Source organism: Bradyrhizobium sp. GW821-FHT12B03 (assembly GCF_058807535.1).
Genome location: NZ_JBXAQU010000022.1, coordinates 1 through 55,007 on the forward strand (window position 1 = coordinate 1; position 55,007 = coordinate 55,007).

At 65.0% G+C, this 55,007-nt stretch carries 58 protein-coding genes and 1 pseudogene (1 of these 59 running past the window's edge); 31 read left to right on the forward strand and 28 right to left on the reverse strand.

Annotation, left to right across the window (positions count from 1 at the left end; genetic code table 11):
• The first annotated feature begins 276 nt into the window (after window positions 1–276).
• The 3 genes from AC1RUR_RS31615 to AC1RUR_RS31625 all read left to right on the forward strand — a co-directional run bounded on the left by AC1RUR_RS31615 (window position 277) and on the right by AC1RUR_RS31625 (window position 3,241).
• The gene (locus AC1RUR_RS31615) at window positions 277–1,941 is read left to right on the forward strand and encodes an acetolactate synthase large subunit (RefSeq protein WP_492851365.1); all 1,665 of its coding nucleotides are present in this window, start codon (window positions 277–279) and stop codon (window positions 1,939–1,941) included.
• 255 nt (window positions 1,942–2,196) lie between these two features.
• Window positions 2,197–2,544, forward strand: coding sequence for a Lin0512 family protein (locus AC1RUR_RS31620; RefSeq protein WP_492851367.1), 348 nt, complete (start codon window positions 2,197–2,199; stop codon window positions 2,542–2,544).
• Window positions 2,545–2,548: 4 nt separating this feature from the next.
• Complete coding sequence (locus AC1RUR_RS31625; RefSeq protein ID WP_492851369.1) at window positions 2,549–3,241, forward strand: GNAT family N-acetyltransferase; 693 nt, start codon at window positions 2,549–2,551, stop codon at window positions 3,239–3,241.
• Window positions 3,242–3,272: 31 nt separating this feature from the next.
• On the opposite strand, the gene AC1RUR_RS31630 is transcribed toward AC1RUR_RS31625, so the two are convergent.
• A complete protein-coding gene (locus AC1RUR_RS31630) occupies window positions 3,273–3,818 on the reverse strand; it encodes a hypothetical protein (protein WP_492851371.1) in 546 nt (181 codons plus the stop codon).
• Window positions 3,819–4,118: 300 nt separating this feature from the next.
• On the opposite strand from AC1RUR_RS31630, the gene AC1RUR_RS31635 reads away from it, so the two are divergent.
• From AC1RUR_RS31635 to AC1RUR_RS31650, 4 genes are all read left to right on the forward strand, one after another.
• Complete coding sequence (locus tag AC1RUR_RS31635; RefSeq protein ID WP_492851656.1) at window positions 4,119–5,261, forward strand: serine hydrolase domain-containing protein; 1,143 nt, start codon at window positions 4,119–4,121, stop codon at window positions 5,259–5,261.
• Between the two features lie 95 nt (window positions 5,262–5,356).
• A complete protein-coding gene (locus AC1RUR_RS31640; RefSeq protein ID WP_492851373.1) occupies window positions 5,357–5,566 on the forward strand; it encodes a YgaP family membrane protein in 210 nt (69 codons plus the stop codon).
• Window positions 5,567–5,577: 11 nt separating this feature from the next.
• Complete coding sequence (locus tag AC1RUR_RS31645) at window positions 5,578–6,084, forward strand: RNA polymerase sigma factor (RefSeq protein WP_492851658.1); 507 nt, start codon at window positions 5,578–5,580, stop codon at window positions 6,082–6,084.
• A gap of 3 nt (window positions 6,085–6,087) precedes the next feature.
• Entirely contained in the window at window positions 6,088–6,435 is a 348-nt protein-coding gene (locus AC1RUR_RS31650; protein WP_492851375.1) for a carboxymuconolactone decarboxylase family protein, read from the forward strand.
• A 42-nt stretch (window positions 6,436–6,477) separates the two neighbouring features.
• On the opposite strand, the gene AC1RUR_RS31655 is transcribed toward AC1RUR_RS31650, so the two are convergent.
• Entirely contained in the window at window positions 6,478–7,818 is a 1,341-nt protein-coding gene (locus AC1RUR_RS31655; RefSeq protein WP_492851377.1) for an RtcB family protein, read from the reverse strand.
• A 117-nt stretch (window positions 7,819–7,935) separates the two neighbouring features.
• A complete protein-coding gene (locus tag AC1RUR_RS31660; RefSeq protein WP_492851379.1) occupies window positions 7,936–9,261 on the reverse strand; it encodes a TROVE domain-containing protein in 1,326 nt (441 codons plus the stop codon).
• A gap of 27 nt (window positions 9,262–9,288) precedes the next feature.
• Between AC1RUR_RS31660 and AC1RUR_RS31665 the strand changes: the two genes are divergently transcribed.
• The 3 genes from AC1RUR_RS31665 to AC1RUR_RS31675 all read left to right on the forward strand — a co-directional run bounded on the left by AC1RUR_RS31665 (window position 9,289) and on the right by AC1RUR_RS31675 (window position 11,879).
• Window positions 9,289–9,795 carry a hypothetical protein gene (locus tag AC1RUR_RS31665; RefSeq protein WP_492851381.1) on the forward strand — a complete coding sequence of 169 codons (507 nt, stop codon included), beginning with the start codon at window positions 9,289–9,291 and terminating at the stop codon, window positions 9,793–9,795.
• 650 nt (window positions 9,796–10,445) lie between these two features.
• Window positions 10,446–11,111 carry a DUF429 domain-containing protein gene (locus AC1RUR_RS31670; RefSeq protein WP_492851660.1) on the forward strand — a complete coding sequence of 222 codons (666 nt, stop codon included), beginning with the start codon at window positions 10,446–10,448 and terminating at the stop codon, window positions 11,109–11,111.
• 63 nt (window positions 11,112–11,174) lie between these two features.
• Window positions 11,175–11,879 carry a glutathione S-transferase family protein gene (locus AC1RUR_RS31675; protein WP_492851383.1) on the forward strand — a complete coding sequence of 235 codons (705 nt, stop codon included), beginning with the start codon at window positions 11,175–11,177 and terminating at the stop codon, window positions 11,877–11,879.
• A 2-nt stretch (window positions 11,880–11,881) separates the two neighbouring features.
• On the opposite strand, the gene AC1RUR_RS31680 is transcribed toward AC1RUR_RS31675, so the two are convergent.
• From AC1RUR_RS31680 to AC1RUR_RS31690, 3 genes are all read right to left on the reverse strand, one after another.
• On the reverse strand, window positions 11,882–12,664 hold the full coding sequence (locus AC1RUR_RS31680; protein WP_492851385.1) for a sulfite exporter TauE/SafE family protein: 783 nt from the start codon (window positions 12,662–12,664) through the stop codon (window positions 11,882–11,884).
• Between the two features lie 3 nt (window positions 12,665–12,667).
• A complete protein-coding gene (locus AC1RUR_RS31685) occupies window positions 12,668–13,300 on the reverse strand; it encodes a TetR/AcrR family transcriptional regulator (protein WP_492851387.1) in 633 nt (210 codons plus the stop codon).
• Window positions 13,301–13,517: 217 nt separating this feature from the next.
• Entirely contained in the window at window positions 13,518–13,889 is a 372-nt protein-coding gene (locus tag AC1RUR_RS31690; protein WP_492851389.1) for a tRNA-binding protein, read from the reverse strand.
• A gap of 103 nt (window positions 13,890–13,992) precedes the next feature.
• Here AC1RUR_RS31690 and AC1RUR_RS31695 point away from each other — a divergent pair, with 103 nt between their 5' ends.
• Complete coding sequence (locus AC1RUR_RS31695; RefSeq protein WP_492851391.1) at window positions 13,993–14,346, forward strand: ArsC family reductase; 354 nt, start codon at window positions 13,993–13,995, stop codon at window positions 14,344–14,346.
• Window positions 14,347–14,370: 24 nt separating this feature from the next.
• On the opposite strand, the gene AC1RUR_RS31700 is transcribed toward AC1RUR_RS31695, so the two are convergent.
• Entirely contained in the window at window positions 14,371–15,051 is a 681-nt protein-coding gene (locus AC1RUR_RS31700; protein WP_492851662.1) for a hypothetical protein, read from the reverse strand.
• Between the two features lie 310 nt (window positions 15,052–15,361).
• Here AC1RUR_RS31700 and AC1RUR_RS31705 point away from each other — a divergent pair, with 310 nt between their 5' ends.
• From AC1RUR_RS31705 to AC1RUR_RS31735, 7 genes are all read left to right on the forward strand, one after another.
• Window positions 15,362–16,117, forward strand: a complete 756-nt coding sequence (locus AC1RUR_RS31705; protein ID WP_492851393.1) for an ABC transporter ATP-binding protein — start codon at window positions 15,362–15,364, stop codon at window positions 16,115–16,117.
• Complete coding sequence (locus AC1RUR_RS31710) at window positions 16,110–16,856, forward strand: ABC transporter ATP-binding protein (protein ID WP_492851395.1); 747 nt, start codon at window positions 16,110–16,112, stop codon at window positions 16,854–16,856. Before AC1RUR_RS31705 ends, AC1RUR_RS31710 begins: the two co-directional genes overlap by 8 nt.
• 35 nt (window positions 16,857–16,891) lie before the next feature.
• Entirely contained in the window at window positions 16,892–18,115 is a 1,224-nt protein-coding gene (locus AC1RUR_RS31715) for an ABC transporter substrate-binding protein (protein WP_492851397.1), read from the forward strand.
• Between the two features lie 74 nt (window positions 18,116–18,189).
• A complete protein-coding gene (locus AC1RUR_RS31720; protein ID WP_106952223.1) occupies window positions 18,190–19,053 on the forward strand; it encodes a branched-chain amino acid ABC transporter permease in 864 nt (287 codons plus the stop codon).
• Between the two features lies 1 nt (window position 19,054).
• Window positions 19,055–20,023: a branched-chain amino acid ABC transporter permease gene (locus tag AC1RUR_RS31725; RefSeq protein ID WP_492851399.1), complete on the forward strand. Its 969-nt coding sequence runs from the start codon at window positions 19,055–19,057 to the stop codon at window positions 20,021–20,023.
• Between the two features lie 156 nt (window positions 20,024–20,179).
• A complete protein-coding gene (locus AC1RUR_RS31730; protein WP_492851401.1) occupies window positions 20,180–20,824 on the forward strand; it encodes a DUF47 domain-containing protein in 645 nt (214 codons plus the stop codon).
• Between the two features lie 99 nt (window positions 20,825–20,923).
• Window positions 20,924–21,931, forward strand: coding sequence for an inorganic phosphate transporter (locus tag AC1RUR_RS31735; protein WP_492851403.1), 1,008 nt, complete (start codon window positions 20,924–20,926; stop codon window positions 21,929–21,931).
• Here AC1RUR_RS31735 and sugE read toward each other — a convergent pair.
• Window positions 21,924–22,238 carry a quaternary ammonium compound efflux SMR transporter SugE gene (gene sugE, locus AC1RUR_RS31740; protein ID WP_492851405.1) on the reverse strand — a complete coding sequence of 105 codons (315 nt, stop codon included), beginning with the start codon at window positions 22,236–22,238 and terminating at the stop codon, window positions 21,924–21,926. The genes AC1RUR_RS31735 and sugE overlap by 8 nt on opposite strands.
• Before the next feature lie 160 nt (window positions 22,239–22,398).
• On the opposite strand from sugE, the gene AC1RUR_RS31745 reads away from it, so the two are divergent.
• From AC1RUR_RS31745 to AC1RUR_RS31780, 8 genes are all read left to right on the forward strand, one after another.
• Complete coding sequence (locus AC1RUR_RS31745) at window positions 22,399–24,018, forward strand: peptide chain release factor 3 (protein ID WP_492851407.1); 1,620 nt, start codon at window positions 22,399–22,401, stop codon at window positions 24,016–24,018.
• A 105-nt stretch (window positions 24,019–24,123) separates the two neighbouring features.
• A complete protein-coding gene (locus AC1RUR_RS31750) occupies window positions 24,124–24,702 on the forward strand; it encodes a UCP034077 family protein (RefSeq protein WP_492851409.1) in 579 nt (192 codons plus the stop codon).
• A 72-nt stretch (window positions 24,703–24,774) separates the two neighbouring features.
• On the forward strand, window positions 24,775–25,359 hold the full coding sequence (locus AC1RUR_RS31755; RefSeq protein WP_492851411.1) for an NnrU family protein: 585 nt from the start codon (window positions 24,775–24,777) through the stop codon (window positions 25,357–25,359).
• 73 nt (window positions 25,360–25,432) lie between these two features.
• Window positions 25,433–27,025: a class I adenylate-forming enzyme family protein gene (locus tag AC1RUR_RS31760; RefSeq protein ID WP_492851413.1), complete on the forward strand. Its 1,593-nt coding sequence runs from the start codon at window positions 25,433–25,435 to the stop codon at window positions 27,023–27,025.
• A gap of 166 nt (window positions 27,026–27,191) precedes the next feature.
• Window positions 27,192–27,845, forward strand: coding sequence for a tetratricopeptide repeat protein (locus AC1RUR_RS31765; protein WP_492851415.1), 654 nt, complete (start codon window positions 27,192–27,194; stop codon window positions 27,843–27,845).
• 30 nt (window positions 27,846–27,875) lie between these two features.
• Window positions 27,876–28,427: a hypothetical protein gene (locus AC1RUR_RS31770; RefSeq protein WP_492851417.1), complete on the forward strand. Its 552-nt coding sequence runs from the start codon at window positions 27,876–27,878 to the stop codon at window positions 28,425–28,427.
• 49 nt (window positions 28,428–28,476) lie between these two features.
• Window positions 28,477–29,859 (forward strand): ribosome biogenesis GTPase Der, encoded by a 1,383-nt coding sequence (gene der, locus AC1RUR_RS31775; RefSeq protein WP_492851419.1) that lies wholly within the window; start codon window positions 28,477–28,479, stop codon window positions 29,857–29,859.
• On the forward strand, window positions 29,856–31,112 hold the full coding sequence (locus AC1RUR_RS31780; RefSeq protein WP_492851421.1) for a TCR/Tet family MFS transporter: 1,257 nt from the start codon (window positions 29,856–29,858) through the stop codon (window positions 31,110–31,112). The genes der and AC1RUR_RS31780 overlap by 4 nt, the downstream gene beginning before the upstream one ends.
• A 98-nt stretch (window positions 31,113–31,210) precedes the next feature.
• On the opposite strand, the gene AC1RUR_RS31785 is transcribed toward AC1RUR_RS31780, so the two are convergent.
• The 7 genes from AC1RUR_RS31785 to radA form a co-directional block, all read right to left on the reverse strand.
• On the reverse strand, window positions 31,211–32,434 hold the full coding sequence (locus AC1RUR_RS31785) for an ABC transporter substrate-binding protein (protein WP_492851423.1): 1,224 nt from the start codon (window positions 32,432–32,434) through the stop codon (window positions 31,211–31,213).
• Between the two features lie 167 nt (window positions 32,435–32,601).
• On the reverse strand, window positions 32,602–33,765 hold the full coding sequence (locus AC1RUR_RS31790) for an NHL repeat-containing protein (protein ID WP_492851425.1): 1,164 nt from the start codon (window positions 33,763–33,765) through the stop codon (window positions 32,602–32,604).
• A gap of 91 nt (window positions 33,766–33,856) precedes the next feature.
• Window positions 33,857–34,597 (reverse strand): SDR family NAD(P)-dependent oxidoreductase, encoded by a 741-nt coding sequence (locus AC1RUR_RS31795; RefSeq protein ID WP_492851427.1) that lies wholly within the window; start codon window positions 34,595–34,597, stop codon window positions 33,857–33,859.
• A gap of 68 nt (window positions 34,598–34,665) precedes the next feature.
• The gene (locus tag AC1RUR_RS31800) at window positions 34,666–35,019 is read right to left on the reverse strand and encodes an immunity 8 family protein (RefSeq protein ID WP_492851429.1); all 354 of its coding nucleotides are present in this window, start codon (window positions 35,017–35,019) and stop codon (window positions 34,666–34,668) included.
• Window positions 35,020–35,029: 10 nt separating this feature from the next.
• Entirely contained in the window at window positions 35,030–36,553 is a 1,524-nt protein-coding gene (gene purF / locus AC1RUR_RS31805) for an amidophosphoribosyltransferase (RefSeq protein WP_492851431.1), read from the reverse strand.
• A gap of 29 nt (window positions 36,554–36,582) precedes the next feature.
• Window positions 36,583–37,212 carry a CvpA family protein gene (locus tag AC1RUR_RS31810; protein WP_011086837.1) on the reverse strand — a complete coding sequence of 210 codons (630 nt, stop codon included), beginning with the start codon at window positions 37,210–37,212 and terminating at the stop codon, window positions 36,583–36,585.
• A gap of 167 nt (window positions 37,213–37,379) precedes the next feature.
• Window positions 37,380–38,825, reverse strand: a complete 1,446-nt coding sequence (gene radA / locus AC1RUR_RS31815) for a DNA repair protein RadA (protein WP_492851433.1) — start codon at window positions 38,823–38,825, stop codon at window positions 37,380–37,382.
• A 203-nt stretch (window positions 38,826–39,028) separates the two neighbouring features.
• Between radA and AC1RUR_RS31820 the strand changes: the two genes are divergently transcribed.
• Window positions 39,029–40,186, forward strand: a complete 1,158-nt coding sequence (locus AC1RUR_RS31820) for an ABC transporter substrate-binding protein (protein ID WP_492851435.1) — start codon at window positions 39,029–39,031, stop codon at window positions 40,184–40,186.
• Window positions 40,186–42,255 (forward strand): putative bifunctional diguanylate cyclase/phosphodiesterase, encoded by a 2,070-nt coding sequence (locus AC1RUR_RS31825; protein ID WP_492851437.1) that lies wholly within the window; start codon window positions 40,186–40,188, stop codon window positions 42,253–42,255. The genes AC1RUR_RS31820 and AC1RUR_RS31825 overlap by 1 nt, the downstream gene beginning before the upstream one ends.
• Before the next feature lie 11 nt (window positions 42,256–42,266).
• Here the strand turns inward: AC1RUR_RS31825 and AC1RUR_RS31830 are convergent, their stop codons facing one another.
• From AC1RUR_RS31830 to AC1RUR_RS31870, 9 genes and pseudogenes are all read right to left on the reverse strand, one after another.
• Entirely contained in the window at window positions 42,267–42,992 is a 726-nt protein-coding gene (locus AC1RUR_RS31830; RefSeq protein ID WP_492851439.1) for a sulfite exporter TauE/SafE family protein, read from the reverse strand.
• A gap of 43 nt (window positions 42,993–43,035) precedes the next feature.
• Window positions 43,036–43,953 carry a ribokinase gene (locus AC1RUR_RS31835; RefSeq protein WP_492851441.1) on the reverse strand — a complete coding sequence of 306 codons (918 nt, stop codon included), beginning with the start codon at window positions 43,951–43,953 and terminating at the stop codon, window positions 43,036–43,038.
• 13 nt (window positions 43,954–43,966) lie between these two features.
• Window positions 43,967–44,413 carry a ribose 5-phosphate isomerase B gene (rpiB, locus tag AC1RUR_RS31840; RefSeq protein WP_458157157.1) on the reverse strand — a complete coding sequence of 149 codons (447 nt, stop codon included), beginning with the start codon at window positions 44,411–44,413 and terminating at the stop codon, window positions 43,967–43,969.
• 68 nt (window positions 44,414–44,481) lie between these two features.
• Complete coding sequence (locus AC1RUR_RS31845) at window positions 44,482–45,273, reverse strand: transporter substrate-binding domain-containing protein (protein ID WP_492851443.1); 792 nt, start codon at window positions 45,271–45,273, stop codon at window positions 44,482–44,484.
• Between the two features lie 20 nt (window positions 45,274–45,293).
• A complete protein-coding gene (locus tag AC1RUR_RS31850) occupies window positions 45,294–46,052 on the reverse strand; it encodes an amino acid ABC transporter ATP-binding protein (protein WP_492851664.1) in 759 nt (252 codons plus the stop codon).
• A gap of 1 nt (window position 46,053) precedes the next feature.
• Window positions 46,054–46,722, reverse strand: coding sequence for an amino acid ABC transporter permease (locus AC1RUR_RS31855; RefSeq protein ID WP_492851445.1), 669 nt, complete (start codon window positions 46,720–46,722; stop codon window positions 46,054–46,056).
• Between the two features lie 7 nt (window positions 46,723–46,729).
• Window positions 46,730–47,413 carry an amino acid ABC transporter permease gene (locus AC1RUR_RS31860; protein WP_492851447.1) on the reverse strand — a complete coding sequence of 228 codons (684 nt, stop codon included), beginning with the start codon at window positions 47,411–47,413 and terminating at the stop codon, window positions 46,730–46,732.
• A 10-nt stretch (window positions 47,414–47,423) separates the two neighbouring features.
• Window positions 47,424–48,350 (reverse strand): annotated as a pseudogene (locus AC1RUR_RS31865) (NAD(P)-dependent oxidoreductase); the annotation flags it as partial.
• A 27-nt stretch (window positions 48,351–48,377) separates the two neighbouring features.
• A complete protein-coding gene (locus AC1RUR_RS31870; RefSeq protein ID WP_492851449.1) occupies window positions 48,378–49,118 on the reverse strand; it encodes a FadR/GntR family transcriptional regulator in 741 nt (246 codons plus the stop codon).
• A 300-nt stretch (window positions 49,119–49,418) separates the two neighbouring features.
• Here AC1RUR_RS31870 and AC1RUR_RS31875 point away from each other — a divergent pair, with 300 nt between their 5' ends.
• Complete coding sequence (locus AC1RUR_RS31875) at window positions 49,419–49,787, forward strand: GFA family protein (protein ID WP_492851451.1); 369 nt, start codon at window positions 49,419–49,421, stop codon at window positions 49,785–49,787.
• 4 nt (window positions 49,788–49,791) lie between these two features.
• Here AC1RUR_RS31875 and AC1RUR_RS31880 read toward each other — a convergent pair whose 3' ends face one another.
• Window positions 49,792–50,562, reverse strand: coding sequence for an exodeoxyribonuclease III (locus tag AC1RUR_RS31880; RefSeq protein WP_492851453.1), 771 nt, complete (start codon window positions 50,560–50,562; stop codon window positions 49,792–49,794).
• Between the two features lie 40 nt (window positions 50,563–50,602).
• Here AC1RUR_RS31880 and AC1RUR_RS31885 point away from each other — a divergent pair, with 40 nt between their 5' ends.
• The gene (locus AC1RUR_RS31885; protein ID WP_492851455.1) at window positions 50,603–50,821 is read left to right on the forward strand and encodes a cysteine rich repeat-containing protein; all 219 of its coding nucleotides are present in this window, start codon (window positions 50,603–50,605) and stop codon (window positions 50,819–50,821) included.
• Window positions 50,822–50,833: 12 nt separating this feature from the next.
• On the opposite strand, the gene alr is transcribed toward AC1RUR_RS31885, so the two are convergent.
• Window positions 50,834–52,111 (reverse strand): alanine racemase, encoded by a 1,278-nt coding sequence (gene alr, locus AC1RUR_RS31890; protein WP_492851666.1) that lies wholly within the window; start codon window positions 52,109–52,111, stop codon window positions 50,834–50,836.
• 64 nt (window positions 52,112–52,175) lie between these two features.
• Entirely contained in the window at window positions 52,176–53,681 is a 1,506-nt protein-coding gene (locus tag AC1RUR_RS31895; RefSeq protein ID WP_492851457.1) for a replicative DNA helicase, read from the reverse strand.
• 553 nt (window positions 53,682–54,234) lie between these two features.
• On the opposite strand from AC1RUR_RS31895, the gene AC1RUR_RS31900 reads away from it, so the two are divergent.
• Window positions 54,235–54,441 (forward strand): transcriptional regulator, encoded by a 207-nt coding sequence (locus tag AC1RUR_RS31900; protein ID WP_492851459.1) that lies wholly within the window; start codon window positions 54,235–54,237, stop codon window positions 54,439–54,441.
• Between the two features lie 3 nt (window positions 54,442–54,444).
• Here AC1RUR_RS31900 and AC1RUR_RS31905 read toward each other — a convergent pair whose 3' ends face one another.
• Window positions 54,445–55,007, reverse strand: the end of a protein-coding gene (locus AC1RUR_RS31905; protein WP_492851461.1) for a cyclopropane fatty acid synthase. 688 nt of this gene lie beyond the right edge of the window; the window shows 563 of its 1,251 coding nt (coding positions 689–1,251); its start codon lies beyond the right edge, outside the window; its stop codon occupies window positions 54,445–54,447.

Consider the following 55,007-nt stretch of genomic DNA (forward strand, 5'->3'; position numbering starts at 1 on the left):
CGGCGGAAACTCTCGACCAATTGCTACGAGTGAGCGATACACAGGGTGTTGCGACGAGCCGTTGAATCCGCCCAGTATCCAGAGACAGCAGTGAGTTGACCGAGAGGCCGCGGCGTACTGGATGCCCCGGTCAAGCCGGGGCATGACAGTGGAGTACGTAGGACGCACTGCGCATCACAGACCGCGCCGCTTTGTGAGTTGTGCCCGCGCCTCAGACCGCTACCATGCGCCCGCTCCCATGGAACACGGGAGACAGCACAGCGACCGGGAGGCGACATGAGCGGGCAGGAACGCAAGGTGAAGGGATCGGACCTGTTCGTCGCAGCGCTGGAGAACGAAGGCGTCGACCGCATTTTTGGCGTGCCCGGCGAGGAAAACCTCGATCTCGTCGAATCGTTGCGCACGTCCAGGATCGAGCTGATCCTGACCCGTCACGAGCAGGCTGCCGCCTTCATGGCTGCCACGCATGGCCGGCTGACCGGCAAGCCCGGCGTTTGTCTCTCGACGCTCGGCCCCGGCGCGCTCAACCTGTCCACCGGTGCGGCCTATGCGCATCTCGGCGCGATGCCGATGATCCTGATCACCGGCCAGAAGCCGATCATGAGCAGCCGGCAGGCGCGTTTCCAGATCGTGGACGTGGTCGCGACCATGAAGCCGCTGACAAAGCTGTCACGGCAGATCATCAGCGCTTCCAGCATCCCGACCGTGGTGCGCGACGCCTTTCGCGTGGCGATGGAAGAGCGGCCGGGGCCGGTGCATCTCGAGCTGCCCGAGGACATCGCGGGTGATGAGGTGCCCGCGGTCCCTGTCATCCCGGTCCACCCGATCGAGATTCCGGTCGCCCACCGCGCCGCGCTCGACCGCGCCGCCGAGATGATCCTCGCCGCAAGGCATCCGCTGGTGATGATGGGCGCCGCAACCAGCCGGCCGCGCTCGACCCACGGCATCGCGAGCTTCGTGCGGCGAACCGGCATTCCGTTTTTCACGACGCAAATGGGCAAGGGCACCGTGCCCGGCGGCACCAATCTCTACATGGGCACCGCGGCACTGTCCGAGCGCGACTATGTCCATGATGCGATCGACGCCGCTGACCTGATCATCGCGATCGGTCACGACCCGATCGAGAAGCCGCCCTTCATCATGGGGCCGTCGGGGCCGAAAGTGATTCACGTCAGCTATACGTCAGCCAGCGTGGAGCAGGTCTATTTCCCGGATGCCGAGGTGATCGGCGATGTCGGCCCGAGCCTGGAACTGCTGGCGGATCGCCTCGAAGGCAAGCTGCCCCAGGCCGCCGCGCTGCTGCCGTTGCGGGAAGAGATCCTCAATCATATCGCCGACCGCGCCACCGAAGCGCGCTGGCCGCCGACGCCGCAGCGGATCGTGCACGACATCCGCCAGGTGATCCCCGAGAACGGCATCGTCGCGCTCGACAACGGCATGTACAAGATCTGGTTCGCGCGCAACTACCGCACCCGCGTCGCCAACACCCTGCTGCTCGACAATGCGCTCGCGACCATGGGCGCCGGCCTGCCGTCGGCGATGATGGCGGCGATGCTCTTTCCCGATCGCCGCGTGCTCGCGGTCGCCGGCGACGGCGGCTTCATGATGAACAGCCAGGAGATGGAGACCGCCGTTCGCCTCAAGCTCAATCTCGTCGTGCTGGTGCTCGAGGACAACGCCTACGGCATGATCCGCTGGAAGCAGGCGGTCGATCATTTCGCCGACTATGGCATGACCTTCGGCAATCCCGATTTTGTCCTTTACGCGAAGGCGTACGGTGCCAAGGGCCATCGCATCGCGAGCATCGACAGCTTTGGCCCGACGTTGGACGCCGCGCTCAAGGAGGGCGGCGTGCATCTGGTCGTGATCCCGATCGACTATTCGGAGAATGTGCGGGTGCTGGTCGACGAGCTGCGGGCGCATGAGAAGGCGAAGGCGTGAGAACTGCGCTCTCGTGCCCCGGACGCAGCGCAGCGCCTCTTTGGCGGTGCGCTGCAGAGCCGGGGCCCATGCATCAGCGAACTGTGCAGCGTTCTGGGTCTCGGCTCGGCGCGGCAACGCCAACAGCGCGTTCACGCGCGTCTTCGATACGCGATGCGTTGCAGCGCGTCCGGGACACGAGAGAAACAACCACACTTGTGTCATGGTCGCCGATCTCCGACACTCCAATCACTCAACCAACCACAGGATTATGAAATGACTCGCGTTCGCTGTATCACCGAGATGGGCATGGGCGTCGACGTTCACGGCAGGGACGCCACCAAAGCGGCGAAGCGGGCAGTGTCTGATGCCATCCGGCATTCGAGCCTTGGCTTCTTCCGGATGATCGACAAGACCGCGAACGACATGTTCGTCGATGTCACGATCGGCGTTCCCAACCCTGAGGCCGTGGACAAGGAAGCCGTCGCGAAGGAGCTGCCTTACGGAACCGTGACGGTGACTGCGGTCAAGGGCGGGCTGGAGATTCCCTCGGCCACGGAAGCGGCCAACGATCCCATCCTCATCGCCAATGCCGCCGTCATCGTCAGTTTCGACAAGGACTAGGCCGGTGTCTGACAGTGATGAGCGGCTGCTGGATCGTCCGATCTGGAGTGCACTGACGACGAGCCAGAAGCATCTGGCAGAGGGTGGGCCGCGGGCGCTGCGCTATCCCGTGGACATGACGCCGTTTGCCGACATGGTCGACATGTCCGAGGCGAGCTTTGCTGCGCTCCGTGATCTCCTGTCGGGCTCGCAGGTTGCCGCCCTGTTCACGCCGGAGCCGGTCGATATTCCCGCCGGCTTCAAGGTGGTGCTCGCCGAGACCGGCGAGCAGATGATCGGCTCGCCGGCCGACAGTTCGCTGCGCGACGCCGAGATCGTCACGCTGGGGGCCGCCGACGTTCCGGCCATGATGGCGCTGACGGAGCTGACGAAGCCCGGTCCATTCGCGCTGCGGACCCATGAGCTCGGTACATTCCTCGGCATCCGCGCCGGCGGCGAACTGGTCGCGATGACGGGCGAGCGGATGAAGCCGGGAAGGTTCGTCGAGATGACGGCCGTCTGCGTGCATCCCGACTATCGTGGGCGCGGCTATGCACAGGCGTTGCTCGCGGCGGTCGCGCGCCGGATCGAGGCGCGCGGCGACATTCCGTTCCTGCACGTGTTTTCCAGCAATGCGTCCGCCATCGCCCTCTATCAGCGGCAGGGCATGCGCATCCGTCGCCGCCTGCACGTGACCGCGCTGATGAAGCAGGAATGACGGCCCGGTGGCGCGCACCGGGCCGCTGCGATCAGGTCTTGTAGTCGACCAGCAGCGCGCTCGACGTGGAGGAATTGTTGCTGCCGCTGGCGCTGTAGGAGGTCGACTGGCTGGTCGCGCTCTGAAGCATCGCGAGCAACTCCTTCATCATCTCCTCGGTGCTGGCGGAGGACGAGCTGGACGAGGAGGTGGAGGAGGTCGAGGCGGTGCTCGACGAGTCGCCGCTGTCGTCCGGCGGCGGAGGCGGGCCGCCGGCGCCACCGGCCCCGCCGGAGAAGGTGTTGGCAAACACGTTCTTCAGCTCGCTGGCCTGATCGCTGGTCAGCTTGCCGCTCGAGACCTCGCTCTCGATGAGGTCGTCGATCTTGGATTGCATTTCGTCGGGCGAGGGCGGCGACGAAGAGCTGGAGCTGGATGCGCCGCTCTTGAGTGCGGAATCGATGTCGTCGAGCGCGGAGGAGAGAGCCGATTCGTCGCTCGAGCTGATGGTGCCCGCCGAGACTTCCTTGGTGAGCTCGCTCTTAAGGAGGTCGAGTGGGGAGTACGAACTGGTGGAGGTTGCCGAGATCGAGGTCATTGCCGGTTACCCATGATGAGGTTGAAAGTACGCTGAACATGGGTGTGAGGCTAAGGGTCGCGCGCTTAACGAGGTCTTGCCGCAAGGATTGCAGCGGTTTTCGTTGTGTTGCTCGCGCCCCGATGAACACGCCGCGAAACAAAAATGCCGATGTGGCCTGCGCGGATCCGGCCCTGGAAGGGTGGGCTTCCCCGCGGCCGATTTGTCGCTATATCCATCGCAACCAATTCAGGGAGGCAGCACTTCATGGACGCCAAGGCAGACATCAGGACGACCGATTTTTCCGCCGTACGGACGGCGATGCAGCGCTACGTCGATCAGGAGATCATCCCCGGGGCATCCTGGGCGGTGCTGCGCGGCCGCGAGGTCGTCGACCAGCAATGCGTCGGGTTTGCCGACCGCGAAGCGAAAACCGAGCTCCGGCCCGACCACATCTTTCGCGCGTTCTCCAACACCAAGATCTTCGTGACCTGCGCGATCATGCTGCTGATGGAAGAGGGCCGCATCGGGCTCGATGAGGCCGTCGAGAAATTCCTGCCGCAGCTCGGCAATCGCAAGGTGCTGAAGCAGGGTGCGACGAGCTTGGCCGATGTCGGGCCGGCGAAGGGCTCGATCACGATCCGCCAGCTGCTGACCCACACCTCCGGCCTCAGCTACGGCATCTTCGATCCCGGCTCGGTGCTGTTCAAAGGCTATAACGGGGCGGGCGTGCTCAATCCGCTGACGCTGCTGGCCGACATGATCGACAAGCTGGCCGATCTGCCGCTGTCCTATCATCCCGGCGGCGGCTGGGAATATTCGGTGGCGACCGACGTGCTCGGCCGCGTCGTCGAGGTCGTCTCGGGCAAATCCCTCGATGCCTTCCTCAAGGTGCGGATCTTCGATCCGCTCGGCATGACCGACACCGGCTTTTACGTGCCCGAAGCGCAGCAGGGCAGGCTGGTCGCGCTCTACACCGGCGCCGACGTGCTCGATCCGATGAAGCCTGGCCTGACGCGCGCCGACCATCTGCCTTATCCGCAGGCCTATCGGCGGCCATTGCCGCGGCTGTCGGGCGGCGGCGGTCTGGTCTCGACCCTGCCGGACATGCTCGCGCTGGTGCGCGCGCTTGTGCCGGGATCGGACGCGCTGCTGAAGCCGCAGACGCTGCGGCAGATGATGACGAACCAGCTGCCTGCAGGGCAGACCATCCGCTTCGCCAATCTCGGGCCGATGCCCGGCAAGGGTTTTGGTCTCGGCGGCGCCGTCACCTTCGCGCCGACGCCGTTCGATCCGCCGAATTCCACCGGCGAATTCCAGTGGGGCGGGCTCGCCGGCACCCATTGGTGGATCTGCCCCGAGGCGAATACGTCAGGCGTTCTGATGGCCCAGCGCTACATGGGCTTCTGGAATCCCTTCTTCTTCGAGTTCAAGCGCCTGGCCTACCAGGCGGTCGGAGGCTGATCGCAAAAAAATTGCAGGCCTCCGCGAATCCTTTTCGCCCGTCGCGCCCTCCCTATCGTCGAGGCATTCTGCCTTGGCTCGTGTCGGAGGATGTGATGGGATTTTACAGGAAGAACATCGGTGGCCTGCACCAGGCGGTGCGGGTGGCGCTCGGAATTGCGGCTGCGATTGCCGCGTTCGTGTATCTGTCCGGGCTTGCGGCGTGGCTGGTCGCGTTCGGCGGCGCAGGCTTCGCGCTGACCGGGCTCGTCGGCTATTGCCCGATGTGCGCGATGGCCGGGATTGGGCGAGGAGGCGTGTCGTGAGGGCGGCTGCGATGTCGCCAAACCTGTTCGAAGCGGCGCGGCTCGGCGATCCCGAGGCGATCGCCTCGCTGCTCGCGACGGCGCAGCCGGACATCCGCCGCTACGCGCGTGCCACCTGCCGCAGCTCGGCGGATGCCGAGGACGCGGCGCAGGAGGCGTTGTGGATCCTGTTCCGCCACGTCGGCACGATCCGCTCGTGGCTCGCGTTTTCGGCCTGGCTGTTCAGCGTGGTCCGCCGCGAATGCCTGCGGCTCGCGCGCAAGGCCGGGCTGATGCCGGCCATCGATGCGAGTGAAGCGGAGGCCGCACTGCTGTCGCGCCCCGAAGCCGATCTGCGGCTCGACGTGGCCGCGGCCTTCGAGGCGCTGCCACCGCATTATCGCGATGTCGCGCTGATGCGCGACGTCAAGGAAATGACGATCGACGAAATCGCCGTCGCACTCGGCGCGTCCAGGCAGACCGTGAAGGCACGCCTGCATCGCGCCCGCGCATTGATGCGCGAATATCTGACGAGATGAGACATGACCGAGTACCAAAGCCCCGAAGATCTGAAATCGGTCCCGGCCTTCGTCGCGCTGGCGCCGGTCGAGGCCAACGCGTTTCTTGCGTTCAACCACGCGGTCGAGCGCAAGGACGGCTTGATCCCGCCGAAATACCGCGAGCTGATTTCGCTCGCGGTCGCGCTCACCACGCAATGCGCCTACTGCCTCGACGTGCACACGGCGCAGGCGGCGAAAGCCGGCGCGACGCGCGAGGAAGTGGCGGAAGCCGCGTTGATCGCGGCAGCCGTACGCGCCGGCGGCACGCTCGGCCATGCGCTGCTGGCGCAACGCCTGTTCGAGCAAAACCGAAACAAGGGAGAGACATAGATGATGCAGGCGGGAGGCATCACCTCCCGCCCGCTGTTTGCGTCAGTCCTTCCACGGATCGAATTCGCCTTCGCCGGCCATGGCGACGGCGAACGGCCGCAGCGTGTGCAACACCCGCACGGTGCCGGCGTGCTGCGCCAGCACATCCGGCAGGCGGCGATAGGCCATCGGGCTCTCGTCGAGGTCGGCACCGATCAAGGTGACGCCGCGCTCGTTGAGCCAGCGGTCCATCTCAGCGCGCGAGAAGCGCCGCTTCGCCTCCTTGCGTCCGAACAGGCGGCCGGCGCCGTGCACGGTCGAGTACAGCGAAGCCTTGGCTTGCTGACTGTCGACGCCTTCGAGAATGACGGCGTCGTCGCCCATCGAGCCGCCGACGAATCCCTTCTGGCCGGGAAACGCCGGCGTCGCGCCCTTGCGCACCACCCACAAATCACGCCCGTCGTGGGTCTCACGCCAGGCATAGTTGTGATGGTTGTGCACGCTCTCGGTCACGCTGCCGCCGATGATCTGGCGGACGCGTTCGACGACCCATTCGCGGCCCGCATAGGCGTAACGACCGGCGAGCTGCATCGCGGCGATGTAACGGCGGCCGAGCTCGGAGTCCTCGTCGACCACGGCGGGCGGGACGTTCATGCCGTCCTTGCCGCCGGCGGCCTTGAGGTAGCGCGTCGCGGAGGTGTGTCCGAGACCGCGGCTTCCGAAGTGGACGCCGATCCAGACAAAGCCTTCCTCGTCGCGCATGAGGTCGACATAGTGGTTGCCCGACCCGACCGTGCCGAGCTGGCTCACCGCCTTCTGACGGTAGGCCTCCATGTCGCTCTCGCGCCAGGCATCGCCGTCGTCGAACAGGTCGTGCTCGGCCCGTTCCGCGTTGGCGCGTCCAACGCCGAACGAGATCACCTTGGCGACGTCGCGGATGATTGTCGGCACGAGGCCTGCGATGTCGTCGAAGCGCGTGTCGAGCCGCGCGGCCATGTTGCCGCAGCCGATGTCGAAGCCGACGCCGGAGATGCTGATTTGCTTCTCATAGGCGATGACCCCGCCGACCGGCTGGGCGTAACCGAGATGGCCGTCGGCGCAGATCACGCCGGACACGACGTTGCCGACCGCCATGCAGTTGCGCATCTGCGCGATGGTCGCCTCCTCGTGCGGGCCGAGAACCTTCAGCGGCGCATTCCGGAAGCGGGCCTCCTGCGGACGAAGCTCGGCGATCGCGCTCGCAGTCGCATCGGCCTCGCGGGCGAGATGCTCCTTGCGCGCGGCGTCCTTGTACAGGCACCAGGCCGGCTGGCCGCGTCCTTCGCCGACGCGCGAGTCGGGATCGACGCCGGCGGCGAGGCAGAGCTCGCGGGCGCGTTCCATGTAGGGATCGGATCGTCGCATGGTCATGTGTCCTGCTTCACATCCTACGCGTACCATAGTCGGCCTGCGTGGATCATTTCAGAGATTGCGGAAGCCCCGGGCGCGATGTCTCGCGTCCGGGGCCGTCGTCGTTGCGCATCAGTTCAGCGCCGTCTCCGACGCCGCGATCCACGCGACCACGGCCTCAGAGAAGCCGTTGACGCGGGTCCAGGCGCCGTGGCCGACACCGTGCTGATACGAGGCCACGTTCACCATCGTGCCACGCGCCCTGGGCTCTGGCACCGGGTCGTGGCTCTGTTCGTCGGTGAAGACGATGAGGCGATCGCCCTTGCGGTCGATCTCCGTCACGGCCTTGCCGAGCCAGGTCCCGCTGTGAGCCTGCGAGTTGATGATCGCATCTCGAAGCGCGAAGCCGCGGCGGGGAGGGACCTTCACCACCTTGTCGGAGAAGGTGAAGATCTCGACCTCGTCGCAGATCTCGCGTGCGAGGATGGCCAGGCCACACGCCGCCTCCGCGCGGGTCATTTCCGACTGCGCGGAGAGGGTTGCGAACATCGAGCCCGACACGTCGATCAGGAGCCGGGTGCGGCCGGGGAGCCGCACATGGTCCTTGACCGACTTGAGCATCGCAGTCTCGAGCTCGGGCTCGAAGTCCGGCGCATAGCGCGCCGCCGTGATGAAGCGGTACGGCAGGATACGATCCGTCCGCATCGCCTCGATCGCGCCTGCGATGGTCTCGCGCGGCACCCCTGCGGTCTGCATCAGCCGCAGATTGCGCAGCAGCGCCAGGCCGCCGAGCTTGCGCTCGGCGATCAGCCGCTCGAAGGTCTCGCGCTTGCTCTTGCCGGCCGAGAGCGACACCTCCCAGGTGTCGGGGGAGGCGAGCTCGCCATCGACGAGCTGCTTCCACACCTTGGCCTGCTCGGCGTCCTTCGGCTTGGCGTGCACCAGGAACAGCACGTCCCTGATCCGCACCGCGCCGTCGCGGTCCCACTTGGCGAGCTGATAGGCGTCGAACTTGGTCAGCGCGCGGGCAAGACCCTTCTTGACCTGCGCCGAGACCGGCTGACGCTTGCGCTGCTGCATCGGCCCGAGCGCATCCGCCCAGTAGATCGCGAGCAGTTCCGTCATCTCGTCGGGACGCTGGATCACCTGGAAGAGCGTGTCGGCAACGAGCACGCGATGCTTCTCGCTCCGCGCCATCTCGCGGATGACGAGCAGCGGCGCGTGCCGCAGCTTCATCACCTCGCGCGCCTCGATCGCAAGCTGCGCGACGCGCTCCGGCGCGACCTTGGGCACCAGCGCCTTGATGCGGTCGGCGATTGCGACGCCGTCCTCGTAGAACTGGTCCTCCCACAGGAGGCAGTTCATCAGCGCCCGCTTCAGCTCCATCTCGGGCGTGAAGCGAATTGCGCGCGCGCCCTGACGCGTGAAGGCGCGAACGATCTTGTTGAGCCTGACCATGTTGGCCTCCTCTCATGTGATGGTGGAATGGAAACGGGTGCCGGGGAACAAGCGAGGCTGATCGTGCTCTACCAACTGAGCTACGGACGGACGTCCGGGAGGGCTCGAACCTCCGACAGCGAAGTAACAGCGCTCTTCACCACCGGCGGTGGGAATGCAAGGGTCACGATCCGGGAACGGGCGAATGCTGAGATCCGGCAAGCGGGCCTGCCGGAAAGCGCTCTGGCCATTAAGCTACCGGTGCATTGTACACCGGGCGGGATTCGAACCCGCATCTCTCGCGTGATAGGCGAAGTAACAGCAGTCTTCACCACGGACCGTGATGGGGTTGGCGGGGAACAAGCGATGCTGTTGCTGCCCTTTCGGGCGATCCGCCTTTCGGCGCGCAGGGTTCGAACCTGCTCGGCGCTTTCGCGCTTTTACCACGAAGTAACAGACATCTTCACCACCGCCAGGCCGATGCTGTCGCATCGGCCTTTGATGGGTACGCTGGGGAACGCGCGATATCGGCTTTCAGTGACGACAACGCAGTAGCCATCCTTGAGAACGGATCCTGCGCCGGGCCGCATGCGAACCTTTTCCGAGGCCGCATCCCGGTGCGTGTGTCAAAGGCGGGAGGCATACCCGCTCTGCCGTGGAGGAAGTATCCGAGATCTTCACCACCAGCGTCGGTTGAGCCGCGATCATCACGGCAAACCAATCTACAAAAATTCTATCGCGGCGCTGTCGACGCGCCGCATGTTGCGAACCGTCGGGGTTCGCTCTGCCATCGGTGTCCGGCTCATCGCCTCGTTCCCTCCGGCAGGCCCCGCGCACTTGGGCACGCGCCTCTCGAGCGCGAGCCCCGGGATCCGGGTCTCCCGTTCCGGCTGATGCCGGGGTGTTCGAACGGGCCGCGCGGCGGGCAACAAAAAACCCTCCGGAGCGGCAGGCTCGGGAGGGTCCGTGAGAAGCGGACGGTCGATCTTGCGGTCAGGCAAGATCGCTCCCATGAGCCGGGCATGCGACGTCGAATAGCTCTGGGCTATTCGGCATGCGGACAATTCTTTCGTAGCGGTATGACATCGCTCGGTTCCTGGTGCTTGTTGCGAACGGAAGTGCTCGCGAGGCCGCGGGAAATACGCCTGCAACTTGCGGATGTCAAGCGACGCAAGTGGGAAAATTGAAAATGACGGATGCGTGACGTGCCAAACTATCTCGGCCTCGACGGGTTTCGTTTCGGCTGGGTCGCAGCCTGGATCGACGAGCGCGGCGACCATGGCTTCGATTATTCACCCGGCCTCACACGTTTGCTTGCGATGCCGCATGCACGCGCGATGATCGACATGCCGATCGGATTGGAGAAGAGCGGCTATCGCACTTGCGACCTGCGTGCGCGTGAATTGGTCGGCCCTGCGGTATTTCTCGGCGCACGTCGCGACCTCTGGACGTTTGCCGATATGGCGGCCGCCAATCGCTACTACTGGAAGCACGAGGGCAAGGGCAGGGGCGTGTCGGCGCAACTCTGGAACATCAGGGACAAGATCAGGGAGGTCGACGAGATCATGACGCCGGCGCGGCAAGCGACGATCGGCGAAGCGCATCCGGAATTGATCTTCTGGAATCTTGCTGGCCGCATGCGGCTCGAACCGAAGACGTCGCCGCGAGGCCGCGAGCAGCGTGTTGAGCTGCTGAGAGACCGGGGCTTCACCAAGATCGAAAGATGGCTGACGCAGCGTCACGGCACCGGCATTGCACGCGACGATCTCATCGACGCCTGTGCCTGTGCGGTCGCGGCACGCGACAGCACGCAGCGCGTGGGCGATGGCGAGACCGATCCGCGCGGATTGCGAATGGAGATCAACTATTGAGCCTTGCGTCATACGGCTCCTCGCCTAGATTAGATTCGCCTCAACAGCAGCTCGAAGGTTCCGATGTCCGATCTCTCCGTCTTTCCCATCACCAGGCGCTGGCCGGCCAAGCATCCTGAACTGCTCCAGCTCTATTCCTTGCCGACGCCGAACGGCGTCAAGGTTTCGATCATGCTGGAGGAGATCGGACTGCCTTACGAAGTCCATCTCGTCGATTTCGGCAAGGACGACCAGAAGACATCAGAGTTTCTGTCGCTCAATCCGAACGGCAAGATTCCGGCGATCCTCGATCCCAACGGCCCCGGTGGCAGGCCGCTGCCGCTGTTCGAGTCCGGGGCGATCCTGCAATATCTCGCGGAGAAGACCGGCAAGCTGCTGCCGCAGGATGCGGCGCGTCGCATCCAGACCATCCAGTGGGTGCATTTCCAGATGGGCGGCATCGGGCCGATGTTCGGCCAGGTCGGCTTCTTCCACAAATTCGCCGGCAAGGACTTCGAGGACAAGCGTCCGCTCGAGCGCTATGTGGGCGAGTCCAAGCGCCTGCTCGGCGTGATGGAGATGCATCTCGCCGGCCGGCAGTGGTTCATGGACGAGGACTACACCATCGCCGATATCTCGATGCTTGGCTGGGTACGCAATCTCATCGGCTTCTACGGCGCCGGCGATCTCGTCGAGTTCACCCAGTTCAAATCGGTCGGTGCATGGCTCGAACGCGGCCTCGCGCGCCCCGCCGTGCAGCGGGGGCTGAATATTCCGAAGCGGCCGTAAAGTCAGGTCAGCGCTTTATGCGTCATGTAGAGCGCCATCAACGAGACGAGGGCGATCATGGCCCGGCGCAACACCGATTTGCTGACGCCGTTGGCCATGCGGGCGCCGAGATCGGTGCCGATCCAGAGGCCGGCAACGATGCCGATGATGGCCGGCCAGCCGACCATCAGGCCTTTGCTCCAGTAGATCCAGGCCGCCGGGATGTTGGTCGGGATCACCGAGAAAATGAGGCTGACGAGCTGCGCCTGATGCTGCGGCACGCGCAGGCCCGCGGCGAGGCCGACGGTGATCGCGAGCCCACCGCCGATGCCCATGAAGCCGGAGGAAAAGCCCGCCAGCGCACCGATCAGGAACAGAGGAAGCCAGGGCAGATCATCTCGGTCGCCATCCTCGGTGCTTCCGTCCTTGCGCTCGCGGCGCAGGATCAGGAGCGCGATCAGCGCGAGGAGGTAGACGACATAGGTCCATTGCAGGGCCGAGTCGGAGACCGCTGCCGCCGCGTAGCCTCCACCGGCGCCGCCGATGAGAAATCCGATGGCGATCCAGACGATCCACCGCAAGGGACTGCGATTGCCGCTCTGCCAGTAGCGGCGCACGCCGGCAAGGCCTGTCGGCGGGACCTGCGCGATCAGCGACGTGCCCTGGGCGACGTGCTGCTCCGCTCCGAGCAGCAGGACGCAGAAGATGACGAGGCCGCCGCCCGGGCTCGTGCCCATGAAGCCCGATGTCACGCCGCCGACAAGGCCGACGCCGATGCCTGCAAACAGATCGTGGATCGCAGACATGGCTCAAGCCCTGGTTCGTCGCTTGACGTCCGGCTTCGTCGTGCGGAATCCTTCGATCACGCTGGCGACCGTGGCCATGCAGGCCTCGACGTCAAAATCCTCGCCCCAGCATTTTTGCAGCACGAAGCCCTGGAAGATCGCGATCAGCGTGCGCGCGACGGCGTCGGCGCCGAGGTCGCGCTTGATGAGGCCATCGTGCTGGGCACGTTCGACCAGCGCCACGATCAGGGCACGTGGCATGTCGATGCCCTCGACGACGCTGGTGCGGACGCGGCGGTTGCGCAGCGCCTCGGCCCAGCCATGAATGCCGACGCGCCGCCGCGCTTCGCCGGCGGGGTCGGTGAGCCATTGCGCGTAGACGCGGGGCAGCGCGTGCAGTCCTTCAATCGGATCGCCCGATCCCTGTGCAACCGAGTTGAGCACGGCCTCGCGACGATGCCGGTCGTCGGCGAGCGCCTCGATCAGGTCATCCTTGCTCTGGAAGTAGAGATAGACCGCACCGTGGCTCAAGCCCGAGCGCTTCACGATGTCGGCCATGCCGGTCTGGTGAAAACCGTTCTCGGCGAAGCAGGCGAGGGCAGCCTCGAGGATCTGCTGCCGCCGGCCTTCGCGCTGCTTGTCGCTGATCTTGGGCATCTTGGCCGTCCATAAATAACTGACCAGTCGATCGTTTTAGCCAATGCATCGAGAATGGCCAAAATACTGCTGGTCGTAATAAAAAACGAACGTTCAGTCATTTTAAATCGCGGGCAGATTTTGGTCAAGCCCTGATAGCGCCGGGCCGACGCACGGGAGGAGTAGACGGCTGCGAGCCGCCCACAGAGGCGGCGGCTCGGCGCCCGATCGTGTGCCGCTAGAACAGCCGGCCGCCGTTCGGCACCGGTTTGCTCGGTTGCACCAGCACGACCTTGCCGTCGGCATCGGGAAAGCCGAGCGTCAGCACTTCCGACACGACCGGTCCGATCTGGCGCGGCGGAAAGTTGACGACGGCGGCGACCTGTTGCCCAACCAGCGTCTCGAGCGGATGGTTTTCGGTGATCTGTGCCGAGCTCTTGCGGACCCCGATCGCTGGTCCGAAGTCGATCCACAGTCGCCAGGCCGGCTTGCGTGCCTCCGGGAATGGCTTGGCGTCGACGATGGTCCCGACGCGGACATCGACCGCGAGGAAGGCGTTGAAGTCGATCGTCGGCGAGGCGGCCGCGGCGGGATCGTGAGTGACATGCATGATGTGTCCGTTCGGAGAGCTGGCTTGGTTCGCGATATTGTCGCGCGAACCGGAGTTTCGTACAACGCCGCAGCCGAAGCACCACGCATGCGCGAGGAACGTCTTGCCCAACATCATCTACGGCATCAAGAACTGCGACACCATGAAGAAGGCCCGTGCCTGGCTCGACGGCCACGGCGTCGCCTACGAGTTTCACGACTACAAGGCGGCGGGCGTCGAGAAGGACAAGCTCAAGCAGTGGAGCTACAAGGTCGGCTGGGAGACGCTGCTCAATCGTGCCGGCACGACCTTCAAGAAGCTGCCCGATGCCGACAAGGAGGGCCTGACCGAGAAGAAGGCGCTGGCGTTGATGCTAGCGCAACCATCTATGATCAAGCGTCCGGTGCTGGAAGTCGGCGGCAAGCTGCTGGTCGGCTTCAAGCCGGACATCTACGCCAAGGAAGTCAGGACGAAGTAAGCCGGCGCCACATCGCGCTGATCGCTAGTTCAACTCGATGACCTCGCTGGCGACGCCGGGATCGGACTGGTCCGCGAACTCGACCACGTCGGCGGCCGCGATGCGGCCAGGGGCGCGATGAAAGAGGTCACGGTCGATCACGGCGCGCACTTTCAAGCGCGGCGGCGCGTCATTTCCGCGCATCAGATTCTTGATCTCGAAGCCGCCATCCTCGCAGAAAGTCTTGAGCGAGGCGATGACGTGACAGACCTTGCCGCCGGTCAGGAACGGCAGCAGCAGGCGCTCGTAGGCGACGACGCGCCCATAGATGTCGTCGACATCGGCAACGCTGTAGACCGGAAGTCCGCGCGCGACGCATTCATAATAGATAGGCATCACGGAAGGCACGAGCCGCGGCCCGATATATTCATCCAGCGGAACGCCCTTGCCGGTGTGTCCATAGGCGCGCGAAATGCGTGTGCCTTCGCTCTGGATGATCAGGCGCGGGGTCGGCGTCGAATTGTCCACCGTATAATAGATGAGATCGGACAGCTCTTCCTCGAGCCGCGCGGGCTGGTACTCCCAGATCGCCGGCGCGATATGCTGGCGCGCATAAAGTCGCAGCCACGTGTTCAGGAGATCACGCTGCCGGATCGACTTGACGACGGAGGGAGCGGCGCTTGCAAAATCCAAGACAATATTCCCGGCACCTGGAAACCCGCGCATGATGCCCGCTGCGGGAAAATTTTCTATGAAGGCTGGCGCGCGGGACGAAAGACCGTTAACGACGGCTTGATGACCGGTGCCTTCGCGAACCGGGAGGCCGGGCAGGCGCGACATCAAAACATCTCCGACTAAGGGAGCATTTGTATCCCAGCCGGAGGCCTGATCTGCTCAGCTTTCCGCCTTGCCTAACCCCCGTCACCTCCGGCATATTCCGCGCCCGGAGGCGGCGTTCCGGAGGGGCTCCAAGGCCTCCGGAAAGCCGAAGCAACAAGGACAGCCACGCAGCTAGCGCGGGCAGGGGGAAAACTGTTTGGCCGATGAGTTCATTCTCGAAACGGAAGGCTTGACCAAGGAGTTCGCGGGCTTCTTCGCTGTCCGCGACGTTGCGCTCAAGGTTCGCCGTGGGAGCATTCACGCGTTGATCGGCCCGAACGGCGCCGGCAAGACGACATGCTTCAATCTTCTGACCAAGTTCCTCAAGCCGTCGGCCGGAAAGATCTTGTACAAGGGGCAGGACATCACCGCGATGGCGCCGGCCGACGTGGCCCGCCTGGGACTTGTTCGTTCATTCCAGATCTCGGCGGTGTTTCCGCATCTCACCGCGCTGGAAAACGTCCGTGTCGCGCTTCAGCGCCAGCACGGCAGTTCGTTCGACTTCTGGCGCTCCAAGTCCGTGCTCAACCGTTTCAACGATCGCGCGCGCGACCTGTTGAACGATGTGGGCCTCAGCGAGTTTGCCAATACGCCCGCCGTCGAGATGCCCTACGGTCGCAAGCGCGCCCTCGAGATCGCAACCACGCTCGCGCTCGACCCCGAGATGATGCTGCTGGACGAGCCGATGGCCGGCATGGGCCACGAGGACATCGACAAGATCGCAGCGCTGATCAAGCGGATTTCCGCGAAATATACCATCCTGATGGTCGAGCATAATTTGAGCGTCGTGGCCAATCTCTCCGACATCATCACCGTGCTGACGCGCGGGCAGGTGCTCGCGCAGGGCCATTACACCGAGCTCACCAAGGACGAGCGCGTCAAGGAAGCCTATCTGGGAGCCGGTCATGGCTGACACTGCGATTGCCGCGGCTCCGGCGAAAGCTGCGACCGGCGGAAACATCCTCCAGGTCCGCAACCTGGAAGCCTGGTACGGCGAGTCCCACATCCTCCACGGGATCAACTTCGACGTGAACGCGGGCGAGGTCGTCACCCTGCTCGGGCGCAACGGCGCCGGCAAGACGACCACGCTGAAGTCGATCATGGGCATCATCGGCAAGCGTGCCGGCTCGGTGAAGTTCAACAACCAGGACATCATCCGCACGACCTCCGACAAGATCGCGCGGATGGGCATCGCGTTCTGTCCGGAGGAGCGCGGAATCTTCTCCAGTCTCGATGTGCGGGAGAATTTGCTGCTGCCCCCGGTGGTCCGCGCAGGCGGCCTGCCGCTCGAGCAGATCTTCGACCTGTTTCCGAACCTGAAGGAACGGCTCAACAGCCAGGGCACCAAGCTGTCCGGCGGTGAGCAGCAGATGCTGGCGATAGCGCGCATCCTGCGCACCGGCGCGAGCTTCCTGATGCTGGACGAGCCGACCGAGGGCCTTGCGCCTGTCATCATCCAGCAGATCGGCCACACCATTGCGCGGCTCAAGAAGGAGGGCTTCACGATCCTCCTCGTCGAGCAGAACTTCCGCTTCGCATCCACCGTCGCCGACCGCTACTACGTGGTCGAGCACGGCAAGATCATTGACGGATTTTCCAATGCGGAGCTTGCCGCCAACATGGACAAGCTCCACACCTATCTCGGCGTCTAGAACTGCCAACGAGAAAATTCAAAAAGGAAAGTTGCATGAAGACCAGGTCGATTGCGTCGTTGCTGCTGACCACCGCGCTCACCTTCGCCGCAGCCGGCGTCGCGTCCGCGCAGGACAAGACCGTCAAGATCGGCGCGCTGTCCGATCAATCGGGTCTCTATGCCGACCTCGGCGGCCCCGGCTCGACGCTCGCAGCCCAGATGGCGGTTGAGGATTCCGGCCTTGCAGCGAAGGGCTGGAAGATCGACATCATCTCGGGCGATCACCAGAACAAGCCCGACATCGGCACCGCGATCGCGCGGCAATGGTTCGACGTCGACAAGGTCGACATCATCGTCGACGTGCCGAATTCCGGCGTGGCGCTCGCCGTCAACAACGTCATCAAGGAAAAGAACGGCGTCTACATCAACTCGGGTGCGGCGACCTCGGATTTGACCAACGCGCAGTGCTCGCCCAACACGGTGCACTGGACCTACGACACCTACATGCTGGCCCACACGACGGGCCAGGCGCTGGTGAAGGCCGGTGGCGACACCTGGTTCTTCCTGACTGCGGACTACGCCTTCGGCGCCGCGCTCGAGCGCGACACCACGGCGGTCGTCACCGCCAACGGCGGCAAGGTGGTCGGCGGCGTCAAGCATCCGCTGAACACGCCGGACTTCTCGTCCTTCCTGCTCCAGGCGCAGTCGTCCAAGGCCAAGATCATCGGTCTTGCCAATGCCGGCGGCGACACCACCAACTCGATCAAGCAGGCGGCCGAGTTCGGCATCGGCAAGGGCGGACAGAAGCTCGCCGCGCTCTTGCTGTTCCTCACCGACGTCAAGGCGATCGGCCTGGAGACCGCGCAGGGCCTCAACTTCACCGAGACCTTCTATTGGGACATGAACGACCAGACCCGGGCGTTCTCCAAGCGCTTCGCCGACAAGATGAAGAACAACGCGCCGCCCACCATGGTGCAGGCCGGCGTCTATGCGGGCGTGCGTCATTATCTCAAGGCGCTCGAAGCGCTCGGCGGCAATCCGCATGACGGCGTCAAGGTCGTCGAGAAGATGAAGTCGATGCCGACCGAGGACGATCTGTTCGGCAAGGGCGAGATCCAGCCCAACGGCCGCACCATCCACAGCGCGTATCTGTTCGAGGTGAAGAAGCCCTCGGAGTCCAAGGGGCCGTGGGACTTCTACAAGCTGGTCGGCACGGTGTCGGGCGACCAGGCCTTCACGCCGCTCTCCGAAAGCAAGTGCGCGCTGCTGAAGAAGTAAGATAAACGGCCCGCAGGCCTTGAGGTCTGCGGGCAACTTTCAGGGGAAGGCCGAAGGGACCGGGTGCGGGATCGATGCAGGCTCTTTACGCTCAGCTACTGGTGGGACTGATCAACGGCTCGTTCTACGCGCTGCTCAGTCTCGGGCTTGCCGTGATCTTCGGCATGCTCAACATCATCAATTTCGCCCATGGCGCGCTCTACATGATGGGCGCCTTCGTCGCCTATTTCCTGCTCAACCTCGGCGGCATCAACTATTGGTGGGCGTTGCTGCTGGCGCCGATCATCGTCGGCATCTTCGGCATGATCCTGGAGCGGACCATGCTGCAATGGCTGACCGGGCTCGACCATCTCTATGGCCTGCTGCTGACCTTCGGCATCGCGCTGATCGTGCAGGGCGTGTTCCAGAACTATTTCGGCTCCTCCGGCCTGCCTTACGCCATTCCGGACCAGCTCAAGGGCGGCATGAATCTCGGCTTCATGTTCCTGCCGATCTATCGCGGCTGGGTCGTCATCTTCTCGCTGGTCGTGTGCATCGCCACCTGGTTCCTGATCGAGAAGACGCGGCTCGGCGCTTACCTGCGCGCCGCCACCGAAAACCCGACGCTGGTTCGCGCCTTTGGCGTCAACGTGCCGCGCATGATCACGCTGACCTACGGTCTTGGCGTCGGTCTTGCCGCGCTCGCGGGCGTGCTCTCGGCGCCGATCAACCAGGTGCGGCCGCTGATGGGCGCCGACCTCATCATCGTCGTGTTCGCCGTGGTGGTGATCGGCGGCATGGGATCGATCATGGGCTCGATCATCACCGGCTTCGCGCTTGGCGTGATCGAAGGCCTGACCAAGTATTTCTACCCCGAGGCCTCCAACACCGTCGTGTTCGTGCTGATGGTGCTGGTGCTCTTGGTGAAGCCAACGGGATTGACGGGAAGGGCGGCCTGATATGACAGCCTTGACGGACGACACGCTGCCGGTAACCCCGCGCGCGATGCGTGACGAGATGATCGTGTTCGTGGTGATGGCGCTGCTGCTGGCCGCAGTGCCATTCAGCGGCATCTACCCGTTCTTCGTGATGCAGGCGCTGTGCTTCGCGCTGCTCGCCTGCGCCTTCAATCTTCTGATCGGCTATGGCGGCCTGCTGTCGTTCGGCCACGCGATGTTCTTGGGAACCGCCGGCTATTGCAGCGCGCACGCGCTGAAGGTGTGGGCGCTGCCGCCGGAGCTCGGCATCCTCGTCGGCATTGCCGCCGCTTTCGTGCTCTCGCTCATCACCGGCTACATCTCGATCCGCCGCCAGGGCATCTATTTCTCGATGATCACGCTGGCGCTGTCGCAGCTGCTGTACTTCATCTATCTCCAGGCGCCGTTCACCCATGGTGAGGACGGCATCCAGGGCATCCCGCAAGGGCGCATGTTCGGTCTGTTCGATCTGTCGAAGCCGACGACCCTGTACTACGTCGTGCTGGTCGGCTTCCTTGCCGGCTTCCTGCTGATCTACCGCATCATCAACTCGCCGTTCGGCGAGGTGCTGAAGGCGATCCGCGAGAACGAGCCGCGCGCGATCTCGCTCGGCTACCGGACCGACCAGTACAAGTTCCTGGCGTTCGTCCTGTCGGGCACGCTGGCCGGCTTTGCCGGTTCGCTGAAGGTGTTCGTGGCGCAGAATGCCTCGCTCACCGACGTGCACTGGTCGATGTCGGGCGAGGTCGTGCTGATGACGCTGGTCGGCGGTCTCGGCACCATCTTCGGCCCCGTGGTCGGCGCCTTCGTGATCATCGCCATGCAGCAATATCTGGCCGGCTTCGGTCAGTGGGTGACGGTGATCCAGGGCTCGATCTTCGTGATCTGCGTGCTCACGTTCCGCCGCGGCGTCATCGGCGAAATCGCGCATTACTTGCGGCGTTCGCTCTAAGTGATTGATTTTTAATCAATTCACATATTGCGTGAAAGCGGTGGATGATCCGGCTCCGCGGGCGTGGGGTGGCACGCGCGCGGATCGAAAATGGTCTATGACAGTTTTGTGACGGCCCTCCCGGGCCGTGCCATTTCCAACCGGTAGTCTTTCCCCATGATGCGATGGTTTCGCGCTTTCCTGCCCAAGGAAGAACGGTTCTTCGACCTGTTCGACCGCCATGCCCAGACCGTGATCCAGGGCTCGATCGCGCTCCAGGGCGTGCTCAACGGAGGCGAGGAGACGCCGGTCTACTGCCAGCGTGTCAACCAGTTCGAGAACGACGCCGACAACATCACCCGCGAGGTGCTGACGGCGGTGCGCCGCACTTTCATCACGCCGTTCGACCGCGGCGACATCAAGAACCTCATCACCTCGATGGACGACGCCATCGACCAGATGCAGCAGACCGCCAAGGCCGTGATGCTGTTCGAGGTCCGCATCTTCGAGCCGCCGATGCGGGAGATTGGTGCGCTGTTGATCGAATGCGCCAATCTGGTCGGCCGCGCGCTGCCGCTGATGCAGTCGATCGGCCCGAACGTCGCGATGCTGACCGCGATCACCGAGGAGCTGACCAAGCTCGAAGGCCGCGTCGACGATCTCCACGACATCGGGATGAAGGAGCTGTTCCTCAAGCACCGCGCCGGCAATGCGATGGATTTCATCGTCGGCGTAGAGATCTACGACCATCTCGAAAAGGTGGCCGATCGCTTCGACGACGTCGCGAACGAGATCAACAGCATCGTCATCGAGCAAGTTTAGCGCATGATCCGGAAAAGTGTGCAGCGGTTTTCCTTCGCGACAAACGCGGAACGCGTTTGCGCGGAGATCATGCGCAAAGCGTAGAGTAGGGGCCTCGCCGTGGATGCTGCGTTGGGTCTTCCCGTCCTGGTCGGACTGATCGCCGTCGCGCTGCTGTTCGACTTCCTGAACGGCTTGCACGATGCCGCCAATTCGATCGCGACCATCGTCTCGACCCGCGTGCTGCGGCCGCAATTCGCGGTGTTCTGGGCCGCGTTCTTCAATTTCATCGCCTTCATGGTGTTCGGGCTGCACGTGGCCCAGACCATCGGCACCGGCATCATCGATCCCGCGGTGGTCGATGCCCAGGTGATCTTCGCAGCCCTCGTCGGGGCGATCGTCTGGAACCTCGTGACCTGGGGGCTTGGGATTCCGTCCTCGTCGTCGCATGCATTGATCGGCGGTCTCATCGGTGGCGGCATGGCCAAGGCGGGGATTTCGGCGGCGGTGTGGGGCGGATTGTCCAAGGCGGTGCTGGCGATCGTGCTGTCGCCGCTGGTCGGCTTCCTGCTTGCCATGATGCTGGTGGCGATCGTGTCCTGGCTTTCGGTGCGCTCGACGCCGTTCGCGGTCGATCGCGCCTTCCGCATCCTGCAATTCGCCTCCGCCTCGCTCTATTCGCTCGGCCATGGCGGCAATGACGCGCAGAAGACCATGGGGATCATCGCGGTGCTGCTCTATTCGCAGGGCCATCTCGGCGGTGAATTCTCGGTGCCGTTCTGGGTGGTGCTCTCCTGCCAGGCGGCGATGGCGCTGGGCACGCTGATGGGCGGCTGGCGCATCGTCCGCACCATGGGCCTGCGCATCACCAAGCTGACGCCGATGCAGGGCTTTTGTGCCGAGACCGGCGGCGCGGCGACCCTGTTCATGGCGACCTTCCTCGGGGTTCCCGTCTCGACCACCCACACCATCACCGGCGCGATCGTCGGCGTCGGCGCCGCTCGCCGGGTCTCCGCGGTGCGCTGGAACGTGGCCAGCTCGATCGTCTATGCCTGGGTGATCACGATCCCGGCCTCGGCGATCGTGGCGGCGCTGACCTGGTGGGCGGTCAAGATTTTCGTCAGGTGACGAGCTTCAGCCCGATGATCCCGGCAACGATCAGCCCGATGCTGGCAAGACGGAAGGCGGTGGCGGGCTCGCCGAACAGGATGATCCCGAGCGTCGCTGTGCCGACCGCGCCGATGCCGGTCCACACCGCATAGGCGGTTCCAACGGGCAGGGATTTGAGGGCTATCCCGAGCAGGATGACGCTGCCGGCCATGGCCGCGAGCGTGATGACGGACGGAACAAGCTTGGTAAAGCCCTCGGTGTATTTGAGGCCGATCGCCCAGGTGATTTCGAGAAGACCGGCGACGAACAGGATGCTCCAGGCCATGACGACCCCTCCATGCAAGGCAGGGTCGTCCCCGCGGCTGAGATGCTGATCAAGGGGAAGGCCGTCCTCCCCGAGAGGTCGATATGGGGCTGGCCGGGGGGCTGCGCAATCACCACATGAGGCTTGATCAGGCCCATTTTCCCTGCCAAACGCTCCCGCCATGTCCGACATCGCCATTCCAGCCGAATCGCCGGCCCGTTCCCCGCTTGCCACCGAGGTGGCGCGGCGGCGGACCTTTGCGATCATCTCCCACCCCGACGCCGGCAAGACCACGCTGACCGAGAAGCTGCTGCTGTTCGGCGGCGCCATCAACCTCGCCGGTCAGGTCAAGGCCAAGGGCGAGCGGCGCAACACGCGCTCGGACTGGATGAAGATCGAGCGCGAGCGCGGCATCTCGGTCGTGACCTCGGTGATGACCTTCGAGTTCGAGGGCCTCGTGTTCAACCTCCTGGACACGCCGGGCCACGAGGACTTTTCGGAAGACACCTATCGCACGCTGACGGCGGTCGATTCCGCCGTCATGGTGATCGACGCCGCCAAGGGCATCGAGGCGCGCACCCGAAAGCTGTTCGAGGTGTGTCGTCTTCGGGATATCCCGATCATCACCTTCATCAACAAGATGGACCGCGAGAGCCGCGACGTGTTCGAGCTGCTCGACGAGATCGAGAAGACGCTGGCGCTCGATACCACGCCGATGACCTGGCCGGTCGGCCGGGGCCGCGACTTCCTCGGCACTTATGACGTCGTCAACGGCGGCGTGCGCCTGCTCGAGGGCGGCGGGGCCAAGACCGGGGCGGCGCAGCAGATCGAGATCGAGGAGCTCGCCAAGCTCAACGCCAATCTCGACGTCTCCGCGGTGAAGGACGAGCTCGAGCTCGTCACCGAAGCGTCAAAACCGTTCGAGCTGGAGGCGTTTCGCGAGGGCCATCTGACGCCGGTCTATTTCGGCAGCGCGCTGCGCAATTTCGGCGTCGGCGATCTTCTCGAAGGCCTCGGCAAGTTCGCGCCCGAGCCGCGCGCCCAGGAGAGCGACCAGCGCAAGGTCGAGGCCACCGATCCGCGCATGAGCGCCTTCGTGTTCAAGATCCAGGCGAACATGGATCCCAACCACCGCGACCGCATCGCCTTCGCGCGCCTGTGCTCCGGCAAGCTCAGCCGCGGCATGAAGGCCAAGCTCGTGCGCACCGGCAAGAGCATGCCGCTGTCGAGCCCGCAATTCTTCTTCGCGCAGGACCGCTCGGTGGCGGACGAAGCCTTCGCCGGAGACGTCGTCGGCATTCCCAATCACGGCACGCTGCGCATCGGCGACACCCTGACCGAGGGCGAGGATTTCAACTTCGTCGGCGTGCCGAGCTTTGCGCCGGAAATCGTCCGCCGCGTGCGTCTCACCGACGCGATGAAGGCGAAGAAGCTGAAGGAAGCGCTTCAGCAGATGTCGGAAGAGGGCGTCGTGCAGGTGTTCCGCCCACGCGACGGCGCGCCGGCGCTGGTCGGTGTGGTCGGTGCGCTCCAGCTCGACGTGCTGAAGGCGCGGCTGGAGGCCGAATATTCCCTTCCGGTCGAGTTCGAGGTCAGCGAGTTCCAGCTTGCACGCTGGGTCTCGTCGGACGATCGCAAGAAGCTCGACACCTTCATCGCCGCCAACACCTCGAGCATCGCCGACGACGTCGACGGCGATCCCGTATATCTGGCGAGGAACGAGTTCTATCTCGGCTATACGAAGGAACGTGCCGAGGGGATCGAGTTCACCAACGTCAAGGACGTCAAGAAGAAGGGGTAAGGCGCGCCCAGGCCACTTGCGCGCGAGCATGTGAACGCGCGCGGACTTGACGCTTTCGCGGGCGATGCCACGTCTCGTTCAGGTGGCATTGCGAGCTCACGCATCATGTGGCGCGGCATCCTTGGTCTTGTCTTGTTGTCGGTGTTGACCGTCGCAGCCGACGCGCGGCCCCGGCAGATCAATCCGATCCCGTTCGCGCACGAGCCGTGCAGCGTGCTCGACGGCAGGCCTTGCACGCCGTCTTATTGCAGCCCGCTCGAGCCCGGGCCGTGCATCCCCGAGATCGACTATCCCTACGGTGAAAATCTCCAGCTCACGATCGAGAGCAGCCCGTCCGAGGCCGATCGCGCCAAATACCGGAGGCCGGATCATGACCTCGACACGATCGGCGACCTCTTCGCCGCGCTACGCTCCTGCTGGTCGCCGCCATCGGACAATGCGCGGGCCGGCATGCAGATGTCCGTGCGCTTCAGCTTCAACAAGGCGGGCGGCCTGATCGGCCCGCCGCGCCTCACCTACGCCACCGCGGGCGTTCCGGCCGAGACCCGAACGACGTACCTCAATGCGATCAATTCATCGCTGAAGGCCTGCCTGCCGCTGAAATTCACTGGCGGACTCGGCGGCGCCCTGGCGGGGCGGCCGATCGCGATCCGCTATGTCGATAATCGCGAGCCGGGCAAGTAGCGCATCGGTTGCGACCGGCGGCCAATCGATGATACGCCATGGGCGGGGGCGCTCGCCAAAGGGGAGGATGTCGTGGGTCTGCTGGTCATGATCCTGGGGCTGGTGCTGTTTTTCGCGGCCCATGTCTTCACAACGAAACGCGAGGCGCGCGCGCAGGCGATCGCAAGGCTGGGCGAGGGGACCTACAAGATCCTCTATTCGCTCGCCTCGCTTGCGGGGCTTGCGCTGATCATCTGGGGCTTTGCCCATTACCGCGCCACCGGCTGGATCGACGTCTGGTATCCGCCGAAGGCGATGAAGCACATCACGCTCGCGCTGATGCTGCCCGCAGTCATCCTGGTGGTCGCCTCCTATCTGCGCGGCCGCATCTATACGACGCTGAAGCATCCGATGCTGGCCGGTATCAAGCTGTGGGCGGCCGCACATCTGCTGGCCAACGGCGATCTCGGCTCGATCATCCTGTTCGGCTCGTTCCTGGGTTGGGCGGTGTATGATCGCATTTCGCTGAAACATCGCACCGACAGCGGCGGCCCGCCAATTCCGGTGGGCGGCGCCACCAACGACCTGATTGCGGTTGCGGTCGGCGTGGTTGCGTATCTGGCGCTGGCGTTCGCGTTCCATCCCGTCGTGATCGGCGTTCCTGTCGTCGGGGTCTAGCCGATCGGCACAAGACGGCACCCGCATGTCCGTGCGCGGAAGGTAACAAGAGCAACAAGCTTAGGACATCCCGATGGACTGGTCGCAATCTCAGATCCCGCCGATGCGGTTCGAGGCGCGCTTTGGCGATCGGGTTGTCCCGGCGTTCTGCGATCGGCCGGAAAGCCTGTGGGCGATGATTGCGGACGCCTGCGAGCGCAACGCCGACGGCGAGGCGCTCATAGCAGGCAATGTCCGGCTGAGCTGGCGGCAGGCTGTGGAGCAGTCTGCCCGGATCGCGGCGGGCTTTCGCAAGCTCGGATTGCAGCGCGGCGATCGTGTCGCGATCCTGCTCGGCAACCGCGTCGAATTTCCGCTGCTGCTGTTTGCCGCCGCGCATGAGGGCCTCGTCACGGTTCTGCTCAGCACGCGCCAGCAGAAGCCGGAGATCGCCTATGTGCTCACCGACTGCGGCGCCAAAATCCTGATCCACGAGGCCGGGCTTGCCGAGCGGTTGCCGGATGCGCGCGATGTGCCCGACGTGATCCATCGCGTTGCCGTCGACGACGACCCGCATGTGTCGCGCTTCGCGGTGCTCGCGGACAACGCCGCGGCCGCCGCACCAGTCGACGTGCACGAAGAGGACACCGCAATGATCCTCTACACCTCGGGCACGACAGGCAAGCCGAAGGGCGCGATGCTGGCGCATTGCAACATCGTCCATTCCTCGATGGTGTTCGCGTCCTGCCTGCAATTGACGGAAACGGACCGTTCGATCGCAGCAGTGCCGCTCGGTCACGTCACCGGTGTCGTCGCCAACATCACGACCATGATCCGCTGCGGTGGCGCGCTGATCATCATGCCGGAGTTCAAGGCCGCCGATTATCTCAAGCTCGCCGCGCGCGAGCGCGTCACCTACACGGTGATGGTGCCGGCGATGTACAATCTCTGCCTGCTCCAGCCCGATTTCGACGGCTATGATCTGTCGAGCTGGCGCATCGGCGGTTTCGGCGGCGCGCCGATGCCGGTTGCGACCATCGAGAAGCTCAAGGTGACGATTCCCGGCCTGAAGCTGATGAACTGCTACGGTGCGACCGAGACCACGTCGCCCTCGACGATCATGCCGGGCGAATTGACGGCGAGCCATATCGACAGCGTCGGCCTGCCGTGTCCCGGTGCGCGCATCGTCGCGATGGGAGCGGACGGGCGCGAGCTGCCGCATGGCGAGATCGGCGAGCTCTGGATCCAGAGCGCGTCCGTCATCAAGGGCTACTGGAACAACCCGAAGGCCACCGCCGAGAGCTTCACCAGCGGGTTCTGGCATTCGGGCGATCTCGGCTCGGTCGATGCGCAGGGATTTGTCCGCGTGTTCGACCGGCAGAAGGACATGATCAATCGCGGCGGACTGAAGATCTATTCGGCCGAGGTCGAATCCGTGCTGGCGGGCCATCCCGCGGTGATCGAGAGCGCGATCATTGCAAAAGCCTGTCCGGTGCTGGGCGAACGGGTCCACGCCGTGGTGGTGACGCGGAGCCCGGTTCCCGGCGACGCCTTGCGGGCCTGGTGCGCGGAGCGGCTGTCCGACTACAAGGTCCCTGAGACGATGGCGATCACCGCCGAGCCGCTGCCACGCAATGCCAATGGCAAGGTGCTGAAGCGGCAGTTGCGGGCGCTCCTGGGAACCTGAGCCGGACAGGCGGCTCCGGGCTCTCCCGGGTGGTTAACGCCTTGATTGGGCTCGCTTTGCCTTGCCACCGCCATATCGTTAGGCTACCTCGCCGCCACACGGGGGACGGGATTCCTGACGCGAACGCTTTGGCGCGCGCACCCGGATGGGCATGGGATTGGCATAAGTGTCTGAATTATTTGACGAAGTCGACGAGGAAGTACGTCGCGAACAGTTCAAGAAGCTGTGGGACAAGTATTCGATCTACTTCATCGCGCTGATGGTGCTGATCGTGGCTGCCGTCGGCGGCTGGCGCGGCTACCAATATCTGGAGGGCAAGAAGGCCGCCGAGGCCGGCGCCGCCTTCGAAAAGGCCGTCGAGCTGTCCGAGCAGGACAAGCACGCGGAGGCCGAGACGGCCTTCACCGAGCTCGCCGCCAAGGCTCCGTCGGGCTATCGCACCCTGGCGCGGCTGCATGCTGCGGCCGAGGTCGCTAGCCGCGATCCCAAGGCGGCCGCCAAGATGTATGACGAGATTGCCGCCGATCGCGGCGTCGGCGGCGAGTGGCAGGATCTGGCGAAGATACGCGCCGCCGGCCTGCTGGTCGACAGCGCTGGCTATGCCGACATGCAGCAGCGGCTGGAGGCTTCCGCCACGCCCAAATCGACGTTCCGCCACAGCGCTCGCGAGATGCTGGCGCTGTCGGCCTGGCGCAACAACGACACGACCGCGGCCCGCAAATGGCTCGACGCGATCGCCGAGGACGGCGAAACGCCGCCGGGCCTGCGCTCGCGCGCCGAGGCGCTCCAGGCCCTGCTGCCGCCCGTCGCCAAAAGCTGACGGTCCCGAGAGCTGAGACGAGACACCAATATGCGCCGCACGCCACGCTTGATCGCAGCCGCCGTCCTGATCGCCTTCACGGGCGTCCTGGGCGGCTGCTCCAGCTTCGATCCGAGCGATCTGCTCGATTTCCTCGACACCAAGAAGAAGCTGCCGGGTGATCGCAAGCCGGTCTTTCCCGAGGGCGTGCCGGGCCTCGAGCAGGGCGTGCCGAAGGAGATGTACAAGGGCGCGCAGCAACAGCCCGATCCGAATGCGCCTGCCGTTGCAGCTTTGCCCGCGGAGCCGCAGCCTGAGTCGGCCAAGCCGGCAAAGGGTGCCAAGGCGAAGAAGACCAGACAGCCGGCTGCCAGCGCGGCAGCGCCCGCCGATGCGCCTGCCGGTGAAGTCGATGGCGAGGCCCAGCCGGAGGCTGCGCCCCCAACGGCGGCTCCGCCGCCCAGGCAGAAGATCGTGCGCAAGCGCACCACCGCGCCGCCGCCCGATCAGCCCGTCCAGCAGGCCCAACCGACCCAGACCACGCAGCAGCAATCGCAGGGCAGCTTCCCGGCGCCGCTGCCGAGCGGCAGCTTCTCGCGCTAATGATTTCATTGCATTGACAGGCGCGGCCTTCGCAGCGCACGAATGACCGATGTCCTTCACGATTGCCATTATCGGCCGGCCCAATGTCGGCAAATCGACGCTGTTCAACCGCCTGGTTGGGCAAAAGCTCGCGCTCGTCGATGACCTGCCGGGCGTCACCCGCGACCGCCGCGAGGGTGAGGCCAGGCTCGGCGACCTCGAATTCACCATCATCGACACCGCCGGCCTCGACGAGGGCGCCAAGGGCTCGCTGACCGCGCGGATGCAGGAGCAGACCGAGACCGCGATCGCGCAGGCCGACGCGCTGTTCTTCGTCGTCGATGCCCGCATCGGCCTCACGCCGACCGACCGGGCCTTTGCCGATTTCGCCCGCAAGGCCAACAAGCCGGTGCTGCTGGTCGCCAACAAGAGCGAAGGCAAGCATGGCGATGCCGGTGCGATGGAAGCCTTCGCGCTTGGTCTTGGCGATCCCATCCAGATCTCGGCCGAGCACGGCGAGGGCATGGGCGAGCTGTATGACGCCCTCGCCAAGCTGATGCCGGAGCCCGTCCACGACGATGAGGATGAGGACGACGCGCCGCTCACCGAGGAAGAGGCCGCCACGCGCCCGATCCGGGTCGCCGTCGTCGGCCGGCCCAATGCGGGCAAGTCGACATTCATCAATCATCTGCTCGGCGAAGAGCGTCTGCTGACGAGTCCGGAGGCCGGCACCACGCGCGATTCCATCGCGGTCGAGATCAACTGGAAGGGCCGCGAATTTCGCGTGTTCGATACCGCGGGTCTCCGCCGGCGCTCGCGCATCGAGGAAAAGCTCGAAAAACTCTCGGTTGCGGACGCGCTGCGCGCGGTGCGCTTTGCCGAAGTCGTCGTGATGATGATGGACGCACAGAACCGCTTCGAGGAGCAGGATCTGCGCATTGCCGACCTGGTCGAGCGCGAGGGCCGCGCGCTGGTGCTTGCGGTCAACAAATGGGACCTGATGGAAAGCAAGGGCGGCGGCGCCATCTCCAATTTGCGCCGTGATGCCGACCATTTGCTGCCGCAGGTCAAAGGTGTACCGATCGTCGCGGTGTCGGGCCTGATGGGCGAGGGCATCGACCGTCTGATGCAGGCGGTCCAGGACGCTTATGCGGTCTGGAACAGGCGCGTGTCGACCGCAGCGCTCAATCGCTGGTTCGAGCAGGCGGTCCAGGCCAATCCGCCGCCGGCAGTGTCCGGCCGCAGGCTGAAGCTGAACTACATCACGCAGACGAAGGCACGGCCGCCGAGCTTCGTGCTGTTCTGCTCGCGCGCCGACGCGGTGCCGCAGTCGTATTTGCGCTACCTGACCAATTCCATGCGCGAGACCTTCGATCTGCCGGGCACGCCCGTGCGCATCACGTTGCGCGAGAAGGCCAATCCGTTCGCGCACAAGCGCAAGCGGCCGTCGTGAGCAGCGATGCCGGGGAGGCGATGGCGCAGGGCGCTACGCCGGTCCGGCGCGGCGCGGTCGCCTTCATCTTCGTCACCATCCTGCTCGACATGCTCGCGCTCGGCGTGATCATGCCGATCCTGCCGAAGCTCATCGAGAGCTTCGTCGACAACGACACCGCGCATGCAGCCCGCATCTTCGGCCTGTTCGGCACCGCCTGGGCGCTGATGCAGTTCGTATTCTCGCCGGTGCTGGGAGCGTTGTCGGATCGCTTCGGACGGCGGCCGGTGGTGCTGTTGTCGAATTTCGGACTCGCCGCCGACTACGTGCTGATGGCGCTCGCGCCGTCGCTTGTCTGGCTGTTCATTGGCCGCGTGATCTCCGGCATCACGTCGGCGAGCATCTCGACCGCGTTCGCCTACATCGCCGATATCACGCCGCCGGAACGGCGCGCGGCGGTCTTCGGCAGGATTGGTGCGGCCTTCGGCGCCGGCTTCATCCTGGGCCCGGCGCTCGGCGGCCTGCTCGGCGACATCGATCCGCGGCTGCCGTTCTGGGCGTCGGCTGCGCTGAGCTTTGCCAATGCGCTCTATGGGCTCTTCGTCCTCCCGGAATCGCTGGCGCCCGACAAGCGCGCGCCGTTCCGCTGGACCCGCGCCAATCCGGTCGGGGCGCTGCATCTGCTGCGGTCCAACGCGATGCTGGCCGGGCTGTCGATCGTCAACTTCATCGCGCAGGTCGCACATGTCGTGCTGCCGTCGACCTTCGTGCTTTATGCGACCTATCGCTACGGCTGGGATTCCAAGACGGTTGGGCTGACGCTCGCGATGGTCGGCATCTGTGCCATGGTGGTGCAGGGGCTCGCCATCGGCCCGATCGTGCGCGCGCTCGGCGAGCGGAAGGCGCTGCTGATGGGCCTGTGCTGTGGCGCGATCGGCTTCGTGATCCTGGGCGTTGCGCCGACCGGACCGCTGTCCTGGCTCGGCATTCCCGTGCTGGCGCTGTGGGGCATTTCGGGTGCGGCCTCACAATCGCTGATGACGCGGATGGTTGCGCCCGATCAGCAGGGCCAGCTGCAGGGCGCCACCGCGAGCGTGCAGAGCGTCTCGCAGCTGGTCGGACCGTTCCTGTTCACGCTGACATTCTCGTATTTTATCGGTGCCAGCGCGCCGTGGCATCTGCCCGGCGCGCCATTTTTGCTCGCGGGCGCATTGATGGTGGTGTGTGTGGCGATGGCGATGCGGACGTTGGCCGCAACAAAGACAGTCCCGTAAGGTGGGCAAAGGCGCCTAGGCGCCGTGCCCACCATCGCTTTGTGACCCGAAGAAGCGGTGGGCACGCTTCGCTTTGCCCACCCGACGTTAGCTATGGCTTACTTCTTCACCAGCGGGCAATCGCTGTCCTTGAGCGGCTTGGCTGCGTCTTCCGGTGCGATCGTGGCGATTTGCTTGTAGTAGTCCCAGGGACCCTTCGACTCCTCGGGCTTCTTGACCTCGAACAGATAGGCCGGGATGAGGCGGCGTCCGTCCTGGCGCAGCGGCCCGTTGCCGAACAGCGGATCGTCGGTCGGAAGCTCCTTCATCTTGGCGACGACCTTGGCGCCGTCATGCGGATTGCCGCCGAGCGCATCCATTGCCTTGAGATAGTGCAGCACCATCGCATAGTTGCCGGCCTGCGTCATTGACGGCATCGCGTTCTTGCTGGCCAGTGCCGAGAAGCGCTTGGACCATTCGCGGGTCTTGTCGTTCAGGTCCCAGTAGAATGATTCGGTGAAGGTCAGGCCTTGGGCGGTCTTGAGGCCCAGTGAGTGCACGTCGTTGATGAACAGCAGCAGCGCGGCGAGTTTCTGGCCGCCCTGGACGATGCCGAACTCGGCCGCCTGCTTGATGGCGTTGGTGGTATCGCCGCCCGCATTGGCGAGACCGACGATCTTGGCCTTTGAGGATTGCGCCTGGAGCAGGAAGGACGAGAAGTCCGCGGTGTTGAGCGGGTGCTTGACGCCGCCGAGCAGCTTGCCGCCATTGGCGGTGACGACGGCGCTGGTGTCGCGTTCGAGCGCATGGCCGAACGCGTAGTCGGCGGTCAGGAAGAACCAGCTGTCGCCGCCGGCCTTGGTCAGTGCCTTGCCGGTGCCGTTGGCGAGCATGTAGGTGTCGTAGGTGTAGGAGATCGTGTTCGGCGTGCAGGCCTTGCCGGTCAGGTCCGCGGTGGCGGCGCCCGAATTGAGCAGCACCGCATTCTTCTCCTTCACGAGGTTGCTCACTGCGAGTGCCACGCCGGAGCTCGGCGTGTCCGCGATCGCGTCTACCTTGTCATTGTCGATCCACTGCCGGGCGATGTTGACGCCGACGTCAGGCTTGTTCTGGTGATCGCCGCTCAGCACCTCGATCTTCCAGCCCTTCTTGAGCAGGCCGGAATCCTCGACCGCCATCTTGATTGCGACCACCGAGTTCGGGCCACCGATGTCGGCGTAGAGGCTCGACATGTCATTGAGCACGCCGATCTTGACGGTTTTGTCTTGGGCGGAAGCGGATGTGGCAAAACCGAAAGCGGCGCAGGCCAGAAGGGCCGCAGTGCGGCGCGCGAACGTCGTCATAAAAGATCTCCTCCATTGTCAAATATGCGGACGGCTCTCTTGCGGAGCCTTGGTCCGGCTGATGGCTCTACCGTGTCCCGCGGCCATCGGCAATGCACCTAAAGCCGGATGACGCTGTGTCGAAGTGTCATCCGTCGGTTAACTTTTGGGCAAAATGCGTCAAGACGCTATTTGAGCGCGTCCGACGTCAGCTTGAATTTCTGGATGCGCTTTCCGGTGTCGACCTCGGCGGTATAGACGTTACCCTTGGCATCGATCGCCATGGCATGCACCCAGTGGAATTGACCGGCATTGCGGCCGCTATGGCCGAAGCTGCCGACCACGCTGCCGTCGTCGCGCCTGATCACCCGGATCTCGTTGTTCTCGCCGTCGGCGCTGAGCAGAAAGGTCTGCTTCGGATCGGGCCAGATCGCGATGTCCCACACCGCGCCATTGCCGAGCGTGTTCCTCTCGAAGAAGAACTCCTTCACGAAAGTGCCGTCCTTCCTGAACACCTGGATGCGGTTGTTGATGCGGTCGCAGACGTAGACCAGGCCGTCATTGGCGAGCTTGACGCAGTGGACGGGGTTGCCGAATTGCTGGGCAATCGGGGCTTTGGGATCGTAGGGGGCCTGCTTGTCGTCGTTTGGCTTGTTGCCGTAGGCGCCCCAGTGCCGCTTATAGGTCAGCGTACTCGCGTCGAACACGATGACGCGGCGGTTGCCATAGCCATCGGCGACGTAGATCTCGTTCGCCTCCTTGTCGATCGCGGTCTCGGCGGGCTTGCCGAGCTGCGTCGTGTCGTTGCTGCCGAGGCTCGGCGCGATCTTGCCGATCTGGGCGACGAACTTGCCGTCGAGCGTGAACTTCAGGATCGCGTTGTCATTGTCGGCATTGCCGCCGATCCAGACGAAGCCGCGCTCGTCGACCTCGATGCCGTGCTCGCGTCCGACCCATTCGTAGCCTTCGCCCGCACCGCCCCAGGAGCGCAGCAGATTGCCGTCCGTGTCGAACTCGAGGACGGGCGGCGCCGACACGCAGCATTTCGAGCGCGGCGGAGTGAGGCTCGCGCCTTTTTCGTCGTCGGTGAGCGAACGCGGGCGATGGATCACCCAGATATGGCCCTGCCAGTCGACGGTGATGCCGCCGACCTGGCCGAGGATCCAGTTGTTCGGCAGCGGTTTTGGCCAGGAGGGATCGACGGCGAAGGTCGGGACATCGCCGGCTGTCGCCGTGACCGGAAGCGCACATGCGAGTGCCGCGATCAGGATCGAGAGGGCGTGAGAGACGCGTGTGAGCGTCCGGTTGAGGCCAGTGCGATCATGCCTTGCACGATCAAGCTGCGGCGTCATGGCAACCTCCCTTTTTGGCTTGCGACTTTTCTGCCGCTTGAGCGCGGGCAGTCAATCGCGGGGAGGGCCTCAAGTCAATCAGGCAAGGCAATTACGCTGGCGAGCGGAAGCTCATCAAGGTTCGCGTCTTGTAGTCGTAGAACTTGCCGGTCTCGGTCCACTCGGGCGCGCACATCGGGACGATGAATTCGACGACCTGCTCGGGCGTGTCGAGCGTGGCAGGGTCCTCGCCCGGCATCAGGGTTGCGCGCATGCGGGTGCGGACCGGGCCGGGGTTGAACAGGTTGATGCGCAGCGGCGTGTTCGCGGTCTCCTGCGCCCAGGCGCGCGCCAGCGTTTCCAGCGCGGCCTTGGAGGCGGCGTAGGGGCTGACATAGGCGGTCGCCTTGTTGGCGGCGCCCGAGGTGACGAACACGGCGCGCCCGGCATCCGACTGCTTCAGCAACGGCTCCATGCAGCGGATCAGCTGGAAGTTCGCGGAGACGTTGACCGCCATCACGTCGTTGAAGGTCTTCAGCTCGATATGGCCGACCGGCGAGGAGGGGCCGAGCACGCCGGCATTGCCGACCAGGATGTCGAGCTTGCCGTAGCGTTCGTGAAGGCCCGCTCCGAGCCGCGCGATGCCGTCGGAATCGGTGAGGTTGAGCGGCACCAAGGTGGCGCTGCCGCCGGCTTTCCGGATCTCGTCGTCGAGCTCCTCAAGCCCGCCCTGCGTGCGCGCCACTGCAACAATATGCGCGCCGGCCTTGGCCAGGGCCTCGGCGGTAGCAAAACCGATGCCGCGTGAGGCGCCGGTGACGAGAGCGATGCGGTTGGCGAGGGGCTTTGTCATGGCGGGGTTTTACAGGCCTGGATGGCCGGGACAAGCCCGGCCGAGCCAAAATCCGACCGCAGATCGGGTCAGGGCGTGTAGTTCTCGAATTCCCAGGAGCCGAGGAGGCCAACTTTTTCGGCAACCTCTTTCCAGCTATTGCCCATGCATCTCTGGCAATAGCCGCGCACGTATCGTTCGAGCGCAGGGTAGTCGTATTCCTTGACGAACAGGAAGTGTCTTCCCGGGACATGAGCGTCTCTCATGTTCTTCGCGAACCACTCCGGAGTGCATAGAGTGAATCCAAAGGACTCCTCGCCCGGCCCGTCAGCCGGGCCGACCATTGCCGAAATGTAAATTCCGAACGGGCCTTCAGGCCAAAATGCTTCCAGCGATGGCGTGTCGCTGCATGATAGCCGTCTGAGGTTGGCTACAACGACCATGCCCGCGTCGTCAGCTCGCCTCCGCCAGCAGCGACAGCTGCCGTGGCTGCTGCTCGGTCTGGGTCTGGTCGGTGAGGTGGGTCGGATAGGCCCCGGTGAAGCAGTGATCCGAGAATTTCGGATTGGCGGGGTCGCGGCCGGGCTCGCCCATGGCGCGGTACATGCCATCGATCGACAGGAAGGCGAGCGAGTCGGCGCCGATGATCTCGCGCATCTCGTCCAGCGAATGCGTCGCGGCCAGGAGGCCGCCGCGGTCCGGCAGGTCGATGCCGTAATAATCGGGATAGAGGATCGGGGGCGAGGCGAGGCGGAAATGCACTTCCTTGGCGCCGGCATCGCGCATCATGCGCACGATTTTCTTCGAAGTGGTGCCGCGCACCAGCGAGTCGTCGATCAGGATGATGCGCTTGCCTTCGATCGCGGCGCGGTTGGCCGAATGCTTCATGCGCACGCCGGATTCGCGGATCGCCTGCGTCGGCTGGATGAAGGTGCGGCCGACATAATGGTTGCGGATGATGCCGAGCTCGAACGGCACGCCGGAATGCTGGCTGTAGCCGATCGCGGCGGGCACGCCGGAATCCGGCACCGGCACGACGACGTCGATCGGCACATGGCTCTCGCGCGCGAGCTGCGCACCGAAGGCCTTGCGCACCTCGTAGACCGAGCGGCCGTGCACGATGGAATCCGGCCGGGAGAAATAGATGTACTCGAAGATGCAGGGACGCGGTGCGATCGGCGGGAACGGCTTGTGGATGTCCTGGCCGTTCTCGTCGAACACGATGACTTCGCCCGGCTCGATGTCGCGGATGAAGCGGGCGCCGATGATGTCGAGTGCGCAGGTCTCCGAGGTCAGGATCGGGCAGCCATCGAGCTCGCCGAGCACCAGGGGGCGGATGCCGCGCGGGTCGCGCGCGCCGACCAGCTTCTTGTTGGTCAGCGACACCAGCGCATAGGCGCCCTCGATCTCGCGCAGCGCGTCGATGTAGCGCTCGATGAAGCGGCTGCGCCTGGAGCGCGCGACCAGATGCAGGATCACCTCGGTGTCGGTGGTCGACTGCATCATCGCGCCGCTCTTCACGAGCTCGCGGCGCAGCGTCAGGCCGTTGGTGAGGTTGCCGTTGTGGGCGACCGCGAGGCCGCCGGCATTGAGCTCGGCGAACAGCGGCTGCACGTTGCGCAGGATGGTGGCGCCGGTGGTGGAGTAGCGGACATGGCCGACCGCGACATTGCCGGGCAGGCGGTCGATCACCTCGCGGCGGGAGAAGGTGTCGCCGACGAGACCGAGGCGGCGTTCCGAGTGAAAGCGGCTGCCGTCATAGGAGACGATGCCGGCGGCTTCCTGGCCGCGGTGCTGGAGGGCGTGGAGACCGAGGGCGGTGATCGCGGCGGCGTCGGGGTGGCCGTAGATGCCGAAGACGCCGCATTCCTCGCGCAGCGTATCCCCCTCCAGATCGTCCTGTAGCTCAATCGCGGCTGGGCCAGAGGGCCGGTTCAAGTCGAGATCAAGCTGGGCGTCCTGGTCAGGGTGTCGCATCTCGTCCGCGCCTCTCTATTAGGGCCTAATCAACGCGCCGCAGGTTTCTCGATCAGCTTTTTCAGGCTGTCACGAGCAGGTTTACTGTATCCGTCGCCACTGCCCGAAGGCTGCTGCTCGGAATCAGCTTGATCATCATCTGGTTTGTTTTTCTTGAATCTCTTCAAGATGGTGTTCTCGGGGTCGTCGGGCAAGAGGGCCATCAGCCAATCCCCGGTTCCCTGGAGCACAACGCGGGATTTCGCTCCCGTGACCCAGTCCGGGCGCTGCTTGTCCGGCACCAGCCAGGTGAAGAACAGGAAGGCGACCACGACGATCAAAAGGCCGCGAGCCAGCCCAAACAGGAAGCCGAGGGTGCGATCCAGCGCGCCGATCCGCGAATCCAGGATCATGTCGGAGATCCGGACGGTGATCACGGAGACCACGACCAGGGTACCCACGAACACGCCGGCAACCACGACCACGCTCGCGACCGTGTCGTTGTTGAAATAGGTCTTTGCGGTCGGCAGCAGCTTGGAAAAGGAATACAGCGTCACGATCGCCGCCGCGCCCCAGGCCGCGATCGACAGGATTTCGCGCATGAAGCCGCGGACCATGGCAAGCAGGCCCGAAATCAGCATCACACCGAGCAGGATCAGGTCGAGGAGTGTTACTGGCATCGGCTGGTCTGGTCCGCTCGTACTCTCAAAGGTGCTCAGCGAATCGGTGTTTGGCCGCCGCCCTAAAAGAGGGGCAGACGGCGTTCCCGGCAAGGCCGCAACCACGCAATCCCATGCTGCTTTTGTGACGGCTGTATAGCTGCGGGGGCCGTGGACGTCACCTCCACCTAACCCTCTCCGCGGCGGAATCTTGCCGGTGTGGCATTTTTCTCTGCCGAACCGCCGGATTCGCCCCGGCGGGAGCCGCGGGCGGCGATCTCGGCCACCAATGTCGTCAGGCTGTTCACCGCGTTGAGCGACAGTCCGGCGTCGCCGCCGGTCTCGCCCCGGGCCGATTCGGGCAGCACGGCGCGCTGGAAGCCGAGTTTTGCAGCTTCCTTCAGCCGGGCCGGGGTCTGCGCCACCGGGCGGACCACGCCGGAGAGCGAAATCTCGCCGAAATAGACCGCGTCCGTGGGTAACTGCGCATTAACCAGGGACGACACCAGTGCCGCGGCGGCGGCGAGATCAGCCGCCGGCTCGTGGATGCGCAAGCCGCCTGCGACGTTCAGATAGACGTCGTGGCCGGACAGTTTGACCCCGCAATGGGCCTCCAGCACCGCCAGCACCATCGAGAGCCGGCTCGGGTCCCAGCCGACCACCGCCCGGCGCGGGGTGCCGAGCGAGGTCGGGGCGACCAGCGCCTGCAATTCGACCAGGACGGGCCTCGTGCCCTCGATCCCCGCGAACACCGCGGTGCCGGGCGTGCCGAGATCGCGCTCCGACAGGAACAGCTCGGAGGGGTTGGTGACCTCGCGCAGGCCAAGGCCTGTCATCTCGAACACGCCGATCTCGTCGGTCGGGCCGAAACGGTTCTTGACCGCGCGCAGGATGCGGAATTGCTGCGAGCCTTCGCCCTCGAACGACATCACGGCATCGACCATGTGCTCGACCACGCGGGGGCCGGCGATCTGGCCGTCCTTGGTGACATGGCCGACCAGGATGATGGCCGCGCCGGTCTTCTTGGCGAAGCGGATCAGCGCCTGCGCCGAGGCGCGCACCTGCGTTACCGTGCCGGGTGCGGATTCCACCGTGTCGGTCCACATGGTCTGGATCGAGTCGATCACGATCAGCCGCGGTACCGTGCCTTCCGACAGCGTCGAGACGATGTCCTCCACCGACGTCTCGGCCGCCAGCTGCACCGGTGCGTCGGACAGGCCGAGCCGCTCGGCGCGCAGGCGCACCTGCGCGACCGCCTCTTCGCCGGAGATGTAGACGATGCGGTGGCCGGTGCGCGCCATCAGGCTGGTTGCCTGCGTCAGCAGCGTCGATTTGCCGATGCCGGGATCGCCGCCGACCAGCAGCACCGAGCCGCGGACGAAGCCGCCGCCGGTGACGCGGTCGAGCTCGGTCATGCCGGAGGACAGGCGCGGCGCGTCCGGCGTCTTTCCCGACAGGCTCTCCAGCGCGAACGTCCGGCCCTTGCGCTTGGAGCGGATCGACACCGGCACGCTGCCGGTCGTGTCCTCCTCGGCGAGCGTATTCCACTCGCCGCAGGACTCGCACTTTCCCTGCCAGCGGTTATAGGCCGCGCCGCAGTTCTGGCAGACGAAGGAAAGCGTGTTCTTGGCCATGGGACGGTTGAGTCGGAGGTCTTGCTGCCTGCTGATAGCACGGAATGGCGGGCGGTGAGGCCGACCGCCCGCGCGCTCAATATCGCAATTCGACGCAACCGGTACATCCTTTGTTAGTTCTGGGTCGCATCACCGCGCCGGGCTTTGCCAAATGTTAGCGGACGCGGGGCCAGTTTCGGAACCAATACGGGGTGGCGGAACGAATGACGATATTCTTGCGGATATTGCTCGCTGCGGGCATGGCCTGCGGCGTTCTGGCGCCCGCCGGCCGTGTCGTCGCGGCCGACGCCAAATCCCTCAACATCGTCTTCGTGAACCCCGGCAAGACCGGCGAGGTCTATTGGGACATGGTCGCGCAGACCATGCAGGCCGCGGGCCGCAAGCTCGATGCGCAAGTCGAGGTGCTGACCAGCGAGCGCAACTACCGCACCATGCAGGAGCTCGGGCTCGGCGTCGTGGCACGTCCCGACAAGCCCGACTTCCTCATTCTCTCGAACGAGGAATCCGCCGCCGTACCGATCCTGGAGGCGGCCGAGGCCGCCGGGGTCAAGACGCTGCTGCTCTCGAACACGCTGATCGGCGGGGATGCGGCTCGCCTCGGACCGCCGCGCCGGACGCTCAAGACCTGGCTCGGCGACATCACGACCGATCTTCAGACCGCGGGCGCGCGGATGGCGAACGCGCTGATCAGCGCGGCGCGCGCCGAGAAATGGCAGAGCCCGGACGGCAAGATCCACATTCTCGGCATCGGCGGCGACGAGATCACGCCCGCCTCGATCGCCCGCAACGCCGGGCTCGCGCTCGCGGTGGCGGCCGCGCCCGATGTGGTGGTGGATCGCCTGCTGTTCGCCAACTGGACGCAGTCCGAAGCCGAGCAGGTCACGGCGAATTATCTCAGCTGGGCCTCGCGCAAGCAGATCCGGCCCGCCGGCATATGGGCCGGAAACGATCCGATGGCGCTCGGCGCGCTTCGCGCCGCCGCCGCTGCCGGCCTCATGCCCGGCCGGAACATCGAGGTGGTCGGCCTCAACTGGTCGGAGGATGCGCTGCGCGAGATCAAGGCCGGCCGTCTGCTCCTGACCGACGGCGGGCATTTCCTGCTCGGCGGCTGGTCGATCGTCCTGCTCCGCGACTACGCCGATGGTTGCGATTTTGCCGCCGTCTCCCCCCGCGTCGAGGTCAAGACATCCGCGATCACGCGCGACAATCTCGCTTCGGTCGGGGACCTCATCGCGACGCGCGCCTTTGACAGGATCGATTTTGCACGGTTCCGGGCGAAGGTGGGACGCTGCGGCCAGTATGATTTCTCCCTCGATGCGCTCATCTCGTCCCTGGCGCGTTCGGACGGCGCCGGTGATTGATGCGCGATGGTGAGGCGATGACCGGTCCGGATCGCAACGCGCAGCCAGCGCCACCGCGCTCGCGCTCGGTCGTCCGCGCCATGATCTGGGCCACCGTGCCGGTGCTGCTGGTGGTGCAGTTGCTTGCCTCCGCCGGCGTCGAGGTCTCGAGCTTCTGGTCGCAGATCAGGCAGCTCGACGCCCGCATCGCCCGCACCGCCGAGAGCCGTGCCGAGCTGATCGCCGAGCCGCTCTGGAAGATGCGTTACGACCAGGTCACGGGCGTGCTCAACGAGATCATGCACGACGAGACCATCGCGGCGGCGGCCGTCTATGACGACACCGGCGTTGCGATTGCCCGCGTGGTGGCGCGTCCGGCGGACCAGGCGGCGGTCGCCGAAGTCTCGCGTCCGATCAACTACAGCAACGGCAACATCGCCGTGCAGGCCGGACGTATCGCGATCGCCTATTCCTACGCGACAGTCTATGCCGACACCGGCAGCCGTCTGATGCTGCTGCTGATCGTCGGCCTGCTCGCAACGCTCGCGACCATGGTCGCGATGCGGATCTCGGCCAACATCTTCATCGGCAAGCCGCTCGCCGCGATCATGTCGGCGATCCAGCGCAGCAAGCAAGACGGCCGCGCCTATCCGGCGGACATCAGATCGTCCAATGAATTCGGCCAGCTCGCGCACGCCTTCAACGCGATGCAGCACACGACGTCAGGGGCGCTCGACCGGCTCGGCCACATGGCGTCGCACGACCCGCTCACGGGCCTGCCCAACCGGCGCTCGCTGTCCGAGCGCCTGGTGACCTTGAGCGGCGATGCCGGCTCGCCGGATTCCCTGATCGCCTTCTGCTTCATCGATCTGGACGACTTCAAGGGCATCAACGACACTTTCGGTCACGACGCCGGCGACAAGTTCCTGGTGCACATTTCCGAACGCCTGCGCGATGCGGTCGAGCCGCGGGACTGGGTCGCGCGGCTCGGCGGCGATGAATTCGTCGTCATCCGCCCCGAGGTCGGCAATGAGGCGACCGCGCAGGCCTTCGCGCGCCAGCTGCTGGATGCGATTTCCGAGCCGATCCGGCTGCACGACAAGCAGGTCGTGCCGCGCGCCAGCATCGGCCTTGCCGTCCGCCGTGCCGGCGATCCCGAGCTGTCGCATTTGCCGGCGCTGGCCGACATCGCGCTCTACCATGCCAAGACCAAGGCGCCCGGCACCGTTGCAGTGCTGGACGAGACGCTCCAGCGCCACTACCGCCGTCGCAGGGAGATCGAGCTTGCCATTCCCGCAGGCTTCGACGAGGGGCAGTTCGAGGTCTGGTATCAAAGCCAGGTCGACCTCGAGAGCCAGAGCGTCGTCGGCCTGGAGGCGCTCATTCGTTGGCGCCACCCTGAATATGGCGTGATCGGTCCCGGCGAATTCCTGTCGCTGATCGAGCGCAGCGGCAACAATGCGCGGCTGACGCGCTACGTGCTGGCCGACGCCTGCCGCGCGCTGCAACGTCTGGCCGCCGCCGGCAGGTCGGATATCCGGATCGCGATCAACCTGCCGCCGTCCGAGCTCGCCGACCATTCGCTTGCCGCCGAGCTGCGCGAGACCTGCCTGCGGTTCGGCGTTGCGGCATCGATGCTCGAGCTCGAGATCACCGAGGGGTCGCTGATCAACAACATTGCCAGCGCGTCCGAGACCTTGCATCGCCTGCGGCGGCTCGGCGCCACCATCGCGCTCGACGATTTCGGCACGGGCTACAGCTCGCTCGCCCATCTCAGGCGTTTCCCGCTGGACAAGGTCAAGATCGACAAGGCCTTCATCAGCGAGATTCCGGACAGCGCGGAAGACAAGGCGATCGTCGGGGTCATCGCATCGCTGGCCGGCACGCTGGGGTTGACCCTGGTCGCCGAAGGCATCGAGCGGGCCGAGCAGGCCCAGGCCATGCGCGAGATGGGCGTGAGGTTCGGGCAGGGCTTTCTCTATCAGAGGCCGCAGCCGCTCGCCGCCGTGCTGCAATCGCTCGAGGGGCAGGCCGTCGAGGGCCGCATCCGCCTCGACAGTCCGCCGATCGCGCCCGAATTCGCCGCCTGAGCGCGGTGCGCCTAGGGCTGGGTCGCGTTCCAGAGCATCGAGAGCCCGGCTGCGATCATGATCGCATCCATCACCATGCGGAACATCTCGGGTTTCAGGTGCATGACGAAGCGCTTGGCGACAAAAGCGCCGGCCATCAGCGAGGAGCCTGCGATCAGGCCCTTGATGAAGATCTCCTGCGTCAGCGCGCCGAAGCGTTCGAACGTCACCGACTTCGCGAAGTAGAGGCCGAGCGAGGCGGCGGCTTCGGTCGCCAGGAACGCACCTTTGCTCAGGCCGTAGAACAGGAACAGCGGCACGCTGAGCGGGCCGGTCGAGACCACGATGCCGGTGAGATAGCCGATGACGGCCCCGCCGATTGCGAGGTGCCAGAGATTGGCCTTGAGGTCGTGCCGGGCGAGCCAGTGGCGCACCGGCACCATCGCGATCAGGAAGACGCCGATGGCAAGATCGACGGCGTGCGAGGGCAGCGCCAGCAGCGTACGTGCGCCGAGCGCTGCGGCCGGAATGCCCGTCACCGAATAGGCCGCACAGGCCCGCCAGTCGACCTCGCGCCACCAGGCCAGAATCCGCGAGAAATTCGCCATCACGGAGGCCACCGCCATGATCGGCACGGCCTCCTTTGGCCCGTAGGCGTAGACCAGCACCGGCATCAGCATGATCGACGAGCCGGTGCCGACGATGCCTGAGATGGTGCCGGCGATGAGGCCGACGGTGAGGACGAAGAGGAAGGCCAAGGGCGCGGCTCCGGGAATCGGAGCAGTGTAGCGGTGGACGAGGCTAGGCGAGAGACGGAATCTTCGCCCGCATCGGCATGCCGGCCTGCGCACCGGGCGTGAGGCACTTTTGGGCCGCCGCTTCGCATCCGACCTGAAGCGCAGTTTGCAGTGGAACCTTCTCGTGGATCATCGCAGCGAACGCACCGGCAAAGGTGTCGCCGGCGCCGGTCGTGTCCACCGGCGTGATGCGCGGGGCGGGGACGCGCAAACGGGCGCCATCGGCCGTCACGGCCAGCGCGCCTTGCGCGCCTGCGGTGACGATGCAGGTGAGGTCGCCGGTCCTGCCGAGCTCGGCGGCTGCGGCCTCGTAGTCGGGCGGAGCGAGGCCGAGGGCCGTGGCGGCGTCGATCGCCTCATGCTCGTTGACGAGAAGATAGTCGGTGACGGCGAGAAGCTCGGACACCATCTCGCGGGCCATCTTGTCGGGGACGGGCGCAAGGTTCCAGACGACGGTGCCGCGGGCCGACGTCGTCCGCTGCGCCGCTTCGAGCGCCTGCGCAAAGGGAACTTCCATCTGAAGCACCAGCACCGTGTCGGGGCGAAACAGCGCGGCGGGCAGGTCACCAGCACTTGCGGCCAGATTGGCGCCGCTCGCCACCGTGATCGCATTCTCGCCGGATTGATCGACCGTGATGAAGGCGCAGCCGGTTGGCTCGTCGGTCCTGACTACGAGATCGGTGTCGACACCGTTTGCCCGGAGGTTCTCGATCGCGCTGTCGCCGAATCCGTCCCGGCCGACGCGCCCCGCCATCCGGACCTGTCCCGGTCCTGCGATCCGCGCGGCGGCCACGGCCTGATTGGCACCCTTGCCGCCGAAATGGGTCTGGTAGGACGGCGCCAGCACCGTGCGGCCGGGACCGGGAATGACCGGCACCTGCGCGACCAGATCGATGTTGAGCGACCCGAACACCAGGATCATGGCGGACAGGCCGTCAGCCTTGCTCGTCCATGATGCGCAGCTTTTCCACGCGGCGGCGGAAATCCTCGTCGGTGGAGAATTCGGCGGAGAGATAGGACGAGACGAGATCCACGGCGAGCCAGGCGCCGACGATCTGTGCGCCGATGCACATCACATTGACGTCGTCATGCTCGACGCTCTGATGGGCCGAATGGACGTCGTGGCAGACTGCGGCGCGAATGCCCTTCATCTTGTTGGCGGCGATCGAGGCGCCGACGCCGGTGCCACACACCATGATGCCGCGTGCCGCCTCGCCCGACGTGACCTTCTGCGCAACGGCGCGCGCGATGTCGGGGAAGTCCACCGGCTTGTCGTCATGGGAGCCGACGTCGACGACGTCGTGGCCGAGCTTGCGGATGTGGTCGATGACGGTCTGCTTGAGCGGCCAGCCGGCGTGGTCGGATCCGATGACGAGACGCATGTAATATCCCTCTTGATTGTTCATTGACCGTGACAGCCGCGAAACGGCTGTCACGGCTTCTTTCTGGTTCAGCTACGCATGTCGGCCGGCAGATCGACCCCGTGGAACTTCTTGTAGATCGCGTTGAGCTTGCCGTTCTTGACGTTCTCGGTGATCCAGGCGTTGAGCTTGTCCATCAGGCGCTGCTCTCCTTTCTTCAGGCCGATGGCGAGGTCGAAGGTCGCCAGCGGAATCCGGGATTCGAACACGCGCGAGGGGTTCTTCACGCCGATCTGGTTGATGATCGTCGCCGACGAGGCGACGCAGTCGACCTGGCCGGACACGGCTGCCGTCACCATGGTGGCATCGTCGTCGTAACGGGCGATCTTGAGGTCCTTGTCCTTCATGTTGGACAGGGTCGTATCCTGCGTCGTGCCGCGCGAGACGCCGATCGACTTGTCCTTCAGGTCGGGCCAGTCCTTGACGGCCGAGGACTTCAGGCAGCCGATGTCGGATTGCAGCGTCGCGTAGCGTTTGGTGAAGTCGATCACCTTGGCCCGCTCGGCCGTCACCGACAGGGTCGAGATGATGATGTCGGCCTTGCCGGTGAGGACATTCGGGATGCGCGTTGCGCCGGTGGTCTGGATGAATTCGAGCTCCAGCCCCCAGTCCTTGGCGAGCATCTGGGCCACTTCGACGTCGGAGCCGGTCGGCTTCATGCTGGAATCCATCATGCCCGAGGGCGGGATGGCGAGGTCGGTCGAAATGCGGATCTTCTTGGCCTGCGTGATGTCGTCGAGCAGATCGGCCGATGCCGGCGTTGCCGTCATGACGATCAGGCCAAACAATGCGGCGGCGGTCCCCTTCAATGTCTTTGTCATCCCTGGTTCTCCTCTCCCTGTTATGATTTTAAGTTTCCCGTGCCCACGAATTGCGTGAGCTCGGGTGTCGTCGGCGACGTCAGGATCGAGGCGGGTCCGGTCTCGTGGACCTTGCCGCGATGCATGAACACGATCCGGTCGGCGATCCCCTTGGCAAAGCCCATCTCGTGCGTGACCATCACCATGGTCATGCCGTCGGCCGCCAGCTGCTCGATCACCTTGAGCACTTCGCCGGTGAGCTCGGGGTCGAGTGCGGAAGTGACCTCGTCGAACAGCATGACCTTCGGCTGCATGGCGAGCGAGCGGGCGATCGCCGCGCGCTGCTGCTGGCCGCCGGACAGCTGTTCGGGATAGGCGTGCAGCTTCTCCTCAAGCCCGACCTGCGCCAGCACCTTTCGCGCGAGATCCCTCGCCTGCGACGTGGCGATGCCCTTCACGGCGCAGGGGGCAAGCGTGATGTTCTGCTCGATCGTGAGATGGGGAAACAGATTGTAGCTCTGGAACACGATGCCGACGTCCTGGCGCAGCGCGCGCAGATCGACGTCGGGACGGTCGACCCGATGTCCGCAGACGACGATCTCGCCGGCATCGACTTTCTCGAAGCGGTCGATGCAGCGCAGCGCCGTGCTCTTGCCGGAGCCGGAGCGGCCGATCAGGGCGATCACCTCGCCGCGCTCGACGGCAAAGGAGACGCCGTCGAGCACCCGGAGCGGGCCAAAGCTCTTCTGCACGTCGCGGAGCGACACGATTGGTTCGGAGGAAGGAGCGTTTTGCTGCATGTCAGGCTGGCGCGAGGTTGGACCGGCCACGCCCCATCCGCCGTTCCAGCTTCTGGCTGAACAGTGACAGGGGATAGCACATGGCGAAATAGACGACGGCGATGATGGCGTAGATGGCGAACGGCTCGAACAGCGAGTTGTTGACGATCTGGCCCGAGCGCATCAGCTCGACGAAGCCGACGACGGAAGCCAGCGAGGTGTTCTTGATGATCTGCACCATGAAGCCGACGGTCGGCGGCGTCGCGATCCGGATCGCCTGCGGCAGGATCACCTTCATCATGCGCTGGGTCCGGCTCAGCGCCAGGCCCTCGGCGGCCTCCCATTGCGGCTTCGGCACGGACTGGATGCAGCCGCGCCAGATCTCGCCGAGATAGGCCGCGACGTAGAGCGTCAGCGAAGCGCCGGCGGCCGCGAGCGGCGAGACCTTGAGGCCGATCGCGGCAAGGCCGAAATAGCCGAGGAACAGGATGACGAGCAGTGGCGTCCCCTGGACGAGCTGAACGTAGACGGCGCTGGCGATCCGCACCGATTTGAGCGGCGATATCCGCGCGAGCGCGATCACGAAGCCGACGATGCCGCCGCCGATCAGCGCGATCACCGATAGCCCGATCGTCCAAAGCGCACCCTGGCCGAGGAACATGAGGTGATTGATGTTGAGATGTCCGCCCATGGTCATCTCACAACGGCGTGCCGAGCCGGCGCCGGCGCGGAAACAGCACGAGGCCAAGGCCCCAGAATCCCGCGCGCATCACCAGCGACAGGATGACGTAGAGGACGGCGACGATGATGTAGGTCTCGAACGCGCGATAGGTGTCGGACTGGATGTAGTTGGCGACCGCGGTGAGCTCCTCGGCCGAGATCTGCGAGCACACCGAGGAGGCCAGCATCAACAGCACGAACTGGCTGGTGAGCGCGGGATAGACCTTCTCGATCGCCGGCAGCAGGATGATGTGCCAGTAGATCTGCAGGCGCGAGAGCGCCAGGCCTTCGGCCGCTTCGATTTGTCCGCGGGGGATCGCCTCGAAACCGGCGCGCATGATCTCGGCGGTGTAGGCCCCGACATTGATCGTCAGCGCGGCCACGGCGACGGTGAAGGCGGAGAGTTTCATCCCCAGGCTGGCGAGGCCGAAATAGACCAGGAATATCTGCACCAGCAGCGGCGTGTTGCGAATGGACTCGACATAAACCTTGCAGGCGCCTGCAATCAGCGTGCTGTGCGCGCCGCGGCCGACCGCCGCGAGCGTGCCGAGGAGGGCGCCGAGTGCCGTCGCGAAGGCCGCAAGCTCCAGTGTCAGCGCCGCGCCGGCGGCAAAGCTCGGCCAACGCTCCAGCACTGCGGGAAAGTCGAGTTGGAGGCTCATCGCCGTTGGTTCAGCCGGTTGTCTGGTTGGTCATGCGGTCATAGACGCGGAACAGCGCCTGGTTGCCGTTGCTGCCCTCGCCATGGGCGCGCGCATCGACATACTGGCTGGTGACGAGCGCGGTGCCGGGCAACGGCACGTTCAGCGCCTGCGCGTGTTCCTGCACCAGACGGAGGTCCTTGAGCTGGAGATCGATCCGGAAGCCGGCGGAGACGTCGCCCGCGATCATCGCGGGGCCGAGCTTGTCGAGCATCCAGGAGGCGGCGGAGCCGCCGAGCAGCACGCGACGCAGCAGATTGAGATCGAGGCCAGAAGCGCGCCCGAGCGCCAGTGCCTCGCAGATGGCTTGGATGTTGATGCCGCAGATCAACTGATTGCAGAGCTTGACGGTCTGGCCGGCGCCGGAGGCGCCGACATGTGTGATGGTCGTGCCCATCGCCCGGAAGAACGGCTCGGCCTGGGCAAACGCGTCGGCATCGCCGCCGGCCATGATCGAGAGTGCGGCGTTCTTGGCGCCCACCGGGCCGCCCGAGACCGGCGCGTCGATGAAGCTGACGCCAGTTTTTTGCAGGTCGGCATGGATGCGGCGGACCGCGACCGGCGAGATCGTGCTCATGTCGACGATGAGCTTGCCGGGCGGGGGTGATTTAAGGAGTCCTTGTTCGCCGTAAACGGTCGCCTCGACATGGGGCGTGTCGGGCAGCATGGTGATGACGATGTCGGCGCCTTGCGCGGCATCGGCAGGGCTGCCGGCGCGAACGGCGCCGTCCTTGACGCTGTCGGTCAGCGCAACTTCGTTCAGATCGAAGACGCGAACCGGGTGCCCGGCCGTCAAGAGGTTGCGCACCATCTCCCGGCCCATCGTGCCGATGCCGATGAAGCCGACATTGCCCTTGTCGTTCCGTCCCATGTTGTCAGTCCGTTTCTTGGTCGATTGGCCGCTTGATTGACTGGTCTGCCGCGATCAGCCTGAGGCGGTGGTCTTGTCGACGTCGCCGACGACGGCCCGTCGCCGGTACTCGTCGCCGATGGCGAAATGCTTGCGCAGCGTCGCGTCCGCGCGTTCCGGATCGCGCGCGATGACCGCGTCGAAGATCCGCCGGTGGTCGTCGATGAGATACGTCTTCATCGACGGGAACGCCTGCACCAGCTCGCGGCGGCTGCGATGCGAATGTGTCAAGAGGCCCGCCATCGAACTGTGGAGCACCGTCAGGGTCTCCGAATGCGACGCCACGACGATCGTGCGATGGAATTCGAAGTCGGCCATGCCGCCGGCATCGGCCTCGTCGATCGTCTCTCCGATCTTCGCAAGCGCGCGCTGGAGGCGTTCGAAATCGGCGATGTTGGCGCGCTCGCAGGCGAGCCGGATCGCCTGACATTCGATCGCGACGCGCGCCTGCATGACGTCGTCGAGCATGTCCGCCTGCTGGGCGAGCGCGAAGGTGAAGAAGTCGTTGAGCACCGAGACATCAGGCCGGGTCACCACGGTGCCGATGCGGTCGCGGATCTCGACGATGCCGAGCACGGTGAGGGCGCGCAGCGCCTCGCGCACGATCGGCCGGCTGACGCCGAGGAGGGTGGCCAGCTCGCGTTCGGAGATGAGGCGGTCGCCGGGCTTGAGCGAGCCCGCAAGCAGGCGTTCGCGCAAGAAGGCGAACACCTTCTCGAACCCTTTTTCGCCCTCAGTGGCCCGCTTGAGCTCCATCCCGGTCTCTTTTGGTCTGATCTTGGTCAGACCAGTATGCTGACCAAGGTAGCCGCGGTCAAGAGGTCAGATCGCGCGGCCGGGCAGCGGGGCGAGGTGGTTTCGGCAGGGTGCCTGCTAAGGCATTGAATCGATGAGGGGCGGCTACTGTGCATGGGGTTGTTTTTCGTGTTTTTGTTGGTCACCCCGGACGCCGCCAACGCTTGGCTTGCCGGAGTGCGGGAGGCGCCTTGCTGCTGACAGCATGTTGGCAGCAGCGGCCGGCTACGAGCATCTCCTGACAAACGGGGAGAGTGGGTCATGCCGATCGAGGCAAGCTGTCATTGCGGTGAGACGGTGTTCGAGGTGACGGAGGCGCCCTCGAGCGTGACGCGCTGCACCTGTTCGCTCTGCGCCAAGCGCGGCGCGTTGTGGGCCTATTACAAGCCGGCGCAGTTTCGTCTGCTCTCGCCGCCGGACAACGTCGCGACCTACCTGTGGGGCAGCCGCACGGTCAAACACCATTTCTGCGCAAACTGCGGCTGCGGCACCTATTCGGAATCGCCGGACTGGTCGACCGGCAAGCCCGATTTCGACAATCCCAGGGTCGGCGTCAACGCGCGCCTGTTCGATGATTTCGATCTGGAGGCCGTGCCGGTCAACGTGATCGACGGCAAGAATTTGTGGTGAGGGGTCACCGCAGCACCACCCACGCCGGCGCGTGATCGCTGGCGCCGTCCTCGCCGCGAACTTTCTTGTCGACGCCGGCCTTGGCCAGGCGCGGGGTGAGGGCGGGGCTGAGCAGCAGATGATCGAGCCGCAGCCCCGCATCGCGCGGCCAGCGGTTCCGCTTGTAGTCCCAGAACGTGTAGATGCGCTTGTCCGAATGAAGCTCGCGGATCGCATCATACCAGCCTTGTTCGACGAGCGAGGCAAAGGCCGCGCGGCTCTTCGGCTGGATCAGCGCATCCTTGTCCCATGAGCGGGTCGGATAGATGTCGATCTCATCAGGCGCGACGTTGTAGTCGCCGGCGAGCACGACGGGCAGATCCTGCTTGATGAAGGTCCTGGCGTGACGCTTCAGCCGCGCGAACCAGTCGAGCTTGTAGTCGAACTTCGGTCCCGGCTGCGGATTGCCGTTCGGCAGGTAGATGCTGGTGACGATGATGCCGCGCACGGCGGCCTCGATGTAGCGCGCCTCGTGATCGTCGCGGTCACCGGGCAGGCGGTCGCGGGTGAGAATGGGCTCGGCATTGCGGGCGAGGATGGCGACGCCGTTCCAGGTCTTTTGTCCACGCCATACTGCGCCATAGCCGGCCTTTTCGATGGCTGCCGCCGGAAATTCGCCATCACTTGCCTTCAATTCCTGAAGCGCGACGACATCAGGTTTCGCCGCGCGCATCCATGCGAGCAAATTGGGCAGGCGGCGATTGATGTTGTTGATGTTGAACGTCGCGATCTTCATGTAGAGCTAGCGGCTCCTGCCTTCCGTCACCGGAGATACAATGTCCAAGTTGAACTTTGCTGCTTTCGTCGTCGTTGCCGCGATCTCCGGAGCGGCTTCGGCACAATCGTCCGATCCGCGCGGCGCGTGCAAGGCGGACTACGATAAATTCTGCGCCGGCATCGCCCCGGGCGGCGGCATCGTCGCCTGCCTCAACGGCAAGCGCGACCAGCTCAGCGCGACCTGCAAGGCGGCGCTCGACAACAGGAAGAAGAAGTAAGCGGCTGACGGCTCAGCTCGGCAGCGGCGGCGGGGCGGCCGGCTGCTCGACCGGCGGCGGTGCGGGCGGCTGTTCGGCGGTCCGCGCCGGTGCCGGCCGCTCCAGCGGCTCGACCACGTTGCCGCCCTTGTAGATGCGGGCGTAGCGATCGCCGAGGCTGGTCAGCACCTCGTAGCCGATCGTGCCGAAATGATGCGCGAGCTCGTCGACGGTGATGCCTTCGCCGATCAACGTCACCATGTGGCCGCGCCGTGCCGCGTTCGGCGGCAGATCGGTGATGTCGATCGCGATCAGGTCCATCGAGACGCGGCCCGCGACCGGGCAGCGCTTGCCGGCAACGATCACCTCTGCGCCGCGCGTGCCGTCGTTGGAACTGGCGGCGCGGAAATAGCCGTCGGCATAGCCGACCGCGATGATCGCAAGCTTGGTCGGCCGCCGCGCGGTCCAGGTGCCGCCATAGCCGACGCTCTCGCCGCGCTCGACATTGCGGATCTGCACGATGCGCGCCTTGAGGTCGACCACCGACTGCATCGGATTGTCGGCCTCCGGCGTCGGGTTGACGCCGTAGAGGGCGGCGCCCGGCCGCACCAGGTCGAACTGGAAAGGTGCGCCGAGGAAGATGCCGGAGGAATTGGCGAGCGCCGCCGGCACGCCGGAAAATTCGCTGGCGATGCCGCGGAAGGCCGCGAGCTGTTTTGCATTGACCGGGCTGTTGAGCTGCTCGGCCGAGACCAGATGGCTCATCACCAGCGTGATGCCGTGATCGCCGGCATTGATGCGGGGGATGATGGCCTGCGCTTCCGCAAGCGTCAGCCCGAGCCGGTTCATGCCGGTGTCGATGTGAATAGCTGCACCTCCGTTCCAGCCGGTGCGACGGCAGAACACGTCCCATTCGGCGAGCTCGTTGAGATCGCCGATCACCGGACGGCAATTGATCTGGGCGTAGTGCTCGCCGGTGTTCTGGAAATAGCCGCCCAGCACATAGATGGTCGGCTCCGGTACCGCGGCGCGCACCTTGCGCGCCTCCTCGATGGTGGCGACGAAGAAGGTCTTGCAGCCGGCCTTGTTGAGGGCACGAGAGACCTGCGCGGCGCCGCAACCATAGGCATCGGCCTTGATCACCGCCGAGCACTCGGCCGGCACCGCCGTCTTCTCGAGCTTGCGCCAGTTGGCGATGATCGCGTCGAGATCAACGGTGAGCACGCCGCCGAAGGCTGCGAGCGCGGCAGCCTGATTGGCCTCCGCAGAGAGAAGGCCGGATTGCGGGATCATTTTCGGGTCGGACGCCATTGTCATGGCGTCGTTTTACGCAAGAGCCCCGCGCGGTTCAACCCGGGGAACCCAGCAAAGGAACTTAGTACTCGCTGCGATCCGGCAACTGGCCGTCATGCGCAAGGTCGCCGAAGCGCGTGACCGAGGCGTCGAAGTGGAGCTCGACCGTGCCCGTCGGACCGTGGCGCTGCTTGCCGATGATGACTTCGGCCCGTCCGACCGTGCGTTCCATGTCGGCCTGCCATTTGGCATGTTCCTCGGTGCCGGGACGCGGCTCCTTCATGGCGAGGTAATACTCCTCGCGGAACACGAACAGCACGACGTCGGCGTCCTGCTCGATCGAGCCGGATTCACGCAGATCCGAGAGCTGCGGCCGTTTGTCGTCGCGCGATTCCACCTGACGCGACAGCTGCGACAGCGCGATCACGGGGACGTTGAGCTCCTTCGCCAGCGCCTTCAGGCTGGTCGTGATCTCGGTGATTTCCTGCACGCGGCTGTCGCTGGCGCGCTTGCCCGAGCCGGACAGCAGCTGGATGTAGTCGATGACGAGGAGATCGAGGCCCTTCTGGCGCTTCAGCCGGCGCGCGCGCGCCATCAGCTGCGCGATCGACAGACCGCCGGTTGCGTCGACATAGAAGGGCAACGATTGCAGCTCGATCGAGACCTGGCGGATCTTCTCGAAATCGGCCTCGGAAATGCCGCCGCGGCGGATGTGGGAGGAGGGGATGCCGGTGCGCTCGGCCACGATGCGCGTGGCGAGCTGGTCGGCCGACATTTCGCAGGAGAAGAAGCCGATCACACCGCCATTGGCGGCCTTCATGGTGCCGTCGGCCTGGAGTTCCGGAACGTAGGCCTGGGCGACGTTGTAGGCGATGTTGGTCGCCAGCGACGTCTTGCCCATGCCGGGACGTCCCGCGACGATGATGAGGTCGGAGTGCTGCAGGCCGCCCATCTTGGTGTCGAGGTCGCGCAGGCCCGTGGAGATGCCCGACAGCTTTCCGTCGCGCTGGAAGGCTTTGGCCGCAAGATCGACCGCGACCGTCAGCGCTTGCGAGAATTTCTGGAAGCCGCCGTCGTAGCGGCCGGATTCGGCGAGTTCGTAGAGACGCCGCTCGGCGTCCTCGATCTGCGCCCGCGGTGCGAAGTCGACCGGCGCGTCATAGGCGACATTGACCATGTCCTCGCCGATGCCGATCAGGTCGCGCCGCAACGACAGGTCGTAGACGGTGCGGCCATAGTCCTGGGCGTTGATGATGGTGGTCGCTTCGGCTGCGAGCCGCGCAAGATATTGCCCGATGGTCATGCCGCCGACATCCGTATCGGCGGGCAGGAACGTCTTCAGCGTGACGGGCGTGGCGATCTTGCCCATCCGGATCAGGCTGCCGGCGGTCTCGTAGATGGTCTGGTGCAGCGGCTCGAAGAAATGTTTCGCCTCCAGGAAGTCGGAGACGCGGTAGAAGGCATCGTTGTTGACCAGGATCGCGCCCAGAAGGCTCTGTTCAGCCTCGATATTATGCGGCGCGCTCCGATAGGTCGGAGTTCCTGCGTCAGGCGCGAGTTTGAGAACGTTCGAATCAGTCAGGGCCATGGTCGGACGTGCTTAGCAATTTTCTTGGGCGGATGCGGGGCCGGGATAAAGCGCCGCCTCGATCCAAAGCGGAAGCAAAAGCTGACCGCTATCAACCGCTCAGTTAAAATGGTGGATGATTAGCAGCCGCAGCACGCGCCGCGCTTGACGGATTTTTGCGGAACTCGCCTCGGCCTGGAAGTGGCCGCGACCGTGCCATGGAAAAATCCTGAAACAGTGAACCTAATGAATGGGCGGGCAGACGTATCAAGAGCGCGCGAAATGACGCACGCTGGCCGCTTTCGGCTCGGGTTCAGACCAGCAGGAGGTAGACCAGCGCAACCAGGGCCGCGCCGACGCCGGTGACGATCAGGGCGTAATCGGTGCGGAGGTCGTCCTGCACGTCGAATGAGGTTTGGGTCTCTTTGCTCATGGCGACGGTCTAAGCCAGGCCCGACCAGACTTATGTGAAGCAGATCACATCTCCCCGGATTCTTTCGGGGGTAGGGCCGGAACGGGCAGGCGGGCGGGGGATTGTCCCCGGCAACCCGCCATCAGGGAGACGAGGCAAGCGATGCGGCCAGAACGGCAGCACCAGATCTGGCGAAGCGAGGCAAGCAGCCGGCTTTGGCTGTCCGGGCTAATCGCGGCCATGCAGCACGCCGAGCGTCCCGAAGTGCGCCGCCAGCCGGTCGCGCCCGAGATCCTGGTGGAACTGCGGGCGCAATTGGCGTTAACGGCGTCTTTCCGCGCTTCCCCGATTTCGACCCTGCGTCACTAGGAACTATTCACCGGCCAGTTTCAGCTTTGGCTTGGCGCCGCTTTCGCTCGCCCGGAGGCGGGCTTCGTCGCGCGCGATGTAGTCCCGGGTCATCGGCACCACGCCTTGACGCTTGGTGAGCTGGATCTGGAAGTTCATCATGTGCTGCTTGCGAAACGTCATCTCGCTGGCCGCCAGATAGAATTCCCACATCAGGGCGAAGCGCTCGTCGTAAAGCTGCACGGCCTCCTCGCGGCGCGCCATGAAGCGCTCCCGCCAGGCCTTCAGCGTCTCGGCGTAATGCAGCCGCAGGATCTCGATGTCGCAGACCAGGAGGCCCGCACGCTCGATCGCCGGCAGCACCTCGGACAGAGCCGGGATGTAGCCGCCGGGGAAGATGTATTTGGCGATCCAGGGATTGGTCGAATCCGGGCCCTGCGAGCGGCCGATCGAGTGCAGCAGCATGACACCGTCCTCGTTCAGGAGCTCGGCGCAGCGTTGGAAGTAAGCGTCGTAGAACCTCACCCCGACGTGCTCCAACATGCCGACCGAGACGATACGGTCGAACGGCCCCTTGATGTCGCGAT

Coding starts and splice junctions, on each gene's coding strand:
- purF (WP_492851431.1), bottom strand. CDS start 36,553: ATGCGACACCCTGACCAGGACGCCCAGCTTGATCTCGACTTGAACCGG.
- AC1RUR_RS31825 (WP_492851437.1), top strand. CDS start 40,186: ATGCGCGATGGTGAGGCGATGACCGGTCCGGATCGCAACGCGCAGCCA.
- AC1RUR_RS31875 (WP_492851451.1), top strand. CDS start 49,419: ATGCCGATCGAGGCAAGCTGTCATTGCGGTGAGACGGTGTTCGAGGTG.
- AC1RUR_RS31870 (WP_492851449.1), bottom strand. CDS start 49,118: ATGGAGCTCAAGCGGGCCACTGAGGGCGAAAAAGGGTTCGAGAAGGTG.
- AC1RUR_RS31645 (WP_492851658.1), top strand. CDS start 5,578: ATGTCGCCAAACCTGTTCGAAGCGGCGCGGCTCGGCGATCCCGAGGCG.
- AC1RUR_RS31675 (WP_492851383.1), top strand. CDS start 11,175: ATGTCCGATCTCTCCGTCTTTCCCATCACCAGGCGCTGGCCGGCCAAG.
- AC1RUR_RS31715 (WP_492851397.1), top strand. CDS start 16,892: ATGAAGACCAGGTCGATTGCGTCGTTGCTGCTGACCACCGCGCTCACC.
- AC1RUR_RS31770 (WP_492851417.1), top strand. CDS start 27,876: ATGCGCCGCACGCCACGCTTGATCGCAGCCGCCGTCCTGATCGCCTTC.
- AC1RUR_RS31730 (WP_492851401.1), top strand. CDS start 20,180: ATGATGCGATGGTTTCGCGCTTTCCTGCCCAAGGAAGAACGGTTCTTC.
- AC1RUR_RS31665 (WP_492851381.1), top strand. CDS start 9,289: ATGGAAACGGGTGCCGGGGAACAAGCGAGGCTGATCGTGCTCTACCAA.
- AC1RUR_RS31620 (WP_492851367.1), top strand. CDS start 2,197: ATGACTCGCGTTCGCTGTATCACCGAGATGGGCATGGGCGTCGACGTT.
- AC1RUR_RS31790 (WP_492851425.1), bottom strand. CDS start 33,765: ATGACGCCGCAGCTTGATCGTGCAAGGCATGATCGCACTGGCCTCAAC.
- AC1RUR_RS31745 (WP_492851407.1), top strand. CDS start 22,399: ATGTCCGACATCGCCATTCCAGCCGAATCGCCGGCCCGTTCCCCGCTT.
- AC1RUR_RS31660 (WP_492851379.1), bottom strand. CDS start 9,261: ATGGTCAGGCTCAACAAGATCGTTCGCGCCTTCACGCGTCAGGGCGCG.
- AC1RUR_RS31650 (WP_492851375.1), top strand. CDS start 6,088: ATGACCGAGTACCAAAGCCCCGAAGATCTGAAATCGGTCCCGGCCTTC.
- AC1RUR_RS31725 (WP_492851399.1), top strand. CDS start 19,055: ATGACAGCCTTGACGGACGACACGCTGCCGGTAACCCCGCGCGCGATG.
- AC1RUR_RS31855 (WP_492851445.1), bottom strand. CDS start 46,722: ATGGGCGGACATCTCAACATCAATCACCTCATGTTCCTCGGCCAGGGT.
- AC1RUR_RS31900 (WP_492851459.1), top strand. CDS start 54,235: ATGCGGCCAGAACGGCAGCACCAGATCTGGCGAAGCGAGGCAAGCAGC.
- sugE (WP_492851405.1), bottom strand. CDS start 22,238: ATGGCCTGGAGCATCCTGTTCGTCGCCGGTCTTCTCGAAATCACCTGG.
- alr (WP_492851666.1), bottom strand. CDS start 52,111: ATGGCGTCCGACCCGAAAATGATCCCGCAATCCGGCCTTCTCTCTGCG.
- AC1RUR_RS31750 (WP_492851409.1), top strand. CDS start 24,124: ATGTGGCGCGGCATCCTTGGTCTTGTCTTGTTGTCGGTGTTGACCGTC.
- rpiB (WP_458157157.1), bottom strand. CDS start 44,413: ATGCGTCTCGTCATCGGATCCGACCACGCCGGCTGGCCGCTCAAGCAG.
- AC1RUR_RS31635 (WP_492851656.1), top strand. CDS start 4,119: ATGCAGCGCTACGTCGATCAGGAGATCATCCCCGGGGCATCCTGGGCG.
- AC1RUR_RS31685 (WP_492851387.1), bottom strand. CDS start 13,300: ATGCCCAAGATCAGCGACAAGCAGCGCGAAGGCCGGCGGCAGCAGATC.
- AC1RUR_RS31630 (WP_492851371.1), bottom strand. CDS start 3,818: ATGACCTCGATCTCGGCAACCTCCACCAGTTCGTACTCCCCACTCGAC.
- AC1RUR_RS31835 (WP_492851441.1), bottom strand. CDS start 43,953: ATGATCCTGGTGTTCGGGTCGCTCAACATCGATCTGGTCGCGCAGGTG.
- AC1RUR_RS31690 (WP_492851389.1), bottom strand. CDS start 13,889: ATGCATGTCACTCACGATCCCGCCGCGGCCGCCTCGCCGACGATCGAC.
- AC1RUR_RS31820 (WP_492851435.1), top strand. CDS start 39,029: ATGACGATATTCTTGCGGATATTGCTCGCTGCGGGCATGGCCTGCGGC.
- AC1RUR_RS31885 (WP_492851455.1), top strand. CDS start 50,603: ATGTCCAAGTTGAACTTTGCTGCTTTCGTCGTCGTTGCCGCGATCTCC.
- der (WP_492851419.1), top strand. CDS start 28,477: ATGTCCTTCACGATTGCCATTATCGGCCGGCCCAATGTCGGCAAATCG.
- AC1RUR_RS31845 (WP_492851443.1), bottom strand. CDS start 45,273: ATGACAAAGACATTGAAGGGGACCGCCGCCGCATTGTTTGGCCTGATC.
- AC1RUR_RS31895 (WP_492851457.1), bottom strand. CDS start 53,681: ATGGCCCTGACTGATTCGAACGTTCTCAAACTCGCGCCTGACGCAGGA.
- AC1RUR_RS31800 (WP_492851429.1), bottom strand. CDS start 35,019: ATGGTCGTTGTAGCCAACCTCAGACGGCTATCATGCAGCGACACGCCA.
- AC1RUR_RS31700 (WP_492851662.1), bottom strand. CDS start 15,051: ATGCGCGGGTTTCCAGGTGCCGGGAATATTGTCTTGGATTTTGCAAGC.
- AC1RUR_RS31850 (WP_492851664.1), bottom strand. CDS start 46,052: ATGCAGCAAAACGCTCCTTCCTCCGAACCAATCGTGTCGCTCCGCGAC.
- AC1RUR_RS31655 (WP_492851377.1), bottom strand. CDS start 7,818: ATGCGACGATCCGATCCCTACATGGAACGCGCCCGCGAGCTCTGCCTC.
- AC1RUR_RS31680 (WP_492851385.1), bottom strand. CDS start 12,664: ATGTCTGCGATCCACGATCTGTTTGCAGGCATCGGCGTCGGCCTTGTC.
- AC1RUR_RS31795 (WP_492851427.1), bottom strand. CDS start 34,597: ATGACAAAGCCCCTCGCCAACCGCATCGCTCTCGTCACCGGCGCCTCA.
- AC1RUR_RS31640 (WP_492851373.1), top strand. CDS start 5,357: ATGGGATTTTACAGGAAGAACATCGGTGGCCTGCACCAGGCGGTGCGG.
- AC1RUR_RS31860 (WP_492851447.1), bottom strand. CDS start 47,413: ATGAGCCTCCAACTCGACTTTCCCGCAGTGCTGGAGCGTTGGCCGAGC.
- AC1RUR_RS31760 (WP_492851413.1), top strand. CDS start 25,433: ATGGACTGGTCGCAATCTCAGATCCCGCCGATGCGGTTCGAGGCGCGC.
- AC1RUR_RS31615 (WP_492851365.1), top strand. CDS start 277: ATGAGCGGGCAGGAACGCAAGGTGAAGGGATCGGACCTGTTCGTCGCA.
- AC1RUR_RS31880 (WP_492851453.1), bottom strand. CDS start 50,562: ATGAAGATCGCGACGTTCAACATCAACAACATCAATCGCCGCCTGCCC.
- AC1RUR_RS31810 (WP_011086837.1), bottom strand. CDS start 37,212: ATGCCAGTAACACTCCTCGACCTGATCCTGCTCGGTGTGATGCTGATT.
- radA (WP_492851433.1), bottom strand. CDS start 38,825: ATGGCCAAGAACACGCTTTCCTTCGTCTGCCAGAACTGCGGCGCGGCC.
- AC1RUR_RS31710 (WP_492851395.1), top strand. CDS start 16,110: ATGGCTGACACTGCGATTGCCGCGGCTCCGGCGAAAGCTGCGACCGGC.
- AC1RUR_RS31720 (WP_106952223.1), top strand. CDS start 18,190: ATGCAGGCTCTTTACGCTCAGCTACTGGTGGGACTGATCAACGGCTCG.
- AC1RUR_RS31785 (WP_492851423.1), bottom strand. CDS start 32,434: ATGACGACGTTCGCGCGCCGCACTGCGGCCCTTCTGGCCTGCGCCGCT.